Source organism: Aeromonas sp. FDAARGOS 1417, from assembly GCF_019046985.1.
Classification (GTDB): Bacteria; Pseudomonadota; Gammaproteobacteria; order Enterobacterales; family Aeromonadaceae; genus Aeromonas; species Aeromonas veronii.
The window spans coordinates 2,522,501-2,579,593 of sequence record NZ_CP077221.1; the positions used below are offsets into that span (position 1 = coordinate 2,522,501).

General features: G+C 58.0%; 55 protein-coding genes and 1 pseudogene (2 of these 56 only partly in view). 14 read left to right on the top strand and 42 right to left on the bottom strand.

The window, feature by feature from the left end; all coding sequences use genetic code 11:
• Window positions 1-847 carry the 3' portion of an NnrS family protein gene (locus tag I6L47_RS11400; protein WP_216947453.1) on the top strand. The gene continues 350 nt to the left of window position 1, outside the view, so only the last 847 of its 1,197 coding nucleotides appear in the window; its start codon lies beyond the left edge, outside the window; it ends in the stop codon at window positions 845-847.
• A gap of 16 nt (window positions 848-863) precedes the next feature.
• Here the strand turns inward: I6L47_RS11400 and I6L47_RS11405 are convergent, their stop codons facing one another.
• Window positions 864-1,433 (bottom strand): helix-turn-helix domain-containing protein, encoded by a 570-nt coding sequence (locus I6L47_RS11405; RefSeq protein ID WP_216947454.1) that lies wholly within the window; start codon window positions 1,431-1,433, stop codon window positions 864-866.
• Window positions 1,434-1,552: 119 nt separating this feature from the next.
• Here I6L47_RS11405 and I6L47_RS11410 point away from each other — a divergent pair, with 119 nt between their 5' ends.
• Together I6L47_RS11410 and I6L47_RS11415 are read left to right on the top strand one after the other, a co-directional pair.
• On the top strand, window positions 1,553-2,728 hold the full coding sequence (locus tag I6L47_RS11410; RefSeq protein ID WP_216947455.1) for a benzoate/H(+) symporter BenE family transporter: 1,176 nt from the start codon (window positions 1,553-1,555) through the stop codon (window positions 2,726-2,728).
• Window positions 2,729-2,850: 122 nt separating this feature from the next.
• Complete coding sequence (locus I6L47_RS11415; protein WP_216947456.1) at window positions 2,851-3,915, top strand: DUF3103 family protein; 1,065 nt, start codon at window positions 2,851-2,853, stop codon at window positions 3,913-3,915.
• 63 nt (window positions 3,916-3,978) lie between these two features.
• On the opposite strand, the gene lpdA is transcribed toward I6L47_RS11415, so the two are convergent.
• From lpdA to ampD, 5 genes are all read right to left on the bottom strand, one after another.
• A complete protein-coding gene (lpdA, locus tag I6L47_RS11420; RefSeq protein WP_005341659.1) occupies window positions 3,979-5,406 on the bottom strand; it encodes a dihydrolipoyl dehydrogenase in 1,428 nt (475 codons plus the stop codon).
• 148 nt (window positions 5,407-5,554) lie between these two features.
• The gene (gene aceF / locus I6L47_RS11425) at window positions 5,555-7,444 is read right to left on the bottom strand and encodes a pyruvate dehydrogenase complex dihydrolipoyllysine-residue acetyltransferase (RefSeq protein ID WP_005355085.1); all 1,890 of its coding nucleotides are present in this window, start codon (window positions 7,442-7,444) and stop codon (window positions 5,555-5,557) included.
• Between the two features lie 119 nt (window positions 7,445-7,563).
• Complete coding sequence (aceE, locus tag I6L47_RS11430) at window positions 7,564-10,224, bottom strand: pyruvate dehydrogenase (acetyl-transferring), homodimeric type (RefSeq protein WP_216947457.1); 2,661 nt, start codon at window positions 10,222-10,224, stop codon at window positions 7,564-7,566.
• 79 nt (window positions 10,225-10,303) lie between these two features.
• Window positions 10,304-11,068 carry a pyruvate dehydrogenase complex transcriptional repressor PdhR gene (gene pdhR / locus I6L47_RS11435; RefSeq protein WP_005336127.1) on the bottom strand — a complete coding sequence of 255 codons (765 nt, stop codon included), beginning with the start codon at window positions 11,066-11,068 and terminating at the stop codon, window positions 10,304-10,306.
• A gap of 278 nt (window positions 11,069-11,346) precedes the next feature.
• On the bottom strand, window positions 11,347-11,922 hold the full coding sequence (gene ampD / locus I6L47_RS11440) for a 1,6-anhydro-N-acetylmuramyl-L-alanine amidase AmpD (protein WP_139440264.1): 576 nt from the start codon (window positions 11,920-11,922) through the stop codon (window positions 11,347-11,349).
• 130 nt (window positions 11,923-12,052) lie between these two features.
• On the opposite strand from ampD, the gene I6L47_RS11445 reads away from it, so the two are divergent.
• The 9 genes from I6L47_RS11445 to yacG all read left to right on the top strand — a co-directional run bounded on the left by I6L47_RS11445 (window position 12,053) and on the right by yacG (window position 19,926).
• On the top strand, window positions 12,053-12,523 hold the full coding sequence (locus I6L47_RS11445; RefSeq protein ID WP_040068932.1) for a TIGR02281 family clan AA aspartic protease: 471 nt from the start codon (window positions 12,053-12,055) through the stop codon (window positions 12,521-12,523).
• A gap of 3 nt (window positions 12,524-12,526) precedes the next feature.
• Window positions 12,527-13,402, top strand: a complete 876-nt coding sequence (gene nadC, locus I6L47_RS11450; protein WP_216947458.1) for a carboxylating nicotinate-nucleotide diphosphorylase — start codon at window positions 12,527-12,529, stop codon at window positions 13,400-13,402.
• Window positions 13,403-13,729: 327 nt separating this feature from the next.
• The gene (gene tapA / locus I6L47_RS11455) at window positions 13,730-14,209 is read left to right on the top strand and encodes a type IVa pilus major pilin TapA (RefSeq protein ID WP_216949346.1); all 480 of its coding nucleotides are present in this window, start codon (window positions 13,730-13,732) and stop codon (window positions 14,207-14,209) included.
• Window positions 14,210-14,212: 3 nt separating this feature from the next.
• On the top strand, window positions 14,213-15,919 hold the full coding sequence (tapB, locus tag I6L47_RS11460) for a PilB family type IVa pilus assembly ATPase TapB (RefSeq protein ID WP_005336134.1): 1,707 nt from the start codon (window positions 14,213-14,215) through the stop codon (window positions 15,917-15,919).
• 239 nt (window positions 15,920-16,158) lie between these two features.
• Window positions 16,159-17,400: a type II secretion system F family protein gene (locus I6L47_RS11465; RefSeq protein ID WP_005336136.1), complete on the top strand. Its 1,242-nt coding sequence runs from the start codon at window positions 16,159-16,161 to the stop codon at window positions 17,398-17,400.
• Between the two features lie 61 nt (window positions 17,401-17,461).
• Window positions 17,462-18,334, top strand: a complete 873-nt coding sequence (locus tag I6L47_RS11470; protein ID WP_216947459.1) for an A24 family peptidase — start codon at window positions 17,462-17,464, stop codon at window positions 18,332-18,334.
• 13 nt (window positions 18,335-18,347) lie between these two features.
• Entirely contained in the window at window positions 18,348-18,962 is a 615-nt protein-coding gene (gene coaE, locus I6L47_RS11475) for a dephospho-CoA kinase (RefSeq protein WP_216947460.1), read from the top strand.
• 37 nt (window positions 18,963-18,999) lie between these two features.
• The gene (gene zapD / locus I6L47_RS11480; protein ID WP_216947461.1) at window positions 19,000-19,722 is read left to right on the top strand and encodes a cell division protein ZapD; all 723 of its coding nucleotides are present in this window, start codon (window positions 19,000-19,002) and stop codon (window positions 19,720-19,722) included.
• A 9-nt stretch (window positions 19,723-19,731) separates the two neighbouring features.
• On the top strand, window positions 19,732-19,926 hold the full coding sequence (yacG, locus tag I6L47_RS11485) for a DNA gyrase inhibitor YacG (protein ID WP_005336142.1): 195 nt from the start codon (window positions 19,732-19,734) through the stop codon (window positions 19,924-19,926).
• 77 nt (window positions 19,927-20,003) lie between these two features.
• On the opposite strand, the gene mutT is transcribed toward yacG, so the two are convergent.
• The 18 genes from mutT to mraZ form a co-directional block, all read right to left on the bottom strand.
• Window positions 20,004-20,408, bottom strand: a complete 405-nt coding sequence (gene mutT / locus I6L47_RS11490; protein ID WP_019444787.1) for an 8-oxo-dGTP diphosphatase MutT — start codon at window positions 20,406-20,408, stop codon at window positions 20,004-20,006.
• 74 nt (window positions 20,409-20,482) lie between these two features.
• Window positions 20,483-23,203, bottom strand: a complete 2,721-nt coding sequence (gene secA, locus I6L47_RS11495) for a preprotein translocase subunit SecA (protein WP_005336144.1) — start codon at window positions 23,201-23,203, stop codon at window positions 20,483-20,485.
• Window positions 23,204-23,262: 59 nt separating this feature from the next.
• Complete coding sequence (locus I6L47_RS11500; RefSeq protein WP_005355107.1) at window positions 23,263-24,168, bottom strand: M23 family metallopeptidase; 906 nt, start codon at window positions 24,166-24,168, stop codon at window positions 23,263-23,265.
• 140 nt (window positions 24,169-24,308) lie between these two features.
• The gene (gene lpxC / locus I6L47_RS11505) at window positions 24,309-25,232 is read right to left on the bottom strand and encodes a UDP-3-O-acyl-N-acetylglucosamine deacetylase (RefSeq protein ID WP_005336146.1); all 924 of its coding nucleotides are present in this window, start codon (window positions 25,230-25,232) and stop codon (window positions 24,309-24,311) included.
• Between the two features lie 99 nt (window positions 25,233-25,331).
• Window positions 25,332-26,483, bottom strand: a complete 1,152-nt coding sequence (gene ftsZ / locus I6L47_RS11510) for a cell division protein FtsZ (protein WP_005336147.1) — start codon at window positions 26,481-26,483, stop codon at window positions 25,332-25,334.
• Between the two features lie 39 nt (window positions 26,484-26,522).
• Window positions 26,523-27,782: a cell division protein FtsA gene (ftsA, locus tag I6L47_RS11515; protein WP_005336148.1), complete on the bottom strand. Its 1,260-nt coding sequence runs from the start codon at window positions 27,780-27,782 to the stop codon at window positions 26,523-26,525.
• A complete protein-coding gene (locus I6L47_RS11520) occupies window positions 27,763-28,515 on the bottom strand; it encodes a cell division protein FtsQ/DivIB (protein WP_005336149.1) in 753 nt (250 codons plus the stop codon). The genes ftsA and I6L47_RS11520 overlap by 20 nt, the downstream gene beginning before the upstream one ends.
• A 97-nt stretch (window positions 28,516-28,612) precedes the next feature.
• Complete coding sequence (gene murC / locus I6L47_RS11525; RefSeq protein WP_064341794.1) at window positions 28,613-30,067, bottom strand: UDP-N-acetylmuramate--L-alanine ligase; 1,455 nt, start codon at window positions 30,065-30,067, stop codon at window positions 28,613-28,615.
• A gap of 111 nt (window positions 30,068-30,178) precedes the next feature.
• Window positions 30,179-31,261, bottom strand: a complete 1,083-nt coding sequence (murG, locus tag I6L47_RS11530; RefSeq protein ID WP_005355117.1) for an undecaprenyldiphospho-muramoylpentapeptide beta-N-acetylglucosaminyltransferase — start codon at window positions 31,259-31,261, stop codon at window positions 30,179-30,181.
• On the bottom strand, window positions 31,261-32,442 hold the full coding sequence (gene ftsW, locus I6L47_RS11535; RefSeq protein ID WP_005336154.1) for a cell division protein FtsW: 1,182 nt from the start codon (window positions 32,440-32,442) through the stop codon (window positions 31,261-31,263). Before ftsW ends, murG begins: the two co-directional genes overlap by 1 nt.
• Window positions 32,439-33,722: a UDP-N-acetylmuramoyl-L-alanine--D-glutamate ligase gene (gene murD, locus I6L47_RS11540; RefSeq protein ID WP_005336156.1), complete on the bottom strand. Its 1,284-nt coding sequence runs from the start codon at window positions 33,720-33,722 to the stop codon at window positions 32,439-32,441. Before murD ends, ftsW begins: the two co-directional genes overlap by 4 nt.
• A 4-nt stretch (window positions 33,723-33,726) precedes the next feature.
• Complete coding sequence (mraY, locus tag I6L47_RS11545) at window positions 33,727-34,809, bottom strand: phospho-N-acetylmuramoyl-pentapeptide-transferase (protein ID WP_005356635.1); 1,083 nt, start codon at window positions 34,807-34,809, stop codon at window positions 33,727-33,729.
• Window positions 34,803-36,158: a UDP-N-acetylmuramoyl-tripeptide--D-alanyl-D-alanine ligase gene (gene murF, locus I6L47_RS11550; protein ID WP_216947462.1), complete on the bottom strand. Its 1,356-nt coding sequence runs from the start codon at window positions 36,156-36,158 to the stop codon at window positions 34,803-34,805. The genes mraY and murF overlap by 7 nt, the downstream gene beginning before the upstream one ends.
• Window positions 36,155-37,687, bottom strand: coding sequence for a UDP-N-acetylmuramoyl-L-alanyl-D-glutamate--2,6-diaminopimelate ligase (gene murE, locus I6L47_RS11555; RefSeq protein WP_216947463.1), 1,533 nt, complete (start codon window positions 37,685-37,687; stop codon window positions 36,155-36,157). The genes murF and murE overlap by 4 nt, the downstream gene beginning before the upstream one ends.
• Window positions 37,620-39,374, bottom strand: a complete 1,755-nt coding sequence (locus I6L47_RS11560) for a penicillin-binding transpeptidase domain-containing protein (RefSeq protein ID WP_216947464.1) — start codon at window positions 39,372-39,374, stop codon at window positions 37,620-37,622. Before I6L47_RS11560 ends, murE begins: the two co-directional genes overlap by 68 nt.
• On the bottom strand, window positions 39,371-39,685 hold the full coding sequence (gene ftsL, locus I6L47_RS11565) for a cell division protein FtsL (RefSeq protein WP_005336166.1): 315 nt from the start codon (window positions 39,683-39,685) through the stop codon (window positions 39,371-39,373). Before ftsL ends, I6L47_RS11560 begins: the two co-directional genes overlap by 4 nt.
• Window positions 39,686-39,688: 3 nt before the next feature.
• A complete protein-coding gene (gene rsmH, locus I6L47_RS11570; protein ID WP_005336168.1) occupies window positions 39,689-40,627 on the bottom strand; it encodes a 16S rRNA (cytosine(1402)-N(4))-methyltransferase RsmH in 939 nt (312 codons plus the stop codon).
• Window positions 40,628-41,086, bottom strand: a complete 459-nt coding sequence (mraZ, locus tag I6L47_RS11575) for a division/cell wall cluster transcriptional repressor MraZ (protein ID WP_013723406.1) — start codon at window positions 41,084-41,086, stop codon at window positions 40,628-40,630.
• A 114-nt stretch (window positions 41,087-41,200) separates the two neighbouring features.
• Between mraZ and I6L47_RS11580 the strand changes: the two genes are divergently transcribed.
• On the top strand, window positions 41,201-41,650 hold the full coding sequence (locus I6L47_RS11580; RefSeq protein ID WP_216947465.1) for a hypothetical protein: 450 nt from the start codon (window positions 41,201-41,203) through the stop codon (window positions 41,648-41,650).
• An 80-nt stretch (window positions 41,651-41,730) separates the two neighbouring features.
• Window positions 41,731-42,738 carry a lytic transglycosylase domain-containing protein gene (locus tag I6L47_RS11585; protein WP_254204732.1) on the top strand — a complete coding sequence of 336 codons (1,008 nt, stop codon included), beginning with the start codon at window positions 41,731-41,733 and terminating at the stop codon, window positions 42,736-42,738.
• Here the strand turns inward: I6L47_RS11585 and I6L47_RS11590 are convergent.
• From I6L47_RS11590 to lfgG, 18 genes and pseudogenes are all read right to left on the bottom strand, one after another.
• Entirely contained in the window at window positions 42,671-43,132 is a 462-nt protein-coding gene (locus tag I6L47_RS11590; RefSeq protein ID WP_080764956.1) for a hypothetical protein, read from the bottom strand. The two genes, I6L47_RS11585 and I6L47_RS11590, sit on opposite strands and share 68 nt — an antisense overlap.
• Window positions 43,119-44,090 (bottom strand): lateral flagellar motor protein LafU, encoded by a 972-nt coding sequence (lafU, locus tag I6L47_RS11595; protein ID WP_302056600.1) that lies wholly within the window; start codon window positions 44,088-44,090, stop codon window positions 43,119-43,121. The genes I6L47_RS11590 and lafU overlap by 14 nt, the downstream gene beginning before the upstream one ends.
• On the bottom strand, window positions 44,066-44,926 hold the full coding sequence (gene lafT, locus I6L47_RS11600) for a lateral flagellar motor stator protein LafT (protein WP_216947466.1): 861 nt from the start codon (window positions 44,924-44,926) through the stop codon (window positions 44,066-44,068). Before lafT ends, lafU begins: the two co-directional genes overlap by 25 nt.
• A 50-nt stretch (window positions 44,927-44,976) precedes the next feature.
• Window positions 44,977-45,693, bottom strand: coding sequence for a lateral flagellar system RNA polymerase sigma factor LafS (gene lafS, locus I6L47_RS11605; protein WP_064335303.1), 717 nt, complete (start codon window positions 45,691-45,693; stop codon window positions 44,977-44,979).
• Window positions 45,694-45,700: 7 nt separating this feature from the next.
• Window positions 45,701-46,147 (bottom strand): lateral flagellar basal body-associated protein LafF, encoded by a 447-nt coding sequence (gene lafF / locus I6L47_RS11610; protein WP_272938662.1) that lies wholly within the window; start codon window positions 46,145-46,147, stop codon window positions 45,701-45,703.
• 47 nt (window positions 46,148-46,194) lie between these two features.
• On the bottom strand, window positions 46,195-47,277 hold the full coding sequence (locus tag I6L47_RS11615) for a flagellar hook-length control protein FliK (protein ID WP_216947467.1): 1,083 nt from the start codon (window positions 47,275-47,277) through the stop codon (window positions 46,195-46,197).
• Complete coding sequence (locus tag I6L47_RS11620; RefSeq protein WP_234880396.1) at window positions 47,268-47,669, bottom strand: LafX; 402 nt, start codon at window positions 47,667-47,669, stop codon at window positions 47,268-47,270. Before I6L47_RS11620 ends, I6L47_RS11615 begins: the two co-directional genes overlap by 10 nt.
• 59 nt (window positions 47,670-47,728) lie before the next feature.
• Window positions 47,729-48,121 carry a lateral flagellar export chaperone LafC gene (lafC, locus tag I6L47_RS11625; protein WP_040068893.1) on the bottom strand — a complete coding sequence of 131 codons (393 nt, stop codon included), beginning with the start codon at window positions 48,119-48,121 and terminating at the stop codon, window positions 47,729-47,731.
• A 48-nt stretch (window positions 48,122-48,169) separates the two neighbouring features.
• Entirely contained in the window at window positions 48,170-49,456 is a 1,287-nt protein-coding gene (gene lafB, locus I6L47_RS11630; RefSeq protein ID WP_216947468.1) for a lateral flagellar capping protein LafB, read from the bottom strand.
• 121 nt (window positions 49,457-49,577) lie between these two features.
• Entirely contained in the window at window positions 49,578-50,174 is a 597-nt protein-coding gene (locus I6L47_RS22655; protein ID WP_204827375.1) for a flagellin, read from the bottom strand.
• Window positions 50,166-50,708, bottom strand: a pseudogene (locus I6L47_RS11640) (Lateral flagellin); the annotation flags it as partial. The pseudogene I6L47_RS11640 and the gene I6L47_RS22655, both read right to left, overlap by 9 nt.
• Before the next feature lie 254 nt (window positions 50,709-50,962).
• Window positions 50,963-51,832 (bottom strand): hypothetical protein, encoded by an 870-nt coding sequence (locus tag I6L47_RS11645; RefSeq protein ID WP_254204733.1) that lies wholly within the window; start codon window positions 51,830-51,832, stop codon window positions 50,963-50,965.
• A gap of 152 nt (window positions 51,833-51,984) precedes the next feature.
• Window positions 51,985-52,902 (bottom strand): lateral flagellar hook-associated protein LfgL, encoded by a 918-nt coding sequence (lfgL, locus tag I6L47_RS11650; RefSeq protein ID WP_106843494.1) that lies wholly within the window; start codon window positions 52,900-52,902, stop codon window positions 51,985-51,987.
• An 11-nt stretch (window positions 52,903-52,913) separates the two neighbouring features.
• Window positions 52,914-54,233: a lateral flagellar hook-associated protein LfgK gene (gene lfgK / locus I6L47_RS11655; RefSeq protein ID WP_216947469.1), complete on the bottom strand. Its 1,320-nt coding sequence runs from the start codon at window positions 54,231-54,233 to the stop codon at window positions 52,914-52,916.
• On the bottom strand, window positions 54,233-54,631 hold the full coding sequence (locus I6L47_RS11660) for a rod-binding protein (RefSeq protein ID WP_019444809.1): 399 nt from the start codon (window positions 54,629-54,631) through the stop codon (window positions 54,233-54,235). Before I6L47_RS11660 ends, lfgK begins: the two co-directional genes overlap by 1 nt.
• Before the next feature lie 8 nt (window positions 54,632-54,639).
• Entirely contained in the window at window positions 54,640-55,746 is a 1,107-nt protein-coding gene (gene fgIL, locus I6L47_RS11665; RefSeq protein WP_040068883.1) for a lateral flagellar basal body P-ring FlgIL, read from the bottom strand.
• 8 nt (window positions 55,747-55,754) lie between these two features.
• Entirely contained in the window at window positions 55,755-56,426 is a 672-nt protein-coding gene (gene flgH / locus I6L47_RS11670) for a flagellar basal body L-ring protein FlgH (RefSeq protein WP_040068881.1), read from the bottom strand.
• Window positions 56,426-57,093: the 3' portion of a lateral flagellar basal-body rod protein LfgG gene (gene lfgG, locus I6L47_RS11675; protein WP_040068879.1), read on the bottom strand. Its footprint extends 118 nt past the window's final position; the window shows 668 of its 786 coding nt (coding positions 119-786); its start codon lies beyond the right edge, outside the window — the gene reads right to left on this strand; it ends in the stop codon at window positions 56,426-56,428. The genes flgH and lfgG overlap by 1 nt, the downstream gene beginning before the upstream one ends.

Below are 57,093 nucleotides of genomic sequence, written 5' to 3' on the forward strand. Positions count from 1 at the left end.
CCTGATGGCGGCAGACCTGCTCTGGTTGCCGCTTTGTACCTGGTTCCTTGCCAAGCCGATCTTGATAACCCGGCAATGGCGCAACCTCTTCTTCGTGCCCCTGTTGCTGATACTGACCTTGCTCAATGGTGCCAGCTGGTTATGGCAGGCCGATTGGACCACCGTTGAGCACCTATTGATCACCACTGTGCTGTTGTTTACCACCCTGATCGCCGTGATGGGTGGAAGGGTGATTCCGTTCTTCACCGCCCGAGCAACCGGTCAGGAGAAAGCTGCACCTCTACTCTGGCTGGAGCGGGCGGCGCTCGCGACACAGTGGCTTATCTTGCTCTGCTGGCTGTTACTCCCCACCCAATGGGTCACCAGCATATATATAGTGCCTCTCTATATAGTGGCGGCGAGTTTGCATCTGTGGCGGCAACTGCGTTGGCATATGCCATCGACCCTTGCGCATCCCCTGCTGTGGTCACTCCATCTCGCCTATTTGTTTATCCCTCTTGGCCTGCTCGCCCTTGCGGCACATAGCACGGGTCTGCCCATCACGTTGTCGATGGCCAGTCACCTGCTCAGCGCAGGCTGTATGGGCACCATGATCCTGGGCATGATTGCCCGAGTCTCCCTCGGCCATAGCGGTCGGGCCTTGCAGGTAGGACGCAGGATCACTGGCGCATTCGCCCTGGTTATCGCTGCCGCTACAATGCGGGTGACGATTCCGCTGTTCTGGCCTGCTTATACCCTGCATGGCTGGAACCTCAGCGCGCTTGCCTGGATCGCAGCCTATGGTCTGTTTGTCTGGGTCTATACCCCGATACTGATCCGCCCCAGAGCAGATGGTCGACCGGGTTGATGACTGCGGAACATGTTCAGGGTGTTGCCACCGGATAGTGGATGAGGTTGTGGAAAATCGCCGGGGCTATGCCCAGATTGCGATAACCGTGGGGACGGTCGGCAGCAAAACGCACCGCCTCTCCTTGCACCAATGAACGCCACTCCCCTTCCACCAGCACCTCCATCATGCCGCTGATGACGATGACATGTTCGGTCACTCCCGGCTCATGGGACTCGGATTCACGCTGGTAACCCGGCAACAGGGTCAGCTCAAGCAATTCGAAGCCAAACCGGTTTTCATAAGGGAAGAGCGGCGCCACTTGCATGCCCTCTCCCGCTGGCTGCTGGCGAATGGCATCGGCGGTGCGATAGAGCACCTCAGCCTGCGCAGCGGGTGTGGGCTCAATGAAACTGGAAAATGAGACTCGAAAACCGGTGGCTATCTTCCATAGCGTCGCCACCGTCGGGCTGGACTCTCCCCGCTCAATCTGCCCCAGCATCGCTTTGCTGACACCCGTTTCGCGCGCGGCGGCATCCAGGCTCCAGCCGCGTTCGCTGCGCAGCCCCTTCAGTCGAGCAGCCAGATGCTGACTCATCTCTTGCATAACTGCCTCTTTATTACTCTTGCACGATGCACCTTGTGCGCTATAACGCACGGCGATATAGTCAAAGCTGTATTGTACGTAATAACGCACAGCGCGTCACAACGCCAAGAGGAAGAGTCATGCCCTTCGCACTCCCCCATCTGGTCGCAGGCTTTATCGCAGTGATGGTCGGCTACACCAGTTCCGTCATCCTGATCATCCAGGCCGCCACGGCAGCAGGTGCTGATACTGCTCAAGTCGCCTCCTGGCTCTGGACGCTGGGGATCGGCATGGGGGTGAGCTGCATCGGCCTCTCTCTCTATTACCGCATACCCATACTAACCGCCTGGTCCACACCGGGCGCGGCACTGCTGATCATCACGCTTGGCAACTTCACTCTGGCGGAAGCCATCGGCGCCTTTGTGATCTCCTCCCTGCTGATCACTCTGTGTGGCATCAGCGGCTGGTTCGACCGTTTGATGAAACATATCCCGGCTCCGCTGGCCGCCGCCATGCTGGCTGGCGTACTGCTCAGATTCGGACTTGATCTGTTCAAGGTCGCCCCGCAAGACCCCTTGCTGCTTGGCACCCTGCTGCTGACCTTCCTGCTGGGGCGTCATCTCTGGCCCCGCTATACCATGGTGCTGGTACTGGGAGTAGGGATGCTGATCTGCAGCGTGCGGGGGGATCTGCAGCTGGCAACTCTACACTGGCAACTCGCCAGCCCAGTCTGGACATGGCCAGTCTTCTCCCTTGATGCCCTGTTTGGCATCGCGCTGCCGCTGTTCATTGTCACCATGACATCGCAAAACATGCCGGGGATTGCCATCTTGCGGGCCCATGGCTATCAGCCTGCCACCTCCTCGCTGATCAGCTGGACCGGCCTGACCGGCCTGCTGCTCGCCCCTTTTGGCGGCTATGCCTTCAATCTGGCTGCCATCACTGCCGCCATCTGCATGGGCAAAGAGGTCGACCAGGATACCAAGCGCCGCTGGCCTGCTGCGGTTTGGGCGGGTTGCTTTTATCTCGTGACCGGCTGCTTCGGTGCAACCGTCGCGGCCCTGTTTAGCGCCTTTCCGGCAGCTCTTGTCACCTGCGTCGCTGGTTTGGCCCTGCTAAGCACCATCGGCAGCAGTCTGCACTCGGCCTTGCAACAGGATGAAGCGCGAGAAGCTGCACTGCTCACCTTTATTATTACCGCGTCCGGGATCAGCCTGCTCGGCATCGCGGCAGCCTGCTGGGGTCTGCTGATTGGTCTGGCTATCTATCAGTTCCAATCATATCGACAAAGGAATCAATTGAACCTCAAACCGTGAACCTCTGCACACTATCCAGATAAAATGATTCACAAGTGAAACTAATTTCCTTCTAGTGGCGTCAGGGCACCAATCTTCCCGGACATGGTGCCCTGTCAGGTTCCATGCAACGGAGAATAAAAATGAAAAATCAGGCTGTCTTGTTACTACTGGCCATACTGGGTGCTACAAGCGTCCAGGCTGCCGATACGGATCGAGAGCTGGCTCGCCAGCTCGCACTTCAGCAGAAAAACCTGCTGCCCCTGCTGAGCAATCAGCAATACCAGAGCCCGCTTCCCACCCTGCTGCAGAAGGCCAGTCCACGGCTTAAACGGCAGGCGAGCGATGCCAACCAGGCGGCCATCAGCCGGCAAGGACTGGATGGCGAGGTCAAGCAACTGATGCAGTTGCGACTGGCCAACACCGATCAGGCCGCCGCACTGCAACAGGGCGTCGAACCGCTGGTCGCCTATGTTCCAAGTGGAGATGAGAAGAGCTGGAGCGCCATTGAAGCGTTCGACAGCGCTGGCAATCCCGTCTATCTGGATGTGGACAAGGCACCGGCCCGGCCGGTTCTGGTAGTCGAAGCCGATCCCGTCAAAGCCAAGAACGCAGGCTTGAAGGTGATGCGCAAGGCGCTGGCCGATGCGGATCTGCAAAGCGCTCCGCGAGTGGCGGCCAGCACGGCGCCACTCAAGACCAGTATCCTGAAAAAGATCAGACTGAAGGATGATCAGGAGCCCTGGCTGCTCGGCGCGGCCGAAGTGTATGCGGTGGTCGCAGGGGTCAATCCCAGTCGGGATGAGCCAGTAGTCGATATTGTCGACATGCCCTACCTCGACTATGACAACACAGACTACACCCCCAACCAGATCCTGGTTTACTGGGATCGCTATCGTTGGGGTGCCGTCGATGTGGTGATGATGGAGCAGGATGACAACGTCAACTACAAGGATCTGAGCGCCCTGCTGATTGAAGCCCTCAAACTCGGCTTTACTGCAGGTGGCGTGCCGGAAGCGCTGCCCTTCCTCGATCTCGGCGGTCGCATCGTCAAGGCACTACCCGACTCCTGGATGACCAACAACGACGACTATCTGGATACCTTCTACACACTGGAACAGGATCAGGTCTATCGCCAGTATCCGGGAGCGGCAGGCAATGCCGTGATCGATCTCGAGCCGAAAGAGATCGCCCCGACCAGACCCTGACGGGACAGCCGAAAACAAAAAGCCGCTCATTCGAGCGGCTTTTTAGACAAGAGGGGAAGAAAATTACTTTTTCTTCTTGGCCTTGGCGTTCGGCAGGTCGGTGATGGAGCCTTCGAACACTTCGGCAGCCAGACCCACGGACTCGTGCAGAGTCGGGTGAGCATGGATGGTCAGCGCGATATCTTCGGCGTCAGCACCCATCTCGATGGCCAGACCGATTTCACCCAGCAGTTCACCGCCGTTGGTACCCACGATGGCACCACCAATGACGCGGCCGCTCTCCTTGTCGAAGATCAGCTTGGTCATACCGTCGGAACAGTCGGACGCGATGGCTCGGCCGGAAGCAGCCCACGGGAAGGTGGCGACTTCGAAGTTCAGGCCCTGTTGCTTGGCTTCCTTCTCGGTCAGACCAACCCATGCCATCTCTGGCTCGGTGTAGGCGATGGACGGGATCACTTTCGGGTCGAAGTAGTGCTTCTTGCCGGCGATAACTTCAGCGGCAACGTGACCTTCGTGAACACCTTTGTGTGCCAGCATCGGCTGGCCAACGATGTCACCGATGGCGTGGATGTGCGCCACGTTGGTACGCAGCTGCTTGTCCACCTCGATGAAACCGCGCTCGGTCACGGCAACGCCAGCTTTCTCGGCATCCAGCATCTTGCCGTTCGGCACACGACCTACGGCAACCAGCACGTTGTCGTAACGAACCGGCTCGGCCGGGGCGTGTTTGCCTTCGTAGGAGACGTACAGGCCGTCTTCGCGCGCTTCAACTGCGGTGACCTTGGTCTCCAGCATGATGTTGAATTTCTTGGCGACGCGCTTGGTGTAGATCTTGACGATGTCTTTGTCGGCAGCCGGAACCAGCTGGTCGGCAAATTCAACCACGTCGATCTCGGAACCCAGAGAGGAGTAAACGGTACCCATCTCCAGACCGATGATGCCGCCACCGATAACCAGCAGTTTGCCGGGAACGGTTTTCAGCTCCAGCGCATCGGTAGAGTCCCATACGCGCGGGTCATCGTGGGGGATGAACGGCAGCTTCACCGGACGGGAACCGGCCGCGATGATGGCGTTGTCGAAGGTCACGGTAGTCTTGCCGTCTTCCCCGGTCACTTCGAGCGTGTTCGGGCCGGTAAATTTACCCAAGCCGTTAACAACCTGAACTTTACGCATCTTGGCCATGCCAGCCAGACCGCCGGTCAGCTGGTTGATAACCTTCTCTTTCCACAGACGGATCTTGTCGATGTCGGTCTGCGGTGCACCGAAGACGATGCCGTGCTCGGCCAGCGCCTTGGCTTCTTCAATCACTTTGGCAACGTGCAGCAGCGCCTTGGAGGGGATGCAGCCCACGTTCAGGCAGACGCCACCCAGGGTGGAGTAACGCTCGACGATAATAGTATCCAGACCCAGATCGGCTGCACGGAAAGCAGCGGAATAACCGGCAGGGCCAGCACCCAGTACTACGACCTGGGTTTTGATTTCTTTACTCATCATGACCTCTTTGTCGTTCTTATATCCCCGGACAGCGCAGTCTTATACCGAAACGGGTGGCTGCAGCCGTGAAAAAAACGGGGCAAGTTTACGATCATGTTAATGAAATGAGAAGTAAAAAGGGCAGGCTCTGGGCCCGCCCTCTCACTTACAGGACCAGTCGACGAATGTCGGACAGCACGCCGTTCATGGTGGTGATGAAGCGAGCCCCATCGGCACCATCGATCACGCGGTGGTCGTAGCTCAGAGCCAGCGGCAGCATCAGGCGCGGCGCGAACTCTTTGCCGTTCCACTTCGGCTTCATCTCGGACTTGGAAACACCGAGGATAGCCACTTCCGGCGCGTTGACGATCGGGGTAAAGCTGGTACCGCCGATGCCACCCAGGCTGGAGATGGTGAAGCAACCGCCCTGCATGTCGGCAGCGGTCAGCTTGCCGGCACGGGCCTTCTTGGAGATCTCGGCCAGATCGCGAGACAGCTCCATGATGCCCTTCTTGTTAACATCGCGCACCACGGGCACAACCAGACCGTTGGGGGTATCTACCGCCACACCGATGTGGATGTACTTCTTCATGATCAGCTTGCTGCCATCTTCGGACAGGGAGCTGCAGAAGCGCGGGTGAGCTTCCAGCGCCTTGGCGGCGGCTTTCAGGATGAACACCAGCGGGGTGATCTTCACGTCTGCCTTCTGCTTCTCGAGCATCGCGTTCTGCTCTTTGCGGAACGCTTCCAGCTCGGTGGTATCGGCTTCGTCGAACTGGGTGACATGAGGGATCATGACCCAGTTGCGGTGCAGGTTCGGACCGGAGATCTTCTGGATGCGGGTCAGCTCGACCTCTTCCACATCACCGAACTTGCTGAAGTCTACTTTCGGCCACGGCAGTACGCCCAGACCGTTGCCACCGGCTACGCCAGCAGAGGCAGGAGCGGACTCGGCACGCTTGATGGCATCCTTCACGTAGGCTTGCACGTCTTCTTTGACGATGCGGCCCTTGCGACCGGAGGCTTTCACCTTGGCCAGGTTGACGCCGAACTCGCGCGCCAGACGGCGTACTGCCGGAGAGGCGTGCACGTAAGCATCGTTGGCAACGAAATCGGTCGCAGCGGCAGTAGCCTGGGCAACCGGAGCCGGAGCAGCGGCAACAGGGGCTGCAGCGACCGGAGCGGCAGCTTGAGCAACCGGCGCGGCGGCAGGAGCAGCGCCAGCTACTTCGAAGACCATGATCAGGGAACCGGTGGAGACCTTGTCACCCGCCTTCACCTTGATCTCTTTGACCACACCGGCGAACGGCGCAGGCACTTCCATGGAGGCCTTGTCACCTTCCACGGCGATCAGGGACTGGTCGGCTTCAACCTTGTCACCCACCGCAACCATGATCTCGGTGACTTCCACTTCGTCGCCACCGATATCCGGTACGTTGACCTCTTTGGCAGCAGCGGCAACCGGAGCAGCAGCCACAGGCGCGGCAGCTTGAGCCGGAGCAGCAACGGCAGCAGGCGCAGCGCCAGCCACTTCAAATACCATCACCAGAGAGCCGGTAGAGACCTTGGCACCAGCGGCAACCTTGATCTCGACCACGCGGCCTGCGAACGGAGCCGGTACTTCCATGGAGGCCTTGTCACCTTCCACGGCAATGATGGACTGGTCAGCTTCTACCATGTCGCCCACGGCAACCATGATTTCAGTCACGTCCACTTCGTCGTCACCGATGTCCGGTACGTGCACATCTTTGCGCACGGCAGCGGCAGGTGCGGCGGCCGGAGCAGCAGCAACCGGTGCAGCCACTTCCGCAGGGGCAGCAGCGCCTTCGGCTTCAAAGATCATGATCTGGGAACCGGTGGCAACCTTGTCGCCCACCTTGATCAGGATCTCTTTGACGATACCGGCGGACGGAGCCGGAACTTCCATGGAGGCCTTGTCGCCTTCTACCGCGATGATGGACTGGTCCAGCTCGACCTTGTCACCTACGGCCACCATGATCTCGGTGACTTCAACCTCATCGGCGCCGATATCCGGCACCATAATCTGTTTGGACATTGTGCTTTATCCTCTTGCGTCGATCCGCGTGGCTGGCTGATGCCGCCACGCACATCTCGCGTTAACCGTTTTAAATCCTGGCAGGGTCGCGCCGTATGACGGCGCGACCCTTGATCCACTTACGCGTACAGCGGGTTGACCTTGTCGGCATCGATGCCGTACTTGGCGATGGCGTCGGCCACAACCTGCTTGTCTACCTCGCCGCGCTTGGCCAGTTCGGTCAGAGCAGCAACCACCACGTAGAACTCGTTCACTTCGAAGTGACGACGCAGGTTGGCACGGCTGTCGGAACGGCCGTAACCGTCGGTACCCAGCACACGGTAGTTCTCGGTCGGAACGAAGGCGCGAACCTGATCGGCGAAGGACTTCATGTAGTCGGTCGCAGCGATGGTGGCTTCGGAACCCAGTACCTGAGCGATGTACGGTACGCGAGCTTCGGCAGTCGGGTGCAGCATGTTCCAGCGATCCGCGTCCTGACCGTCACGAGCCAGCTCGTTGAAGGAGGTGACGCTGAACACATCGGAACCGATGCCGTACTCGCTGGCCAGGATCTGGGCAGCCTTGCGCACGTGACCCAGGATGGAACCACAACCCAGCAGCTGAACTTTCGCCTTGGCACCGGCGACGGATTCCAGCTTGTAGATACCCTTGCGGATGCCTTCCTCGGCGCCTTCCGGCATGGCCGGCATGGCGTAGTTCTCGTTCAGGGTGGTGATGTAGTAGAACACGTTCTCCGGGTTCTCACCGTACATGCGGCGCAGGCCGTCCTGTACGATCACCGCCACTTCATAGGCGTAGGACGGGTCGTAGGAGATGCAGTTCGGGATGGTGTTCGCCAGGATGTGGCTGTGACCATCTTCGTGCTGCAGACCTTCGCCGTTCAGGGTAGTACGACCGGAGGTCGCACCCAGCAGGAAGCCACGGGCTTGCTGGTCACCGGCTGCCCACGCCATGTCGCCGATCCGCTGGAAGCCGAACATGGAGTAGTAGATGTAGAACGGGATCATCGGGCAATCGTTGGTGCTGTAAGAGGTCGCAGCAGCCAGCCAGGAGGACATGGCGCCCAGCTCGTTGATACCGTCTTGCAGAACCTGACCCTGCTTGTCTTCCTTGTAGTAGGAGACGATGTCGCGGTCTTGCGGGGTGTACTGCTGACCGTGCGGGCTGTAGATACCGATCTGGCGGAACAGACCTTCCATACCGAAGGTACGGGCTTCGTCAGCGAGGATCGGAACAATGCGCTTGCCGATGGACTTGTCTTTCAGCATCACGTTCAGGGAACGCACGAATGCCATGGTGGTGGAGATTTCGCGCGCCTGCTCACCCAGCAGCGGGCCAAAGGCATCCAGTGCCGGGATTTCCAGCTTGGTGGTGCTTTCGCGCAGACGGGTCGGCACATAGCCTTTCAGGGCGGTGCGACGGTCGTGCAGGTATTTGTGCTCGGCAGAACCGGCTTCGATCTTCAGGTAAGGCAGATCGGCCAGCTGCTCGTCGGCCACCGGCAGGTTGAAGCGGTCACGCAGGTGACGCACGGAGTCCAGCTCCATCTTCTTGACCTGGTGAGCGATGTTCTTGCCTTCGGCCGCTTCACCCATACCGTAACCCTTGATGGTCTTGGCCAGAATAACGGTCGGCTTGCCCTTGGTCTGGGTCGCCTTGTTGAACGCGGCGAACAGTTTGCGAGGATCGTGACCACCGCGGTTCAGAGCGAAGATCTCCTCGTCGGTCATGTCTTTGACCAGCGCGGCAGTTTCCGGATAACGGTTGAAGAAGTGCTCACGGATGTAGCCACCGTCGCGGGACTTCATGGTCTGGTAGTCACCGTCCACGGTCTCGTTCATCAGCTGGATCAGCTTGCCGGAAGTGTCTTTCTTCAGCAGCTCATCCCACTTGCGACCCCAGATAACTTTGGTGACATCCCAACCGGCGCCGGCGAACAGGCCTTCCAGCTCGTTGATGACCTTGCCGTTACCGACAACTGGACCATCCAGACGCTGCAGGTTGCAGTTGACCACGAATACCAGGTTGTCGAGCTTTTCACGCACGGCAACGGTCAGGGCACCCTTGGCTTCCGGCTCGTCCATCTCGCCGTCACCCAGGAAGGCGTAAACGGTCTGCTCGGAGCAATCCTTGATACCACGGTCGGTCAGGTACTTCAGGAAGCGAGCCTGATAGATGGCGGCGATGGGGCCCAGACCCATGGATACGGTCGGGAACTGCCAGAAGTCCGGCATCAGTTTCGGGTGCGGATAGGAAGGGATACCCTTGCCGTCCACTTCCTGACGGAAGTTGTCCAGCTGCTCTTCGGTCAGACGACCTTCAGCAAACGCACGGGCGTAGATGCCCGGGGAGATGTGACCCTGGAAGTAAACCAGATCGCCACCATCCTTCTTGTTGCGAGCACGGAAGAAGTGGTTGAAGCAGACATCATAGATGGTCGCAGAAGAAGCGAAGGAAGACATGTGACCACCCAGGTCCAGGTCTTTCTTGGACGCGCGCAGCACGATCATCATGGCGTTCCAGCGGATGATGGCGCGAATGCGGCGTTCCATCTCCAGGTCACCCGGGTAGTCCGGCTCGTCGCTGGACGGGATGGTGTTGATGTAATCGCGATTTGCCTTGGCAGCCACGTCCACACCGCTTGCGCGGGCTTTCTCGGCCAACTGTTCAAGGATGAACTGAGCGCGTTGCGGACCCTCTTCACGCAGCAGGGATTCCAGAGAGGCAAGCCACTCCAGCGTTTCTATCGGGTCCACATCGTTCTTCAGGATATCAGACATGGCTGGTTCCTATGTTGTTGTGATTGCACGGCATTGCACGGCGAAGGGCGCAAGCATTCGACAATAAAGCCTTGTGGGATTAGTTTTCCTGCTGACGGATCCGACGCATGGATCGCTGGATCCGGCTGTCTTCCCTCTGCATATCCAACAAGGTGTCCTCGATAAAGGCCAGATGCTCATGACAAGCTGTTCTGGCCCGCTCCGGAGCCCCCGAAAGAATAGCCTCGATCAGATTCGCGCGATGGCGACGTATCTTGGCTACCACTCCCGGGCGGCGATTCAAAATCTCGTTATTCTGCAGAATGTTCTGTTCGAGCATCGGGCTCATGGCCCGCAGCAGGTGCAGCAGCACCACGTTGTGGGACGCCTCGGCCACCGCCAGATAGAACTGGGTCACGGCTGCCGATTCGGCCACCAGCGAGCCCAGCTGGCCCGCCTCTTCGATAGTGGTTTGCACCTGACGAATACGCTCGAAATCAGACCCGGTTCCCCGCAAGGCCGCGTAGTAGGCACAGATGCCCTCCAGCGCGTGGCGAAACTCCAGCAGGTCATACTGGGCTTCCGGGTGGGTACTTAGCAGTTCGAACAGAGGATCGGCGATCCCCTTGCTCAGGGCATTCTGCACATAAGTGCCGCCGCCCTGACGGCGATAAAGCAATCCGCGCGCTTCCAGTCGCTGGATGGCTTCGCGCAGGGAGGGGCGCGATACCTGAAACTGGATGGCGAGTTCCCGCTCGGGAGGCAATTTCTGTCCCGGCTGCAGGCTGCCTTCCAGAATCATCTGTTCCAGCTCGGCGACAATGGAGTCGGCCAACTTGGGTTGCGTAATCTTGCGATAGGGCATGAGGCTACTTTGTTAAATTGGTATTACCAATTTCATAGATGGGGCGAAAATTAGCAGAGGCCTTTTGAAAAGTCCACTCAAAAGATGATCTGAGTCAAGAATCAGCCCTGCCACTTAAGAGGTAAAGCAGGGGAAACATGATTTAGCTCATAGAAAATGGTCTGACCAATATTCTTGACTTCGCTCACAAATAACATTTGCGCAACCAGAGACAAAAATGGCCTGCCAGATAGGCAAGCCATTGATTTTAAAATCCAAACTAAATTTGAATATTTACTTTAGCTGTTTAGTAGTTGCCGGTAGTAATCCCACTGGAAACTGGCTCCGGGATCCGTCTTGCGCCCTGGCGCGATATCGCAATGGCCGACAATTTTTTCGTGGGTGATGGCCGGATAGCGCTCCGAAATAGCTCGAGTGAGCCCTGCCAATGCCCGGTATTGAGCCTCGGTGTAGGGGATTTCGTCAGTCCCTTCCAGCTCGATGCCAATGGAGAAGTCATTGCATGCCTCCCTCCCCTGCCAGCTCGAGATACCAGCATGCCAGGCGCGCGCGCCGAACGGCACATACTGCACCAGCTCGCCATCACGGCGGATCAAGCAATGGGCCGAAACCCGCAACTGATGGATACCGGCAAAATAGGGGTGGGCCTCGGGGTCAAGCCGCCCCATAAAGAGATCGTCGATAAAGGGGCCGCCAAACTCCCCCGGCGGCAGGCTGATGCCATGCACCACCAGCAGGGAAATATCGTCCGGCGAGACCCGTTCATTGTGGTGAGGAGAAGGCACCCGGCGCGCCTGCTGGCACCAGCCAGCGGCATCGATAGAGAAACAAGGTTGCGAAGCGAGTTGGGTCATCGGCTACTCGAGTTGGCTGATAAATGGCGAAAAAACGAAGATACCTGATAGGCAACCCAGCACCAACTCACTGAATCAACGGGAAATGGTATGTTAGGCTGAGTCATCTTCCGCTCGACATGGATGGGGTATGCAGCACACGGCACGCTGGATGTGGTTACTGGCCTGGCTCTCTTTGATGGGCCTGCTGACCCTCTATTTTCACTCCCGCAACCAACCCAGCGTCACCGCCAGCGGCGAGCTGTTGCTGCGGGCCGACCAGAGCGGCCACTATCGTCTGGAGGGTGCCATCAACGGCCAGCCGGTGCAACTGCTGCTCGATACCGGCGCCACCCGGATCACCATCCCGCAGCAGGTTGCCGAGCGCCTCGGCCTGACCGCTCATGGCAGCAGCCAGGTCAATACCGCCGCGGGGCAGATCCGGGTCGGCAACGGCACCATCGAAACGCTGGCGATGGGGCCATTGACCTTGTACGATCTGGCCATCTTTATCAATCCGGCGGCAGACGGTGACGAAGTGCTGGTTGGCATGAACGCCCTCGGTCGGCTGGAGCTGGTTCAAAAAGAGCGGCAACTGCTGCTCAGACCCTTGCAGGAATAAGGCATGTTTCAACAGGATGTCAGCCGCGCCGTGCGCGCCGCACTACTCGAAGATCTGGGCGATGCCCTCACCACACTGGACCAACCGGACGCCAGCGCCGATATCACCGCCCAGCTGATCCCGGCGGATCGGATGGCCAGCGCCCGGGTCATCACCCGCGAAGCCGGCGTATTCTGCGGCCAGCCCTGGGTGGATGAAGTCTTCCTGCAACTGAAGGCCCAGCTCGGTGGCGAAGTGAAGGTGGAATGGCTGGTGCAGGATGGCGAAGTGCTCTCCCCCAATCAGGAGCTGTTCCGCCTCCATGGCCCTGCCCGCCTGCTGCTGACCGGCGAGCGCAATGCGCTGAACTTTGTCCAGACCCTCTCCGGCGTCGCCACCCTCACCGCGCGCTATGTGGCAGAGCTGGAGGGCACTGACTGCCGCCTGCTCGACACCCGCAAAACCATCCCCGGGCTGCGCACCGCCCAGAAGTACGCGGTTACCTGCGGTGGTGGCAAGAATCACCGCATCGGTCTCTACGACGCTTACCTCATCAAAGAGAACCATATCCTCGCCTGTGGCGGCATTGCCGAAGCGATCAATGAGGCTCGTCATCTCAATCCGGGCAAACCGGTGGAGGTGGAAGTCGAAACGTTGGCAGAGCTGGAACAGGCGCTGGCGGCACACGCCGATATCGTGATGCTCGACAACTTCGACGTGACCATGATGCGGGAAGCAGTCGCCATCAATCAGGGCCGCGCCAAGCTCGAAGTCTCCGGCAATGTGACGCTGGATACTCTGGCCGAGTTTGCCGCCACCGGTGTCGATTTTATCTCGGTCGGGGCGCTGACCAAGCATGTACGGGCGCTCGATCTCTCCATGCGCTTTATCCAGCAGTGAGATTCACCCCGCAGGCCTGAGCAAATACTCGACCTAACCAGATAAACAACTTGCAAAAGGCGCCATAGGCGCCTTTTCTTTATGCAGGCTCCCTCAGCAAAGGAGTGTAATGACGGACCCGCTTCGTCTCATAAAAAAGAGTCGTTAGAAGCCTCTTATTTTATGATTTATATCATGTTTTTGGTAAATGATAGAAAAGTGGTTAACAAAGGCGGCAATCTCTGTTGCCACCCCTCACAGCTCGGATAAGATACTGACGTGCGGATGATTTTCCACCGACACTTCCCAGGAACCAAGGATAAAAGGATATTTTCCATGAACAGCGAAATGAAGAAACAATCAGGCTTTACCCTTATTGAACTTATGATCGTGGTCGCGATCGTGGCAATTTTGGCGGCGGTAGCACTGCCGGCGTATCAAACCTATACACAGAGAGCAAAATTTTCTGAGGCAATCTCAGCTGTTGGGCCAGCAAAAACAGCGTTCGAAGTTTGTATCCAAGCAGCCGATGAAGATGGCGCAAATATTGATATAACCGCAGGTGCCGCAAATGAAGATTGCACTACGGCAGCAGCGAATGCTTTAGCAGCAGGCATTGCCAACTCAGATGCGACAAGAATTGCAGCTGCAGCCGCAGGTGATACCGAAGTAATAGCTAATGACGCTACTACAATCACCATTAGAGTTGAAGGTGGGACAGACTTCGCTGCTGATACCCAATTTGATTTAGTCGGTACGGTTCAAGCAAATAAGCAAGTCAACTGGACAAGAAATACTGGCACCTGTGTGGCAGCCGGTCTTTGCTAACGCATGACCTCTAGTCCTAATAGCGGCCTGGCGTTAAGCCTGGCCGCCTCTTCTCTGATAAGTGAAGAGGACTCCCAGCGCTATCTGAGCCAGGCCAAGGCCCAGCGCAAACCCTTTGTGACATTTCTGATAGAGAACGAGATCCTCGACAGCAAGGCGCTCGCCGATTTCTGCGAGCTGGAGTATGGGGTACCTCTGCTGGATCTTGCCGCCTTCGATTTGGCCGAGATCCCGCAGAAATACCTCAATCAGAAGCTGATTGAGAAACACCACGTCCTGCCTATCTACACCCAGGGCCACACCCTCTATATCGCCATGTCGGATCCGACTAATGTCTCGGCATTGGAAGACTTTGGCTTCAGCTTCGGTCTTCATACCGAGGCGCTGCTGGTGGAGGAGAACAAGCTCACCGCCGCCATCGGCAAGCTGCTGGAGAGTGAAAACGACGCCCTCGGCATGGAGGATATCGACGAATCCGAGATTTCGGATCTCGAGGTCTCCGACGAAAACAGCCGACTGGACGAGAGTGTCAATACCGCTGATGACGATGCTCCCATTGTCAAGTACATCAACAAGATCCTGATGGACGCCATCAAGCGCGGTGCCTCCGACCTGCACTTCGAGCCCTATGAGTTCAAGTATCGGGTGCGCTTTCGCATCGATGGCATTCTGCATGAAATCGCCACACCGCCGGTCAACCTCTCCAACCGCTTCTCCGCCCGCCTCAAGGTAATGGCGCGGCTCGATATTGCCGAGCGGCGGCTGCCACAGGATGGCCGCATCAAGTTAAAGTTGTCGCGCAACAAGTCGATGGATATGCGGGTCAACACCCTGCCCACCATGTGGGGAGAGAAGATCGTCATCCGTCTGCTCGACTCCTCGGCGGCACGCCTCAATATCGAGCAACTCGGCTTTGATGACCGGCAGAAGGCGCAGTACCTGCGCGCCCTCTCCAAACCGCAGGGGATGATCCTAGTGACCGGCCCCACCGGCTCGGGCAAAACGGTCTCGCTCTATACCGGCCTCAATATTCTCAACACTACCGAGGTAAACATCTCCACCGCCGAAGATCCGGTGGAGATCAACTTGCCCGGCGTTAACCAAGTGCAGGTCAACCCCAAGGCGGGGCTCACCTTCGCCAGCGCCTTGCGCTCCTTCTTGCGGCAAGACCCGGATGTGGTGATGGTGGGGGAAATACGGGATCTGGAAACCGCCGAGATCGCCATCAAGGCGGCCCAGACCGGCCACCTGGTGCTCTCCACCCTGCATACCAACTCAGCCGCCGAGACCCTGACCCGGATGATGAACATGGGGGTGCCCGCCTTCAACATCGCCTCCTCGGTGACCCTGATCATGGCCCAGAGGCTGGCCCGTAAACTGTGCGACCACTGCAAGGCACCGGAAGTGGTGCCGGAAGCCGAACTGCTGGAGCTGGGCTTTACGCCGCAGCAACTGGCGGCCGGGCTGCGACTGTTCAAACCGGTCGGCTGCAAGGAGTGTTCCGGCGGCTACAAGGGGCGGGTCGGCATCTACGAAATCATGCTGATGTCAGAGAACATAGCCAAATTGATCATGCAGGGGGCAAACTCCCTGCAAATCGCCGCTATCGCCCAAAAAGAGGGGATGCGTACCCTGCGCACCTCGGGACTGGAGAAGGCCCGGCTCGGGGTCACCAGTCTGGCCGAGGTCAACCGGGTCACCACCAACTGATCCGTGTGCGGAACGACCCGCCGGTTTGGTTGGCAGAGCGAATTCGTCATTCACGAACACGGAATAGATGACAGCCCTAATGACAGAATAATCAGGCATTAAAGTGACCGGGCTGGCGCCAAGAAGGTACCACCCACCCTATCAGTACCCCGCAGGCATCAAGCCAGTCGGGCTCCTTGACTAGGCTGGTGACGTGCAGAGCCAGGCTCTGACAACCAACCCCATTGCAGGATGCAAAGATGGCAACCCTAACGAAAAAGAACAATGCCCCCAAGAAAGTCTTCGCCTTCCGCTGGCACGGGGTAAACCGCAAGGGGCAGAAGGTCTCCGGCGAGCTGCAGGCCGATAGCATCAACACCGTCAAGACCGAACTGCGCAAGCAGGGGGTCAACGTCACCAAGGTGGCCAAGAAATCCCAAGGGCTCTTCTCCAAGGGCGGCGCGAAGATCAAACCGATGGATATCGCCATCGTCTCCCGTCAGATCACCACCATGCTCTCCGCCGGTGTACCACTGGTGCAGAGCCTGCAGATTATCGCCCGCAGTCACGAGAAAGCCTCGATGCGCGAGCTGATGGGGCAGATTGCCGCCGATGTGGAGACCGGTACCCCCATGTCGGAAGCGCTGCGTCGCCATCCTCTCTATTTCGATGATCTCTACTGCGATCTGGTGGAAGCCGGTGAGCAATCCGGTGCACTGGAGACCATCTACGACCGTATCGCCACTTACCGGGAAAAGTCGGAAGCGCTCAAGTCGAAGATCAAGAAGGCAATGTTCTACCCCACCATGGTCATTCTGGTCGCCATCGTGGTCACCTCCATCCTGCTGCTGTTCGTCATTCCGCAGTTCGAGGATATCTTCAAGAGCTTCGGCGCCGAGCTGCCGGTGTTCACCCAGTTTGTTATCGGCATCTCCCGCTTTATGCAGAACTGGTGGTATGTCTTCTTTGGTGGCACGGCCCTTGGCATCTTCCTTTACGTGCGGGCCTGGCGGGCCTCCCAGAAAGTGAAAGACAATACCGACAAGTTCGTCCTCACCATTCCGGTGGTCGGGATGATCCTGCACAAGGCGGCGATGGCCCGCTTTGCCCGTACTCTGTCGACCACCTTCTCCGCCGGTATCCCGCTGGTGGATGCGCTGATTTCGGCGGCAGGGGCCTCCGGCAACTATGTCTATCGCACCGCGGTCATGGCGATCCGCAACGAGGTGGTGGCAGGCATGCAGATCAACGTGGCGATGCGCACCGTCGATCTCTTCCCCGACATGGTGATCCAGATGGTGATGATCGGTGAGGAGTCCGGCGCCATCGATGATATGCTCTCCAAGGTAGCCACCATCTTCGAACAGGAGGTGGATGATCTGGTCGATGGCCTCACCAGCCTGCTGGAACCCCTCATCATGGTGGTGCTCGGGGTGCTGGTCGGCGGCATGGTTATCGCCATGTACCTGCCCATCTTCAAGCTTGGCGACGTGGTAGGCTGATTTATCAGGGCATGGCATCACAACCATGCCCTCCCCCTCATTTAATAACTGACGGTTAGTTATGACACTTCTTCTCGAGCTGGCTCACAGCTTGCCCTGGCTCTACTTCTCGCTGGTTTTTCTTTTCTCCCTGATGATCGGCAGCTTCCTTAACGTAGTGATCCACCGCTTGCCCATCATGCTGGAGCGGGAGTGGCAGGCCGAGTATCGCAGCTACTTCGCCCCTGATGAGGAGGCCACTGCGCCAGAGTGCTACAACCTGATGGTGCCGCGCTCCGCATGCCCTCACTGTGGCCACGCCATCACTGCGCTGGAGAACATCCCGCTGTTGAGCTGGATCTGGCTCAAAGGGCGTTGCCGCGACTGTCAGGCCCCCATCTCGGCCCGCTATCCACTGGTAGAGCTGCTGACAGCCCTGCTATCGGTGGCCGTTGCCATGGTCATAACGCCGGGCTGGGGGACGCTGGCCGCCCTGCTGCTGACCTGGGTGCTGGTCGCCCTTACCTTCATCGATCTCGACAAGATGTTGCTGCCCGACCAACTCACCCTGCCACTGCTGTGGGGCGGGCTGCTGTTCAACCTGGCAAGTGGCTTCGTGCCGCTGGCGGATGCCGTGATCGGCGCCATAGCGGGCTATCTGGTGCTCTGGAGCCTCTACTGGGCCTTCAAGCTGCTCACTGGCAAGGAGGGGATGGGCTATGGCGACTTCAAGCTGCTAGCGGCGCTGGGCGCCTGGCTCGGTTGGCAGGCGCTGCCCATAATTCTGCTGCTCTCATCTCTGGTCGGCGCCGTGATCGGCATCAGTCTGATCGCCTTGCAAAAACATCATCAGGGCAAGCCCATTCCCTTCGGCCCCTACCTCGCCATCGCGGGCTGGATTGCGCTGCTATGGGGCGATACCATCACCCGCTGGTATCTCTCTACCCTGCTTTGAGCAAGAGGCCCCCATGTATGTAGTTGCTATCACAGGTGGTATCGGCAGCGGCAAGACCACTATCGCCAATCAGTTTGCCGCGCTGGGTATCGAGGTGGTGGATGCCGATGTGATCGCCCGCGAGGTCGTTGAGCCGGGCACCCCGGCCCTTGCCGCCATCACCGACCATTTTGGCCATGATGTGATTGATCCGAGCGGTCAACTCGACCGTCGCGCCCTGCGCGAGCGGGTCTTCAGCGACCCACAGGCCAAGGAGTGGCTCAATGCCCTGCTCCACCCGCTGATTCGCAGCGAAATGCAGCGCCAATGTGCTGGGGCCAGTTCTCCTTACTGCCTGCTGGTGGTGCCACTGCTGGTGGAGAACAAACTCACCGGCCTCGCCAACCGGGTGCTGGTGATCGATGTGGATGAAGCCACCCAGATTGAGCGCACCTGTCGCCGTGATGGGGTATCGGCCGAGCAGGCCCGGGCCATCATCGCCGCTCAGGCGAGCCGGTCGGAGCGTCTCGCTGCGGCGGATGATGTCATCGAAAACCACAATGGCAGCGAAATGGCGATTAAAACGCGGATTTTGGCGCTGCACGAGACATATCTGGCAATTGCCTCTCAACAAGGCCGCCAAGTGTGAGTACACTAGGCCGGTTTATGGCTGGCCAGGATTAGGCATGATTTACGATTTCCCCCTCAATGAAAAAAGCCGGACCTATCTTCGTCTGGAGTCCCTGTTTTCCCAGATCCGCGACAATCTGGATAGTGAACAATCCTGGGCACATATCGCCTTCTTCAAGGGGCTGTTCGATCTGCAGGAGTTGCTGGAGCGTGGTGACCTGCGCGCCGACCTCATCAAGGATCTGGAGCGTCTCGGCCAGCGTCTGAGCCACTGGGCCAGCCTGCCCGACGTCGATCTGGAGCAGATCAAACTGATGCAGCAAGAGAGCAGTCAGCTCTCCCGCAATCTACTCAACTCGCCACGCCCGGGTGCCCGCCTGAAAGAGGATCGTCTGCTCGGCTCCATTCGCCAGCGTTTCTCCATCCCGGGTGGTCTGTGTGCCTTCGATGTGCCGCAGCTGCACCACTGGCTCGGTACCTCGGCCATCACCCGTCACCAGCAGATGCAGGGCTGGCTGAGCGATATCAATCTGCTGATGAATGCCATCACTCTGCTGCTGCGCCTGTGGCGCGAATCAGGCAGCTTCAGTGAGCAGGTTGCCAGCAACGGTTTCTTCCAGGACACCGCCGAGAGCGCCGAGCTGATCCGCATCAAGCTGCCGGGCAATCTGTTCTGCTACCCAACCCTGAGCGGCCACAAGAACCGCTTCGCCCTGCGCTTTCTGCCCACCGCAGAACAGCCGATTGGCGACGTGCCATTCCAGCTCGCCTGCTGCTAAGGAGGGCTTATGGTCACCAAGGTAAAGTGTCCGACCTGTCAGAGTGAAGTGGAATGGGGCCCGCAGAGTCCGTTCCGCCCCTTCTGCAGCAAGCGCTGCCAGCTGATCGATCTCGGCGAATGGGCCGATGAAGAGAAGCGGATCCCGGGGGAGATCAACCCGGATCTGCTGCCGGAGCCGGAAGAGGGCGATCAGTGGCTATAAGCCCCTGGTCACGCACCTCTGCAACATGGAAAAAGGGCCGATTGGCCCTTTTTTCATGTTAGTTGATTACTACCGGCTCAAGCCAGCAGGCCCTGTAGCCGCGCGACAATCGGGCCATTGGCATCGGGGAAGTGGTAGTTGTGCAGCTCGGCCACCGGCACCCACAGACACTCCTGCCCCTCTTTGCCGAACGGCTCACCGCTGAAACGGGTCACCTTCCATATATCCAGCAATACCTGCTTCTCGGGGTAGTCGTGCTGCAGTTCCATGAAGGGGGCACAATCCAATACCCGGATGCCGATCTCTTCCCACAGCTCCCGATCCAGCGCAGTCAGCAGATCCTCACCGGACTCCACCTTGCCACCGGGAAACTCCCAGCGATCCCCCTGATGGCGATCGGAGGAGCGTCTGGCGATGAAGATATCGCCCCGTTCATTCTCGATGACGCCAACCGCCACCCAGATCCGTTTTTTCTGTTCCATCAATTACCTCTGTTCGCTTGTTGCCACCCATAACAAGGCGGGCACTTGGCCCGCCTGTTATGGCATAGCGTCGATCAGGTCAACTGACCGTGGCAGTGCTTGTACTTCTTGCCGGAGCCGCACGGGCAGGGATCGTTGCGACCGACCTTCTGCTCGTCACGTACGAAGGTGGTGTGGCCCTCTTCGCCTGCGGCCTGTTCATCGGCCAGCTGGCTCTCGGCTGCGGCGTGGGTATAGGTGCGGGGAGCGGCTTCCGCCTGCTGGCGCTGCTGCTCTTCCATCGCTTCCACATCGCGCTCCTGCACCTGAACACGGCTCAGGATGCTGACCACGTCGCGCTTGAGGGTTTCCAGCATCTGGGTGAACAGATCGAAGGATTCGCGCTTGTACTCCTGCTTGGGGTTCTTCTGGGCGTAACCGCGCAGATGGATACCCTGACGCAGGTGATCCATGGCCGCCAGATGCTCTTTCCACAGACCATCCAGAGTTTGCAGCATCACCGCTTTCTCGAAGTTGCGCAGCACCTCTTTGCCGACCAGCTCTTCCTTGTGGGCATAGAGCTTGGTGGCTTCGTCCAGAATGCGCTCGCGCAGCTTCTCTTCGTACAGCTTGTCATCTTCCGCCAACCACTGTTGCAGCGGCAGATCCAGCGCGAAGTCGGCCTTCAGGCGCGCTTCCAGACCAGGCACATCCCACATCTCTTCCAGAGACTGGGGCGGGATGTACTCATCGATCACTGCGCCGTACACATCATCACGGATAACGTGGATGGTCTCGGAGATGTCGTTGGTATCCAGCAGCTCGTTGCGCTGCTCGTAGACCACCTTGCGCTGGTCGTTGGCAACGTCATCAAACTCCAGCAAGCTCTTGCGGATGTCGAAGTTGCGACCTTCCACCTTGCGCTGGGCATTTTCGATCGCCTTGGTGACCCACGGGTGCTCGATGGCTTCGCCCTCTTCCATGCCCAGCTTCTTCATCATGCCGGTCACGCGATCGGAGGCGAAGATCCGCATCAGGGTATCTTCCATGGAGAGGTAGAAACGGGATGAGCCCGGGTCACCCTGACGACCGGAACGGCCGCGCAGCTGGTTATCGATACGGCGGGACTCGTGACGCTCGGTACCGATAATGTGCAGACCACCGGCGGCCAGCACCGCATCGTGACGCACCTGCCAGGCGGCTTTCAGCTCGGCAATCTGCTCGCTGGTCGGGTTCTCCAGCTTGGCGATCTCTGCCTGCCAGTTACCGCCCAACACGATGTCGGTACCACGACCGGCCATGTTGGTCGCGATGGTGACCGCACCAGTCTGACCTGCCTGGGCGACGATCTCCGCTTCCATGGCGTGGAACTTGGCGTTCAGCACCTTGTGCGGGATCTTCTCTTTGGTCAGGATGCCGGAGAGCAGCTCGGAGTTCTCGATAGAGACGGTACCAACCAGTACAGGCTGGCCCTTGGCCACGCACTGACGGATATCTTCGATGATGGCGGCATACTTCTCGTTGGCGGTCAGGTAGACCAGATCGCCCATGTCCTTGCGCACCATCGGCTTGTTGGTCGGGATAACCACGGTATCCAGGCCATAAATCTGCTGGAATTCAAAGGCTTCTGTATCCGCAGTACCTGTCATCCCCGCCAGCTTGTTGTAGAGACGGAAGTAGTTCTGGAAGGTGATGGAGGCCAGCGTCTGGTTCTCGTTCTGGATCTTCACCCCTTCCTTCGCTTCAACGGCCTGATGCAGACCATCGGACCAGCGACGACCCGGCATGGTACGGCCAGTGTGCTCGTCAACGATGACGATTTCGTCTTTCTGGACGATGTAGTCGACGTTGCGCTCGAACAGGGTGTGAGCACGCAGACCCGCATTGACGTGGTGCAGCAGGCTGATGTTGGAGGCGGAGAACAGGGAGTCGTTCTCATCCAGCAGCCCCTCTTTCTTGAGCAGCTCTTCCACGAAGATCTGACCGTTTTCGGTCAGCAGGGCCTGACGGTTCTTCTCGTCCACCGTGTAGTGACCGTCGCCGGTGTACTCTTCGGTGTCTTCCTTGTCCTGCTTGACCAGCAGCGGGATCAGTTTGTTGACGCGGATATAGAGCTCGGAGCTATCTTCGGCCGGACCGGAGATGATCAGCGGAGTCCGGGCTTCATCGATAAGCACCGAGTCCACCTCATCCACCAGCGCGTAGTTGAGCGGACGCTGGACGCGCTGCTCTGGCGAGAACGCCATGTTGTCGCGCAGGTAGTCAAAACCGAATTCGTTGTTGGTACCGTAGGTGATGTCGGCGGCGTAGGCGTCACGCTTCTGGGATGCATCCATACCGGGCACGTTGCAATCGACGGTCATGCCGAGGAAGGCAAACAGCGGGCGGTTTGCCTCAGCGTCACGTTTGGCCAGATAGTCGTTCACCGTCACCACGTGCACACCACGGCCACTCAGGGCGTTCAGGTAAGCTGGCAGAGTCGCAGTAAGAGTCTTACCTTCACCGGTTTTCATTTCCGCGATGCGGTTGGAGTTCAGCACCATGCCGCCGATCAGCTGCACGTCGAAGTGGCGCATGCCGAACACCCGCTTGGAGGCTTCACGCACGGTCGCGAACGCTTCCGGCAGCAACTGCTCCAGGGTCTCACCCTGCTCGATACGCTGACGATACTCGGCCGTTTTGGCCTGCAACTCGGCATCGGACAGAGCCTCGAACTGCGGCTCCATGGCATTGATCTGTTTTACAATTTTGCGCAAAGCCTTGAGCGTTCTGTCGTTCCGGCTGCCGATAATCTTGGTAAGCAGTGTGCTAATCATGGGTACCAACTATTTCTGGTTATAAAAGCGTTCCGTCACTGGAACCTGAAGAAAAAAACCTAACCCCGTCTGGCACTGAGAAAGCGTGCGGGGTTGACCTGACGACCATCTTTCAACACTTCGTAATGCAGATGGACCCCGGTCGCGCGACCGGTGCGTCCCATCAAGGCAATCTTCTGACCCTGATCAACCAGGGTGCCCACCTCAACCAGCAACTTGGAGTTGTGGGCATAGCGGGTGACCAGGCCATTGCCGTGATTAATCTCCACCATATTGCCAAATTCCGGATGACGGCCCGCCCAGCTGACAATGCCGGGCCCGGTGGCCAGAATCGGGGTTCCGGGTTTGCCACGGAAATCGACCCCTTTGTGCATCTTGGCACGCCCGTTGAACGGATCGACCCGTCCACCAAACCCGGACGAGACCCAAACTCGCTCCTGTTTGACTGGCGTGCCGGAAATAAAACCGGCATCGGTGATATGGTGATTCATGATGAAAGATTCAAGTACCGACAGCTGCTCTTCACGGCTGCTGAGCTGCTGGCTGAGGTGTTTCATCGAGGCTTGCAGCTCGTTGAGGCTCACTTCCAGCTCTTCATCATAAGAAGGGCCACCCATGGGGGGCAGCTCTTTGAAATTGAACTCGTCGGGATCGAGATCGGCCTGCTCGGTCAATCGTTCGCCGAGGGCATTGAGACGGCCAAGCTGGCCTTGCATGGTGCCTACCTGAGCAGCCAGCATTGCCAACTGTTCACGGGCTTCGTCGCCACTCTGGTCGACGGACTGTTGCTCGGCAACGGCAAGCGCCACTTCCAGCGCCTCCATTTTCTGGTGCCAGCTCTGCCAGAGCCAACCACCACCAAGGGCCAACAGGGAGAAGAGAATACCGCCGACCCAGGCCAGACGTTGTTTGGGCAGGTGCAACTTGCGCCGCTGCTTGCCGTGGAGGATCAGGGTAATGCTCATAGAAATCAGTCTGCTCGGTCAGGTGCGGCCAGGAGCCTGCACGGGAAATAAAACCGGGAGATAATCGGTATTAAAGGATGGAGTAAACAAATGACGGAACGTCGGTGCGGAGAGAGGACCGACGTTCCGTTGCACAGCTATCAGGCCAGAACCAGACCGTTATCGTAGTAAGCGATAGGCGCTTTGTCGCCCTCACCCTCGAAGGTCACCAGTTCCCAAGCCTCCTGCTCGGCCAGCAAGGCACGCAGCAGCTTGTTGTTCAGGGCATGTCCGGTCTTGTAGGCACGGAACTCACCGATGATGCTGCGGTTACACATATAGAGGTCACCGATCGCGTCCAGCATCTTGTGCTTGACGAACTCGTCCTCATAACGCAAACCGTCTTCGTTCAGCACCCGATAGTCGTCCAGTACCACGGCGTTTTCCAAGCTTCCGCCCAGCGCCAGGTTCTGGGAACGCAGGTACTCGATATCACGCATGAACCCGAAGGTACGGGCACGGCTGATCTCTTTCACGAAGGAGGCACCGGAGAAATCCAGTACGCAACGCTGATTGCGCCCTTCAAAGACCGGATGCTGGAAATCGATCTCGAGATCCATCTTGAAGCCGTTGCGATAGGGGTGGAATTCCGCCCACTTGTCGCCGTCTTCAACCCGGATGCTCTTCTTGATCCGCACAAACTGCTTGGCAGCATTCTGCTCACGGATCCCGACTTCCTGCAGCAGGTAGATAAAGGGATGCGCACTGCCGTCCATTACCGGGATCTCGGGGGCGTCGACCTCAACATAGAGGTTGTCGATCCCCATCCCGGCCAGCGCGGCAGAGAGGTGCTCAATGGTAGAGACACGGACACCGGCTTCGTTGACCAGAGCGGTACAGAGCACGGTATCGCGCACCTGATCGGCATTGGCTGGCAGCTCCACCACAGGATTCAGGTCGGTACGCAAGTAAACGATCCCTGTGTTCACAGGCGCCGGACGGAACGTCATGGTGACTTTCCGGCCCGAATGCAGGCCGACACCAGTCGCCTGTACACTCGTTTTCAAGGTTCTTTGTCTAATCATGGGTGTACCCTAAACAGCTTAAAATCCGGACCAGATGGTCGTTGGCAGGCCATCTTAGCACATTCCTTGAACAACAAACAAACGAGAGCCATAAGAAGCTTAGTCAGCTTGCTTGCGCAGGAACGCCGGAATATCCAGGTAATCCGGTTCACGACGAGCTTGCGGCTCGGCGTTGACCACCTTGGCCGGGGCTTCGTCCATCACGCGGCCTTGCATCATGTCGCTAACCAGCGGCTGACGCACCGGACGCTCTTGCACCTGGCTGCTCTTAACCAGAGTGATGTCCGGCTTGCGCTCGGCACCGATACCGGTAGCAACCACAGTCACACGCAGTTCGTCGTGCATTTCCGGATCGATTACGGTACCCACAACTACAGTGGCGTTCTCGGAAGCGAAGGCCTTGACCGCGTTACCCACGGTTTCGAACTCTTCGATGGTCATGTCCATACCGGCGGTGATGTTGACCAGGATGCCACGGGCACCAGCCAGATCCACATCTTCCAGCAGCGGGCTGGAGATGGCTTTCTCGGCCGCTTCTTCAGCACGGTCATCACCAGAGGCGGAACCGGTACCCATCATGGCGGTACCCATTTCACGCATCACGGTACGCACGTCCGCGAAGTCGACGTTGATCAAGCCCGGGCGGGTGATCAGCTCGGCAATGCCCTGTACCGCGCCAAGCAGTACATCGTTGGCTGCCTTGAAGGCATCCAGCAGGGAGATACCGCGACCCAGCACCTTCAGCAACTTGTCGTTGGGGATGGTGATCAGGGAGTCGACGTTCTTGGAAAGCTCTTCGATACCGTGGGCGGCGAAGCCCATCCGCTTCTTACCTTCGAAGGAGAACGGCTTGGTTACCACAGCAACGGTCAGGATGCCCATTTCGCGAGCCACTTCGGCCACGATCGGCGCAGCACCGGTACCGGTACCACCACCCATACCGGCAGCGATGAACACCATGTCGGAGCCGGTCAGCAGCTCACGCAGCGCTTCGCGATCTTCCATGGCCGCATCACGACCCACTTCCGGATTGGCGCCGGCACCCAGACCCTTGGTGATGCCACCGCCGATCTGCAGGGTAGTGTTGGCGCTGGAGTTACGCAGTGCCTGGGCGTCGGTGTTGACGGTAATAAACTCAACACCCTCAATATTTTGACGAACCATGTGTTCGACAGCGTTACCGCCGCCGCCACCTACACCGATCACTTTAATGACGGCTTCGTCAGTGTGGCTATCCATAAATTCAAACATGTTGTCTCTCCGCTTTATTTGCCTGACTCAGCAAAATTCTTAGAACTCGCCACGCAGCCAGTTGCTAACCCGTTTGACCAGGCCACCGACGCTTGCCTTGGCGGCATATTCTTTGTTGCTACCTGTGGCTTGATGGGTGCGGCCATATTGCAGCAACCCGACCGCAGTCGAGTACACCGGTGCCTGCACGTAATCACTCAAACCACGTATGTTCATGGGCTCTCCCACCCGGACCTGGCTCTGGAAGATCTGCTCTGCACACTCCACAATGCCTTCAATCTGGGCAGCGCCGCCGGTCAAGACCACACCGGCTGCCAGCTGATGCTTGACCCCCTGCGCTTTCAACTCGCTTTGTACCCGCACCAGCTCATCATTCACCATGGAGAGCAACTCGGTGTAACGGGGCTCAATCACTTCAGCCAGTGTCTGCCGTTGCAGGCTGCGCGCCGGGCGACCGCCGACACTGGGTACTTCAATATTGTCTTCCTTGCTGACCAGACGGCCGAGGGCGCAACCGTAGCGCACCTTGATCGCTTCCGCGTCGAGCGGCGGCGTGCCAAAGGCGTAGGCGATGTCGCTGGTCACAGTGCTGCCAGCGTACGGGATCACCTTGGTGTGGCGCAGGGCACCGCCGGTAAACAGCGACATATCCATGGTGCCGCCACCGATGTCCACCACGCAGACCCCCAGCTCTTTCTCGTCTTCGGTCAACACGGCATAGCTGGAGGCCAGCGCGGAGAAGATCAGTTGATCGACTCGCAGACCCACTTTCTCGACACACTTCTCGATGTTGCGAGCCATGTCGTTGTGGCAGGTGATCAGGTGAACCTTGGCAGCCATCCGTACACCGGAGAGGCCGACCGGATTCTTGATCCCTTCCTGATAATCGATGGCAAACTCCTGAGGCAGCACATGCAGCACACGCAGCTCGTCGGAGAGGCGAACCGACTTGGCGGTGTGGATCACGTTGTCCACATCCTCCTGGGTCACCTCTTCATCGGAGATGGGCACCATACCGGTCTCGTTGCGGCAGTCGATATGCTTGCCGGACAACCCCAGATAGACCGAGCTGATCTGGCAATCTGCCATCATCTCGGCCTCTTCCACCGCGCGGCGCAGTGACTTGACCACGGAGTCGAGGTCATTGACCCCGCCCTTCTCCATTCCGCGAGAAGCGTGACTGCCCATACCGATGACGTTCAGTTCACCGTCCGGCAATACTTCCCCGACCAGAACCGCCACCTTGGTTGTGCCGATATCCAGTCCGACAATCAAATTCCTATCTGCGGTGTTGGTCATGCACTTTCTCTTCGCTCTTCTTCCAGCCAACTGCCATTCCGGTGTCGTATCGAAGATCCACGTAGGCGACTTGCGCACGGGGTTCGATAACCGGGAAGGCATCGATAAACCGCTGCAACCGGAGCGCAATGTCATTGCGTCCCAGGAACAGCTTGATATTGCCATCCAGGGTCAGTTCCCAGGCATGGCGGGGGGTCAGATTCACCCCCAGCAACTTGTATCCCTTGGCAGCCAGTTGCGACTCGTACTGCCGACTCTCTTTCAACACCCGAGCGGCCTGGTCATCCGGCCCTGACAGCTGCAACAGCGGCGTCTTGACCCGATCCGGGGCACTGAATACCTTGCCCTTGGTGTTGACGAAGCGGTTGCCATTCCAGCGCGCCGCCACATCTTGTTCCGTGAGGTAGATCTTGATCTTGTTCGGCCACTTCTTTCGTACCGAGACCGAGGCCACCCATGGCAGGGCATTGAGCCTTGCCTGCAATTCGTTGACGTCCAATTCGAAGAAGTTGCGCAGCTCGGCGCCATCCAGCACGGCCATCCGCAGCTCTTCGGTTTGCAAATACTGGTGTTGCCCCTGCAGCAACAGCTCGCTCATGGGCAACCGGTTGGCATCTGTCAGCCAACCTTTAACATCCAGCGCCGTCCGGTAGCAGCCCCATATCACCAGCAGGAAAAACGCTACCCCTGCGATGAAGCCACCCTTGGTGCGCCCCTGTGCCCTTGCCTCCACCCGATCGATCCCCGTGTAACGCGCTAAACCGGCCTTTGACAGACCGGTTCGCCATTATATAGGCCCCGGCTTGGCGGTCAAAATACTCATTGGGCCCTCAGGCGCCAGATTTCATGCTATCTATGCTCAATTTCATCTCTCCGAGACGACGGGCCAGTGCCCCGACGTTCCCGGCGCCTTGAGTCAACACCAAGTCCCCCTCGCCGACCAGGTCGGCCAGCACGGCTGGCACGTCATCTGGCGTAGCGACGAAGATGGGTTCCAAGTTGCCGCGCGAGCGAATGGAGCGGCACAGTGCCCGTCCATCAGCGCCCGGGATCGGCTCCTCACCGGCAGCATAAACCTCCAGCATCACCAGCACGTCTACCTTGGAGAGCACATCGGCGAAGTCCTCGTAGAGGTCGCGGGTACGGGTATAACGGTGCGGCTGGAACACCATCACCAGACGCTTCTCGGGCCAACCGGCACGGGCGGCATTGATGGTGACCTTCACTTCGCTCGGGTGGTGACCGTAATCGTCCACCAGCATCGCCTTGCCGCGACCGGTTTCAAACTCGCCATACTGCTGGAAGCGACGACCGACCCCTTCAAATTTGGCCAGAGCAGAGATGATGGCCTCATCGCTGACACCGTCCTCTGTCGCGACAGCTATCGCCGCTGCGGCGTTCAATGCGTTGTGAATACCCGGCAAATTGAGGGTCACCTGCAGCTCACCGGCCTCTTTGCGGCGAACACGGAAGCAGCTGTGGTTGGTGGTCTGGACAAAATCCAGCACCTGCACATCCGCATCGTCGGAGAGACCGTAGGTCAAGGTCGGACGGGCAATCTCGGGCAACATGCCACGGATCACCGGATCATCGATGCAGACCACCGCCAGTCCGTAGAAGGGCAGATTGTGCAGAAACTCGATGAAGGTGGCCTTCAGCTTGGAGAAATCACCGCCGTAGGTGTCCATGTGATCCGCTTCGATGTTGGTCACGATAGAGACCATCGGCTGCAGATGCAGGAAAGAGGCGTCGCTCTCGTCCGCTTCGGCAATCAGGTAGCGGCTGCTACCTAGGCGGGCATTGGTGCCGGCACTGTTGAGCAGGCCACCGATGACGAAGGTCGGATCGCGGTCGGCTTCGGCATAGATACTCGCCACCAGACTGGTGGTGGTGGTCTTGCCGTGGGTACCGGCAATGGCGATGCCGTGACGGAAACGCATCAGCTCGGCCAGCATCTCGGCGCGGCGCACCACCGGGATCCGCAGTTCGCGGGCAGCCAGCAGCTCCGGGTTGTCCTGCTTGATGGCGGTAGAGACCACCACCACGCTGGCCCCCTCAACGTGTTCGGCACTGTGGCCGACGAAGATGTGGGCGCCCAGTCCGGCCAACCGCTCGGTCACGGCGTTGCGAGCCAGATCAGAACCCGTTACCTGATACCCTTCGTTGGCAAGCACTTCGGCGATCCCGCCCATACCGGCACCACCGATGCCGATAAAGTGGATGCGACGCACGCGGCGCATTTCGGGGATCACAGTACGCAGTTTTGCCAGTTCAACCTTGGTCATAATCGTCTCTTTAGTCTGCCGCAGGCCATGCGCCGTCAAAGCGCAGTTGCACGGCGGCATCAATACATACAGGTACAAGGCTGCACGGTGTCACCGCTGCAACCTTGCTCATCAATCTTTACCACGCTGCCCGGTTGCGAGCTGTTTGCACTCATCTGCAACCCGCTCGGCCGCATCCGTGATGGCGACGCGTCGAGCCGCTTTCGCCATGTTAAACAGGGTCTCCCGGCGACCTGCCAACCAGGTCAAGCGTGCCGCCAGTGAGGCTGTGTTCAGCTCGGACTGGGGCAGAAACTCGGCCGCTCCGCCGTCGACCAGGGTCAGGGCGTTACGGGTCTGGTGATCATCCACCGCATGGGGCAGCGGCACGAAAATGGCGGCCACACCGGCGGCAGCCACTTCGGAAACAGTCAGCGCACCGGCACGGCAGACCACCAGATCGGCCCAGGCATAGGCGCTGGCCATATCCTTGATAAATTCGCTCACCTCGGCATTGATGCCGTGCTGGGCATAGGCAGCAGAGACAGCCTCGGCATTGCCCTTGCCACACTGGTGACGCACTTCAATGGGCACGCCGGATGCCGCCACCGCAGCAGGTACCTGCTCGTTGAGCACCCGCGCTCCCAGACTGCCACCCACGATCAGCAGATGCAGTGGCTCATCCCCGCTGCGCAGTTGCGGATCCGGCAGGGCGACCACTTCGGGGCGCACCGGATTACCGACCACGGCGGTGCGACGGCTCGGCGCGAAGGCACCCGGAAATGCCATCAGCACCCGCCTGGCGATACGGGCCAGCAGCTTGTTGGTCATGCCGGCAGCAGCATTCTGCTCATGGAGCAGCAACGGGATGCCGGAGAACCAGGCCGCCACGCCACCCGGGCCGGAAGCAAAACCGCCCATGCCGAGCACCACATCAGGGCGAACGGTCTTGAGTACCTGACGCGCCTGCAGGATCGATTTGACGATGCGATAGGGCGCAACCAGCAGTCGCTTGATGCCGTTGCCACGCACCCCCTGAATATCGATGAAGGAGATGGGATAACCGTGGGCGGGCACCAGCTCCGCCTCCATCCGGTCGGCAGTGCCGAGCCAGTGGACAGTCCAGCCCTGGGCCTTCAGGCGATCGGCCACGGCCAGACCGGGGAACACATGCCCACCGGTACCACCTGCCATCACCAACAGAGTCTTGCTCACTAAACCTCCCGCACGCGCGCCTGGGCTGTCGCCTGACGCAACTCAAAATCGATTCGAATCAACATGCTCACCGCCACCGACATGATGATGAGACTGGAACCACCGTAACTGACCAGCGGCAGGGTCAAGCCCTTGGTCGGCATCATGCCGCTGGCCGCGCCGACGTTGACGAAGGTCTGGAAGCTGAACCAGATGCCAATGCCGATCGCCAGATAACCGTCATAGAGCCGCTCTGCCACCAGCGCGCGATGCCCCAGCTTGAGCGCCTTGACCGCCAGCGCAAAAATCAGGAACAGGGCGCCCAGCACCCCGACGTAACCCAGCTCTTCACCGAGGATCGCAAACACGAAGTCGGTGTGCGCTTCCGGCAGGTACTCCATCTTCTGGATAGAGTTGCCAAGCCCTTCGCCAAACCAGCTGCCACGACCAAACGCCATCAGCGACTGGGTCAACTGGTAGCCGCTGCCGAACGGATCGGCCCAAGGATCCATAAAAGAGGTCACCCGCCGCATCCGGTAAGGCTCGACGATGATCAGCATCACCACAGAGCCGAGGCCCGCGCCGATCAGGGTCAAAAACTGTCCCAATCGGGCACCGGCCAGAAACAGCATGCCGAACGAGGTAACGAACATCACCACGGTGGAACCCAGGTCAGGCTGCAACAACAGCAAGACCGCCAGCACCCCGAACACCGCCAGCGGTTTCAGGAAGCCGATCCAGGCTTCACGCACTTCACTCTGGCGCCGCACCAGATAGCCGGCCAGATAGACAAACAGCGCCAGCTTGCCAAACTCGGCAGGCTGCAGGTTGAAGGGGCCAAGCGGCAACCAGCGCACCGCACCGTTGACGTTGCGGCCCACCAGCAAAACCAGCACCAGCATCAAGATCGCCAGCAGCAACATGGGGCCGTTGTGCTGTTGCCAGCGCGCCATCGGCACCTGCAACACAAACCAGGAGATACCGAGCGCCATCACCAGAAACAGGGCGTGACGCTTCACAAACATGAAGGGGTCATCCCCCAGCGCAATCCCTTCGGGGATCGACGCCGAGGCCACGATGACCACCCCGACCGCCATCAGGGAGAGCGCCAGCAGTACCAGCTGCCGATCGTAGAGACCGGCAGGACGCGCCGGTAACAACCAGCGCTGGAACAGACCTGCTGCTGCGCGAAGGGCATTCATAGCGCTAGCACCATCTCGGTGAAGCGATCGCCGCGCACCTCGAACGACTTGAACTGATCGAGGCTGGCACAGGCTGGCGCCAGCAGCACCCAGTCACCGGGCTTGGCATCGGCCGCCGCTTTGGCAACCGCAGCGGCCAGGTCGGCCACCCGTTCGGTCTGCTCGCCCAGTGCCAGCAGCACCTCGGCATCCTGACCGAAGCAGTACATGTGATCGATCTGGTTGCCCAACAGCGCCTGGATCGGGCCAAAATCCTGCCCCTTACCCTGACCACCGGCCAGCAGCAGCAGGCGCCCCTTGACCGACTCGCGCACACCGGCAACGGCAGCGAGCGTGGCCCCCACGTTGGTGGCCTTGGAGTCGTTGATCCAGCGCACCCCGTTCACCTCCCGCACGAAGCGGGCGCGATGGGGCAAGCCCTCGAAGCGGCGCAGCACGGTGAGCTGGGCAGCGCGGGGAATGCCGACCGCATCGCACAGCGCCATGGCCGCAAGGGCGTTGGCCTGATTGTGGGCACCGACGATCTTCATCTCGTCCACCGCCAGCAGTGGTTCGCCGTGCAGGGTCAACCAGTAGCGACCATCCAGCAGGCAACGGCCATAGCCATTGCAATCAAGACCAAAGCTCTGCCACACCTGACCCACATCGGGCAGGGTCTGGGCATCGTCACGATTGACCAGAATGTGTTTGGAGTGCTGATGGATCTCCATCTTGGCGGCGCGATAGTCGGCCATGCCCTGATAACGATCCATGTGATCTTCTGAGAGGTTCAGCACCACGGATGCAGCAGCACGCAAACTGTGAGTAGTTTCCAGCTGGAAGCTGGAGAGCTCCAGCACGCAGAGATCCATCGGCTGCTTGAGCAGCTCCAGCGCCGGTGTACCGATATTGCCACCCACGCCGACATTGAGGCCGGCTTCGGCAATCATCTCGCCCACCAGGGTAGTGACGGTGCTCTTGCCGTTCGAGCCGGTGATGGCGATGACCGGGGTCTGGGTCTCGCGCACAAACAGCTCGATATCACCGACGATCTGCACGCCACACTCGGCAGCTGCTTTCAGTTCGGGGGTCGCCAGCGCGATACCCGGGCTCGCGACGATCATGTGCGCCTGCTTGAGCAGCGCCTCGTCGAGCCCGTGGATCAGCTCCACCTCCGGCGGCAGTTGATCCTTGCCGGGCGGGTTGGCGCGGGTATCCATCACCAGTGGCGTCACGCCACGGCCGAGGAAGTAATCGACACAGGAGAGCCCGGTTTTGCCCAATCCGATGATGATGACCATGGCCTTACCTCACCTTCAGGGTGGCAAGACCCAGCAGCACCAGCACGAGGGTGATGATCCAGAAGCGCACGATGACGCGCGGCTCCGGCCAGCCCTTCTTCTCGTAGTGGTGATGGATCGGCGCCATGCGGAAGATCCGCACGCCGCGCAGCTTGTATGAACCCACCTGCAGGATCACCGAGACGGTCTCCATCACGAAGACGCCACCCATGATCACCAGCAGGAACTCCTGACGGACCAACACGGCGATGGTGCCAAGCGCGCCGCCCAGCGCCAGGGAACCAACGTCGCCCATAAAGACCTGCGCCGGATAGGTGTTGAACCAGAGGAAACCCAGACCCGCCCCGACGATGGCGGTACAGACGATCACCAGCTCGGAGGTATAGGGCACGTAGGGAATGTGCAGGTAGCTGGCAAAGTTGACGTTACCGGTAGCCCAGGCGATCAGGGCAAAGCCCCCCGCAACCATCACGGTCGGCATGATGGCCAGGCCGTCGAGACCGTCGGTCAGGTTGACCGCGTTGGAGGTGCCAACGATGACAAAGTAGGTCAGCACGATAAACATCAGGCCAAGCTGCGGCATCACATCCTTGAGGAAAGGCACCACCAGCTGGGTTTGGCCCTCATGGGTTGCAGTCGCATAGAGGAACACCGCCACCGCCAGCGCTACCGCGGATTGCCAGAAATACTTCCAGCGAGCGATCAGGCCGTCGGTATTCTTGCGCACCACCTTGAGGTAGTCGTCGGCAAAGCCGATGGCGCCGTAGGCACCCAGCACAAACAGCACCAGCCAGACATAGGGGTTGTCAAGGCGGCACCAGAGCAACACTGAAGTGAAAATCGCAGCAATGATCATCAGGCCCCCCATGGTCGGCGTGCCCCGCTTGCTGAGGTGGGACTCGGGACCGTCGTTGCGGATCACCTGACCAAACTTCAGGATCTGCAGGCGACGTATCAGGCGTGGCCCCATCCAGAGGGCAACCCCCAGTCCGGTGATGATCGACAGGATGGCGCGAAACGTCAGGTAGGAGAAGACGTTGAAGAAGGTGAAGTGCGGGGTGAGGAGTTCGGCCAGCCAGACTAGCATGTGGCTGACTCCTGACGGTCTTTGACCATCTCGACGATATCTTCCATGCGGGAGCCACGTGCCCCCTTGACCAGAATCGAAATTTCCTGATGTGTATTTATCATTTGCGCAAGCACTTCAAACAACGACGCCTTGTTATCGAAATGTCGGCCAGCCGCGGCATCTGCGGTGTGGCGACTCTCTTCCCCCACTGTCAGCACGGCATCCAGACCGCGCTCGCGGGCATGACGGCCAACCCGGGCGTGTTGCTCGGCAGACTCCTCACCCAGTTCCCGCATATCACCGAACACCAGCACCTTGAAGCCGCTCATGGCGGTCAGGGCATCGATGCCCGCCAACACGGATTCCACGCTGGCATTGTAGGTATCATCCACCAGAGTCAGCCCCCCCCAGCGCTGGACGCAGAAGCGCCCCTTGACCGGCGCCATCTGTTCCAGCCCCACCTTGACACAGGCGAGGGATGCGCCGAGGGCCAGACAGCCCGCGGCGGCAGCCAGTGCGTTGGCCACGTTGTGGCGACCCGGGATCGCCAGAGTCAGGCTCAGCTCACCCTGCGGGGTCACCATCACGAACTCGGCGCAGCCTTGTTCGTTGAGCACAAGGTTGCGCGCGTGGAACGGCTGGCTCTGATCGTCGATGGAGAAGGCGCACTGAATGCCGCGTTCCCGCCACTTCGGCCAGAATTCGTTGTCGGCATTGACGATGGCGGTGCCGCCTTCGCTCAGCCCCTCAAAGATTTCGCTCTTGGCGTGGAACACCCCTTCCAGCGAGCCGAAGCCCTCCAGATGGGCCGCCGCCACGTTGTTGATGATGGCGGCATCGGGTTTGGCCAGCGAGGTAGTCCAGGCGATCTCGCCCGGATGGTTGGCACCCAGCTCCATCACTGCAAACCGGTGTTGCGGCTCGAGGCGCAGCAGAGTGAGCGGCACGCCCACCTCGTTGTTGAAGTTGCCAGCGGTGGCCAGCACTTCCCCTTCGTTGCGCAGGATGGCGGTTGCCATCTCCTTCACCGTGGTCTTGCCGCAGCTGCCGGTAATGGCCAGCACTTTCGGATTGATGCGCTCACGCACCAGTTTGCCGAGACGGCCCAGCCCCTTCAGACTGTCGGTCACCACCAGCTGGGGGATGGCCAGCGGCAGTTCACGCTCAACCAGCAGGGCAGAGGCCCCTGCCTGAACAGCCTGCTCGCAAAAATCGTGGGCATCGAAGCGCTCGCCGCGCAGAGCAACGAACAGGGCCCCCGCGCCCAGAGTGCGGGTGTCGGTACTGACGACGGTGATCTCGCCGTCGTCACCAATCAGACGGGCATCGAGTACCTGCGCCAGCTCGGCAAGCCTGAGGGTCATCATTTGAATGACTCCAATAATGTGTGCAAGGCGGCCGCGACGGTTTCCCGGTCGCTGTAGTGCCGCTTGTCGGTTCCAATGATCTGATAATCCTCGTGACCCTTACCGGCCACCAGGATGATGTCCTGTTTGCTCGCCTGACCGATGGCCAGCGAAATCGCCTTGACCCGGTCGTGCTCCACCTGCACCGCAGCAGGATCGCGAAGACCCGCCACCATGTCGGCCATGATCCGGGCCGGCTCCTCGGTACGGGGATTGTCGTCGGTCAGGATCACGCGATCCGCATACTGTTCGGCCATGGCAGCCATCATGGGGCGCTTGCCGCGATCGCGGTCGCCACCACAACCAATCAGGCACCAGAGCTGGCCGTTGCAGTGCACCCGCAGGGCCTGCAATGCCTTCTCCAGCGCATCCGGGGTGTGGGCGTAATCGACCACCGCCAGCGGCGTATCACCACCGCCGAAACACTCCATGCGACCGGTCACCGGCTGCAACTGAGGCGCTGTCGCCAGCAGCTCGTTGAAGTCGTAACCGAGCACCAGCATCACACCCATCGCGGCCAGCACATTGCTGACGTTGAAGCGCCCGAGCAAGGGGGCGGATAATACACCATTCCCCCAGCTGGAGTTAATCTGCGCGCGAAAACCTTGCTGGTGAAAATCGAGCTGCTGCGCCGTTAATTGACGACCAGAATGGTGTTCAATCGGGCCATCCACACTGAAGGCCACCGCTGCCGGGTATTTCTCAATCCACTTGGCACCCAATTCGTCATCACGATTGATCACCGCATTCGACTCATCGACCAGCTGCAGCAACTGCTCTTTGGCCGCGCCATAGGCTTCCATGGTGCCGTGGTAGTCGAGGTGATCCCGGCTCAGGTTGGTGAAAACGGCAGCGGCAAACGGCAGTGCGGCAACGCGATGCTGCACCAGACCATGGCTGGAGACCTCCATCGCCACCAGATCCGCCCCCTGCGCTTGCAGCGCAGCCAGATTGGCTTGCACCTGCACGGCGCTGCCGGTGGTATTTTCCGCTTCGATCAAATTGCCAAACAGGCCGTTGCCGATGGTGCCCATCACACCCGCCTTGCCACCCAGCAGGGTGCGCCAGTTGGCGACCAGCAGCGCAGTAGTGCTCTTGCCATTGGTGCCGGTGATCCCGACCAGATCCAATTTTTGAGCTGGCTGATCGTAGAAATAGCCCGCAAGAGCAGAGAGGTGAGCGGGCAGATCCCGCATCCCGATACAGGGAACCGGAGTCGATGGTGGGATAAATTCACCATCCTCCTCAAACACAACAGCGGTCGCTCCCTGAGCCACCGCCTGTTCGATAAACCGTCTGCCATCCACCTGATGACCACGAATGGCCACGAAGAGCGAGCCGGGGCCAACCCGCCGACTATCCAGCTGGATATCGGTCAGGATGAGCGCCGGCGCCTGGATACCGAAGGGGCGCAGTAATGCATCAAGTGCGCGGGACAAGAGAAGCCTCCGTACGGGCAAGTTTGGTGGGCACCGCTGGCGGCACCGCATCGGGACGAATATTGAAGAGCTGCAGCACCCCGCCCATGGCCTCTGCAAACGGTGGGGTCGCCACGGCGCCGCCATAATAGGCGCTGCCTTTTGGCTCGTTGATCACCACCACCATGACGAAACGGGGATCACTGGCGGGTGCGAAACCGGCAAACCAGGCCATGTAATCCTTGCCATAGCCACCGGCGACGGCGACCTTGGCGGTACCACTCTTGCCGCCAACCCGATAGCCCGGGATCTTGGCTTTTGGAATGGCGTTGTCGACCACATACTCCAGCGCCTGCAACATGGCAGCGGCGTTGTTGTGATCAATAACTTGCTCACCCTTGGGCGGCGTAGTCACCTTGACGATGGAGAGCGGCACCCGCTTGCCCTTGTTGGCCAGGGTGGCGTAGGCGGAAGCCAGCTGCAGCGGGGTGACCCGCAGACCATAACCGAACGAGAGGGTCGCCCGCTCGATATCGGACCAGCGACGACGCTGGGGCAGCATGCCGCTACTCTCGCCCATCAGCCCGCTGCCGGTATCCATGCCGAAACCGAACATGCTGAGGGTATTGATCATCTCCTGCGCCGGCATCCGCAGCGCGATGCGCGACATACCGATGTTGGAGGAGTAGCGCAGGATATCGTAGAGGTTGGTCGCCTTGTGGATACTGACGTCCTTGATCTGCTTAGCACCGATAAAGAGCGGCCCACCGGGAATAAAATCTTTCCAGCTGGTGACACCTGCCTGCAAGGCACTGAGCAAAATCAATGGCTTGACGGTAGAACCCGGCTCGTAGGTATCGGTCACCACCCGGTTGCGTACCCGGAAACTCTGATACTGGCCGCGGTTGTTCGGGTTATAGGAGGGGGTGTTGACCATGGCGAGTACTTCACCGGTCTTGATATCCAGCATCACCATGGAGCCGGAGGTCGCCTTGTTCTCGTCGGTTGCCCGCTTGAGGGCACGGTAGGCCAGAGCCTGCACCCGCTGATCGATACTGAGCTGCAGATCGTTGGCGTTCTTGCCCTCTTTGACGATGCCAAGCCGCTCGATGACGCGCCCCTGACGATCCTTTCGTACCCGCATTTCGCCGGGTGTCGCCGTCAGCCACTCGTTGTAGCTGCGCTCGATCCCTTCAATACCGCTGCCATCGATGTTGGTCACCCCCACCAGATGGGCGCTGATTTCGCCAGTCGGGTAGAAGCGGCGTGCTTCGGGGCGCAGGTAGACGCCACCCAGCTTGAGCCCCTTGATATATTCCGCCACCGCAGGAGTAACCTGACGCTGCAGATAGACGAAGCGCTTGCTGGGGTTGGCGATGCGGTGTTTGAGGGTATTGATGTCGAGCTTGAGCACGGCGGAGAGCGCCAGCCAGGCGCGCTCATTATTGATGGCGCCGGATTCGTGTACCGTCTTGGGATCGGCCCAGACCGCTTCGACCGGCACAGAAACCGCCAGCTGCTCGCCGTTGCGATCGGTGATCATGCCGCGCACCGCCTGGGTAGAGGTGGTACGCAGGGAACGCATGTCCCCTTCCTGACGCAGACGATCCGGATTGATCACCTGGATCCAGGCCAGACGCAGGATCAGACCCACAAACGCGATGCCGATAAACACCGCAAGCGTGCGAAAGCGCCACGGATAGATCGATGGCGTTTTGACAGTGGCTTTGGCAGCTTTGGCTGTAGCCTTGCGTTTCATGGTTGGGTAATTACCTTCTCGGTGGTCACCAGCGGACGACCCATCTGCAACTTGTCCATCGCCAGACTCGCCACCCGGGAGTGTTCAGCCAGGGTGCCCTGTTCCAACAACAGGTGGCGCCATTCGATATTGAGGCGATCCTCTTCCGCCATCAGATCGTTCTGCTTGGCCGTCAGACCACGGGTCATGTTGGTCACCAGGATCACGGCAAACGCGGTCACCAGCACGGCGACCGACAGAAAAATCTGCAGCTTGTGCCGCCAGAGATCGGCAACGATCTCCTTGGCCAGATGAACACGCACTTCGCTCATCGCTTACTCCGCCAGCCGTTCGGCAACCCGCAGCACCGAGCTGCGTGATCGGCTGTTTTCAGATACTTCATGATCAGAAGGCTTGAGTGCCTTGCCGACCGACTTCAATTTGCGACCGCCAGCCAGCTGGGCCTCGGTCAACGGAATGCCGTAAGGCACTTCCGGCCCCTTCTCGTGCTTGCGGATGAAATGCTTTACCAATCGATCTTCCAGAGAATGGAAGCTGATCACCGACAGACGGCCATGTGGTGCCAGCACTTCCAGCGCACCGTTGAGCGCGGTTTCGATCTCGTCCAGCTCGCTGTTGATATAGATGCGAATGGCCTGGAAGCTGCGTGTTGCTGCATGCTTGCCCTTCTCCTTGCTCGGATTGACCCGGGCAATCATCTCCGCCAGTTGGCGGGTACGCACATAAGGCTCGGTCACACGGTCATGCACGATGGCGCGGGCGATCTTCTTGGCAAAACGCTCCTCACCGAAGGTCTTCAGCACCCAGGCGATGTCATCCACATCGGCCTTGGCCAGCCACTCGGCGGCGCTCTGACCGGAGGTGGGGTCCATCCGCATATCGAGCGGACCATCTTTCATAAAGCTGAAGCCGCGCTCGGCATCATCCAGCTGGGGTGAAGAGACCCCCAGATCCAGCAGGAAGCCATCCACCTTGCCCAGCAAACCACGCTCATCGAGATAGGAAGCGATGCCGGAGAAGGGGCCGTGCACGATTTCGAAGCGAGGATCCTGGATCTTGGCCGCTTCGGCGATCGCCTGGGGATCGCGATCGATGGCGATCAGGCGGCCATTGGGGCCAAGGTGCTGCAGGATCAGACGAGAATGACCACCACGGCCAAAAGTACCGTCGACGTAGACACCGTCCGGCTTGATAGCCAGACCTTCAACGGCTTCGTGCAGCAGCACTGTGATGTGTTCAGCGGCTTGGGTCATTTATAAAGAGAAATCCTGTAGTCGTGGTGAGCTTGCCCAATCGTCCCCGGGCAGACCCAAGATGTCGTCATTGACCTGTTGTTGCCAGCGGGCTTCATCCCACAACTCAAACTTGTTGAGCTGGCCCACCAGCATGATTTTCTTGTCCAGCCCCGCATGGTTGCGCAGTGGCTGACTGAGCAGCAGACGGCCATTGCCATCCAGCTCGCATTCGGTTGCATGTCCCAGCAGCAGTCGCTGCAAACGGCGCTCTTGCGGATTCATGCTGGAGAGAGTCTTGAGCTTGCGCTCGACCTCTTCCCATTCATTCAGGGGATAAAGCAGCAGACAGGGATGGGCAATATCGATGGTGCAGACCAGCTGGCCGTCGCTTTCATCGCGCAGCCAATCACGGAATTTGGTCGGAATTGCCAGCCGCCCTTTACTGTCCAGGCTGATGGCATGAGCGCCACGCAACAAATTGCAGTCCCTGAAGGTGAGTGAGCAGGCAGATTGCCCCTCTAAAAACCACTTTGATCCACTTTTCCCCACCTTGAAGTTTAAGGACGTGCAGGGGGCTTTTCAAGCAAGGAGATGGGACAGAGGGAACTTATTGACGCAGCAATTGCATGCTGCGGATTGAGTAGGTTGATTTTCCAAGAGTTATTGCTGAAAAAACAGAAAATGATTAATAAGCAGCAAGTCGGTGAGCGGTCACTATCTGGGCGATATGATGAAACGGAACAATACCACGGCACAGAGCAAAATACTGACACATATCACTGGATAGATGATGTAACCATCTTTCGAACGGCGAGCACGCAGAGACACCAGCTGACAAAGCAACAGATTGTAAATAATCAGCAGGGATGTCAGCAGAATATTGGTGGCAAATGTCAGCTCTTGAGCGTAACCAATGTACAAGCCCATCAGAATGAAATTGGCGAGTATCAGATACAGCAAAAACTTCTGAATCGCTTTACCCGAATTTGGGCTCTTTTTTACTCGTGTTATCATGCTTGCTACGTCCTGGATTACACATGATCAGACGACCTTAAATTCAAAAAACTGTTGAGATATATCATGTTTTTATTATTGCGCGATCCTTGCTCAACAATTGCCCCATGACCCGGCTCGTTTTTTTGCTAATGAGCGGGATGTTAATGATATCAACATCTTGCCATGCTTATCATAATTATCATTGGCAAGCTGGTTTCCCTGTCCCGATTCAGGGTAAAGGGGTCGACTTGGTCAGCCAGCAGCAGCAATTCTTGCTGAAGCAGCGCCCTTATCTCCAACAACGTCTTGCGGAGACACAGCCCGTTATTCGCTGGGTCGCGGAACAGGTTCACGAGCGCAAACTGCCGCCCTTGCTTGCCTTTGTTCCTTTACTGGAAAGCAGTTACCGATTGGATGTGGTCTCTTCTGCTGGCGCCGCAGGCCCCTGGCAGCTGATGCCAGATACCGCCACCCGATTTGCCGTTCCCATCACCAGCGAATTTGATGGGCGCTATTCACTGCCACTGGCGACAGAGGCAGCCCTTTCCTATCTGGCATGGCTGTATCGCTTCTTTGGCAATGACTGGCTGCTTGCTTTGGCCGCCTACAACGCAGGAGAAGGGCGGGTACTCAATGCGGTTTTAAAAGCGGGGACACGTAATATATGGGAACTGGAGCTTCCGACTGAAACACGCTTTTATGTCGCGCGCTTTGTTGCGCTGGCAAGACTGCTTGATATGGCTGACAGCTATCAGTTTCAACTTCCGCCATGGCACAGCGGCAATGACTTGCAAATATTCCGTCATCCGAACGGCTGCTCACTGCCCGCGTGGGCTCAGGCAAAAGGCGTATCAATGAATGAAGCCAGCCGCTGGAATCCGGCCTGGCAACTCCCTGTCGCGCAAGGGATAACCGATTGCCCGATCGTCTATAGCAAGAGCAAAGCTCCCACCGCCAACCGGAAGAAAGGGGCGACCGCCATTGTCAAAGCGGTCTCACTGGACAGTCTGCATGATCCCCTGTTGCTGAAAGCTGCCAGGGGGCTTGATATGAGTCGAGGCGAGATCAGGCTGGAACGCTTGCCTGATCCTCTTGGGATTCAGCAGAAGCGGCCGCTGATTGCGGCACCATGAAGCAGTGGCGCCATTGGCTCAATATTGGACCCAAATCGACTTCTTCCGGATATGACCAGCAAGCGCCATAGAAACAAAGATGCTGACCTATAGGCCGACGATGCGTGATGCGACAATCCAGAACAATCTGGCGGGACAGAGAAAGGGTCACCGTATCAGGTAACGTAAAGCGAGCAGGGGCAAGAAAGCCAACGCCTCCCGGGCCGATATCCTTGATCACGGCTCGGCCAATACTTTTGTCAAATAACACACCTGAAATCAGCATCCGTGCGGCAATACCACAACTTTGTGACTCAAGTGGCGTTGATCCATCATGCAGATACCAGCGCGGTACCTTTCGGCGCGGATCATTGTGCGAGGTATGCACCGGAAACTCGATTTCAGGGCTGTCCATGAGAAATCATCTCCTTGGCATGACTAGCTGCCGCTTGTGTTTGTGAGCTGAAAAGTTGCTCCAGATTGGTTTCTGCCTGAGTTGTCATAACCAGCAATTCAATGCGCCGATTACGGCTGCTTTGCGGATTCCGGGTATCTTCCAGCATGGTATCAGCCATAGAGACCACCTGCGCGACCCGATCAGACGGCATGCCGCCCGCTAGCAATACCCGCCTTGCCATCATGGCGCGGTCTGACGAGAGTTCCCAGTTGGTGTAGTTGTCACCCGCAAACGGTGTACTGTCGGTATGGCCAGAAATCATGACCCGATTCTCGATACGCTGGAAAATGGGGGCCAATGCCATCAACAGGTGACGAAAAAATGGAGTGATACGGGCACTGCCACGGCTATACATTTCCCGATCAGCGTCATCGCGGATCAAGATCCGCAATCCTTGGGGAACAATCTGAATCTCGAGGTTATTGTTAGCTTGCATTTGTTCAGCCAGATCATTGATGAATCCAGCTAATTGCTGCATCTGGCCTTCACCTTCGAGCTTTCCAACCAGCAGATTTTCGTACCCGCCGTTAGGCCCATCTGAAAAAATGCTCTGACGGCGATCCATATGCCTGGGCATCAGCTGCCCCTGCTGATCGAACTTAGGGTTCAGCTCATCGATCACCGAGGGATTCCCCCCCAAATCGACAGGATAGGGGCTATTGCGTATGTCAAACGGGTTGGACTCACTGTCCATGATGCTGTAGTCCCGCAGACGGCTGGCAACAATTTCCCGCTCCTCCTGGTTAGATACCGCTAGGATCCAGAGCACCATAAAGAAAGCCATCATAGCTAACGTGAAGTCGGCAAATGCCACCTTCCAGGCACCCCCTCCTTTAGGGGCACTATTACGTCGCTGCTGGCGCTTGACGATAATCTGCTCGTGATTGCGCATTACATTGCCCTGTTGTTCACCCAATCTTCCAGTTCAAGGAAGCTTGGTTTGACTTCAGGCTCCAGGATCTTGCGACCTGAATCGACGGCCAGCAGCGGTGTCTTGCCACGCAACTGGGCAATCAGGATCGACTTGATACACATCAACAGGCTAATACGACGCCTGACCATCTCTTCCATTGCGTTACTGACCGGCTCCAGCAAGCAGTAACAGAGAAAAATCCCGATAAAGGTTCCCACCAGAGCGGCAGCTACATGAACGCCAATGTTACTCAGGGGGCCGTCCAATTGCTGCATGGTGATGATGATCCCCATCACCGCAGCAAGAATGCCGAAGCCCGGGCAGGCCTCGCCGGTCTTGTGCAAAGCATGGGCAGGCTTGAGCATGTCCTCTTCAATGGCCATGATCTCCTGCTCCAGCACGGTATCCAGTTCATGGGGTGTGATCTTGCCCATCCCGAGCAGACGCAGGTTATCGATTATGAAACCTAGCAGTTGGGGATCTTCCGAAATCTGGGGGTACATCAAGAAAACCGAGCTCTGCTGGGGATTTTCAATATGCTCGTCGAGCGCCTTCATCCCTTTGTTGCGAGTCTCCTCCAGCAGTTGATGCATCAGAGTCAACAGCTCACGATAGACCTCGCTCTCTTCGTTATTAGGAGGCTTGAAGCACATTTTGATCTGCCGCCACATTTCGTGCATCACCTCTTTCGAGTTGCCCAGAAACATGGAGCCTACCGCTGCGCCGATGATAATGATGAGCTCGGCTGGCTGCCACAAGGCGACGAGGTTCCCCCCGGCCATCATGAAGCCACCCAGCACGCATACTAAAATGACGCCGATGCCAATCTGTTTTTGCATGAATGTTCCCGCACGATACAAGAAGGGTCACCAGTAAAGGTGAAGCACTACTATATGGAGTCGACCAATCGCTGCTTTAGCTGAAGCACGCACTGCTTGTGCAGCTGACAAACCCGGGATTCGGTTAATCCAAGCACCAGCGCGATCTCTTTCATATTGAGCTCTTGCTGGTAATAGAGGGCAAGCAATAGCTGCTCGCGTTTATCCAGAGTGGCCAACACCTTGCTGATTGTCATCGCCATATCGACATCATCAGACTCGGTTGTTGGCGCCTTGCCACCATTCTCCAGCCACTCTTCCAGACTCTGTAGCGCTTCAGCCTGGCTGGCGTAGGACAACTGACGCACCTCATCCACCGAACAGTCGAGCGCAGCAGCAAGTTCTTGCTCTGAGGGGGGGCGCCCCAAACGATTGTGCAGTTCACGCTGCACCTGATTATGGCCGTGTACCTGCTGTCGCAACTGGCGAGGCCGCCAGTCCAGACGCCGCAGCTCATCGAGCATGGCACCACGAATCCGTTTGAAGGCGTAACTTTCAAACTGGGCATCAGGTTCACTACCATAACGACGCCACGCCTCCAGCAATCCCATCATCCCTACCTGTTCCATATCCTCCTGATCAAAACAGGCACTGACCTGGCTACGCAGGTGACAAGCAGCCCTCTTAACCAGAGGCAGATAGCGAGTCAGAATGGCCTGTTCACCAGTACGGGGAATTGTTGGCGTATCCGCAAACTCTTGTTGAGAATCCCAAGCAGAATCAGTCATATGGTAATTACTGTACCAGTACCTTGGTGATCAGCACTTCGTCCAGATAGGGCTTGTAGCCATATCCCTGCACCGTAGTGACCAGCTTGTCGCGCAAAGAGACCTGCAGCTTGGAAATATTCTGCAGCTCGACCTTTACGTCATCATGGGAGCGGTGGCTGAAATACTGCACCATGGCATTGCGGATCAGTGGAGTCAGCTCATCCAGCTTGGCAACCTGCTCCGGGTTGTAGGTCACCAGTGCCAGCTCCAGCACCAGATAATGGGACTGTTCGCCCCCTTCCAGACTGATAACGAAGCGCTCCATCGGCTTGAACAGCGGAGTGCTGCTCAGCTCTGGCTTTGGCTCTGCCAATCCGAGCCAGACTTCAATTACATCGCGTTTCAACCAGGCACCATATGCCAGCAAAACCAGCAGACACAGGGCAATGACGACAACCATCAACCACTTCATGACACGCCGCATAATGTAAAACCACTCTCGTTATTACGTGTTAAAAATCAGACCAGAGTATTGAGCCAGTCGTGCATCGTCCCCCATTGGGACTCTGGTTCATCCAACCACTGACGGCGGCCAGCCAGGATCTTCTCCTGTTGCCACCGATCCTGCTGCCCCTGCTCGCCGCCTTGCCCCACATTGACCTCAACGCCGCCGGCATGATGGGGAGCCAGGCTCATGCGCAAGCGCTCCATCGACTGGATCATTGCATCGCGCACCGCCGGGTTAGTCACATTCAACTGGACATTGAGCCGGTCACCATCGAGCTTGACGGTCAACTCCAATCGCCCGAGCTCTGGCGGATCCAGCCGGATGTGGGCCTGTTTCACCTGTTGATTGACTTGCAGCTCAACCTTGTCCTGAAGCAGGCTAACCAACTGTTGCCCCCACTGGCTCTGGTTGTCTGACAACCGGGCAGGGGCCCACTGATAGTCGGCAGGTCGCAACGGCGTCGCAGCGAGTTGGCCAACTGCCAGCTGGCGAGCATCTGGCAGCCTGTTTTCTACCACTGCGGTATCAGGCACATTTCCAGCATCGAAACCGGCAGCCATAACCGGCAAGGTGAAGCGGCCGGGCAATACACCGGTTTGCCCATTTGATTTGGCAAGCAAGGTAGAGAGCGCCTGTTCCGCAGCGGCAGAAACCGTCTCACGACGCGGCATCACCTCTTGCTCGGGCAGCGTGGTCGCACTCCCCATCAAGGCACGAAGAGAGGGCGGCAATTTGTTATCCACCACCACCTGCTGCCCACCAGTGCTACCTTCAGCTCGGGAAAAAGTACGGCTTACACGAAAACCATCAAGATCGGCATCACTTACTCTGACAAAGAGAGGAGGCACATTGGTAAACGCTTGCAGCTGTTCAACCGGGTCGCCTTCCGCTCCTGATTGTTCGCTCTCTGCTTCATCTACCGCAACATCACTGGCAACCAACTCGGGCAAGGGCAACGCAAGCAGAGGATCAACCACCTCATCCAGCGGTTGATATAACTCCCCTTCACTGCCGGCTTGGCCGGACAAACGGTTCAAGGCCGTGACATCCGGCGCATTCACCGCATCAAAACCGCTAAATTGAATCAATCCCATTGCTCTGTCTCACCGTAAGCAGTCAAACCTTCACGAATCGAAGAAAGCTGCTGCCACTCCTGTTTACGAATCAAGGTCTCCTGCTCGCAAAGCTGCAATGCTTGTCGATACAACACCCGGGCTTTATCTCTTGCTGGTTGCAGCGCAGCCCAGAGTTGGGGATTCCGGCTAACTTGAGAGACAAATTGCGCGAAGCGTCCATCAGTTAGCCTGACAGCTTCCCACTGGCCAGCTTGCGCTTGTTGCAGCAATAGCGTACCCAACCCCAATAACTGGCGCTGGCGCGTCTGCAGTTCGGTCTCACGTAACACGGGCGCAATACCTGACATGACGAGCCCCAAAAAGAAGATGAACCAGCCCACAAGCAAAGAGTGGGCCAGACCGATAACCAAGAAATTTCAATATGTTGGGCGTGAGGAAGAACAGAGGGGAAGGAAGTACTACTTCCGTATTAACGAGGATGACGCGCCATGGCTTCCCAACCCTCTTTCAGCTCTTGCAGAATTTTGCGCACTTCGGCAAATCCCTCAACACTGTTGGATACGCTGGTCTCGAACAGTTTCTGACCACAGTAGTCATAAAGACGATGCAGGTTAACCGCCAGCTCGCCCCCCTTATTCATATCAAGCGCACTGTCCAGCCCACCCAGGATCTGCAGACACTTGTTGATGGCCAACCCTTTGCGCTCAAACTGTTTCGCCAAGATATGCCCTTCTGCTCTGGCTATCTCGTCAAGCAAACCATCCATCAACATCAGTACCAGCTGATATGGATCGGCACTCGCGGCCTTGGCTTCTGTGGCGGCAAATCGATAGGCATCATAGCCATCTTCAGATTCAAACATGGGTCACTCGCTATTGCAGGTTCAAACCAGTTCATCCAGGGGAAAAGCTTAAAGTGCTCCCATGGTCTGCATCATCTGGTTCATGGTGGTGAATTGATTGAGGTAACGCTTGTAAACAGACTCCATCCGTTTATTCAGCGACTCCATCTTATCATCAAGTCGCTTTTGATTGGCTTCCAATGTGCTCTTGCGAGTGGCCATCACACCATTGGTCTTGGAGAAAGGATCGAGCACCTTGCTCATCCGTTTGAGCAAACCATCATCCCCCATCAGCGCCTTGCCCAGCAGTTCAGGGTCCTTCTCGAGCGACTTTTTGAAATCCGAGTCACTAAACACCAGCTTGCCCGACTTCTCGGTTTTGATGCCAAGCTGAGTCAGGGTCATGCCTGCAGGCAGATTGCGAACCGCGTTGGCCAGCGAACCTTTCAAACCTCGCACCGTGGCATCAGACGCCAGTACGCCTTTCGCCTTGATATCGGTGGACGTCTCTTTGTTCAGCAGCTCCAGCAACTCGTTGTAGCTATCAACAAATTTCTTCAATGAACCGGTGACGGCTTCATTGTCATAAGCCACTGTCACCTGCATCGGGCCATCGGTTGGCTTTTGCACCCTGGTGAGATCCAGCGTCAGCCCTTCAACCACGTTTTCAATCTTGTTGGTCGGCGACTTGATCTCCAGCGCGCCGTCGCCAACCCCCATCTTGATGATGGAGTCCTGACCCGGGGTGATCACCTTTCCGGCGATAAAAGCCTTGCCGAATGCGGAAGCCGGGTCGCCATCATAGGTGGGGGTAAACACCTTGGCTGCCCCACTCTCTTTACTGGTCAGCACCAGGTTAACCTTGCCATCCGTGCGAACCAGGCTGGCCTTGACCCCCGGATTATCCGCCGCATCATTGATGGCAGAGACCAGACTCTGGGCCGTCGACTCGGCAGGCAAAGTCGCCAAATCGATAGCAAACGCCTTGCCATCGACGGTAAACGATACTTTGCCTGAGGTTGGCAATAGTGCTTTCTCATCCGTCAATTGCACCCCGAACTGATGGGCCTGTGCCAGTTGCTTGACCTGAAAGTTATATTGCCCCGGGGTCGCCTTGCCATTGCTGGTGACCGTCATGATCCCCTCTTGCGAGAGGCTGGCTTTCTGGGCTTGCAACGTCGCCGGCTTGTTCAGGTCTTTCAGCAGAGTCTGAAAGCTGGAGAGTTTGGAGTTGATAGATGACAGCGAACTCTGCTGCGCCTTGACCGTGGCAAGCTGCCCCTTGAGCAGCTTGTCCATATTCTTGCGCTCATTGGTCACCATTTGCATCGCGGCTGAAGCGGGATCGACCTGCATATATCAACTCCTTCGGTATCAGGGCAAAACTTGCTTGTTGAAAAAGGCTGTTACGCCAGCACTTTTCAACCGGCAAGGGGAAGAAAAGAGGCCGCCACACAGGTAGCGGCCCTTATAGCGATTAACGCAGCAGCATGGTAACCATGCCGGTCATCTCGTTGGACTTGCCCAGTACGGACATACCAGCCTGCATCAGCATCTGGTTCTTGGCCATGTTGGTGCTTTCGGTAGCGATATCGGCGTCCATGATACGGCCCTTGGCGATATCGGTGTTCTCTTTCATGTTGGAAAGGTTGTTAACAGTGTGTTCCAGACGGTTGATATTGGCACCCAGAGCAGAGCGTACGCTGGTGATATCCTGCATAAAGGATTCCATCTTGCCCATGGCAACCTGAGCGCTCTCTTGACTGGTGATACCATCTTTCAAAATTTGAGCGTCCAAACCATTACCAGCCTTGGCTGCAGCTTTGGTCAGCGGCTTTAAGCCCTCATCAAATGCTTTCTGGAGAGGCTCTTGCAATTTCTGAGCGTCAGCTACTGCTTTTTTGTCGGCAGCTGTAGCACTACCGGCTGCAGCCTTTTCTTTGTCATCTACAACCTTCTGGGCGTCTGCAACAGCTTTGTTGGCGTCAGCCAGTTTCTTAGCCGCAGAGCCAGCTGTAGTATCATTTTTGTAATCTTCAACCGCTTTTACCAGCGCTTTATCGGCATCAGACATTTCTGCACCACCCACAACCTGCTTCAGGGCTTTACCGATATCGAGAGCCAGGCGCTCGCCTTCGGAGCCGCCGATCTGGAAAGTGATCTCGCCTTTGGCAAACTTGCCGTTGGTTTTATCCAGCAGGTTTTCGCCACCGAAGGTGGTGTTGCCAGCGATATTTTTCAGCTCTTTGGTCAGCTCGCCAAATTCGGCGTTCATGGCGGCGATATCTTTCTCGCTGCTGGTGCCGTTGGCAGCCTGGGTAGCCAGATCCTTCATGCGCTGAACGATATTGGTCATCTCGTCCATGGCGCCTTCGGCGGTCTGCATCATGGAGATGGCATCCTGAGCGTTGCGCATGCCCACTTTCTGGCTGTTGGACTGGGATTGCAGACGGGTGGCAATTTGCAGGCCAGCAGCATCGTCAGAGGCAGAGTTGATACGCAGACCGGTACCCAGACGCTGCATGGCATTGCTTGCCATTTTGTTGGTGGAGTTCAGCTGGTTCTGGGTGACCATGTTGGCAAAGTTGGTATGAATTGACAGACTCATTTTCGTTTCCTCGAAATGGATGCTGCCACAGGCAGCGTTTGGGTTGACCCCAATGAAGAACGACCACAGCGTCGTGAAAATTAAATCTTTTTTTGCTGAACAGCAGTTTCTCTTGGCCCCCCCCCCGTTCGGATGCGAAACAGTGGGCCCGCGAGCAGACAGCGCCGTCACTGGCACAAGAGGGCATCACAGAGATAAAAAAACCGCACAAGTCAGCTTGTGCGGTTTTTTTACGAGGAGACAGGTCAGCGCTATCAGGTGAGTAACGCAACCACCCCTTGACGAGTGACATTGGCCTGCGCCAGCAGACCGGACATGGTGCCCATATAGCCGCCTTGTGAGAGGCGGGCGGCCAGAGAGGATTGCAACTGTGCCAGCTCCTCCTGTTTCAGGTTCTGACTGCGAGCCTTGACCTTGTCCAGTTGCAGCACCATCTTCTGGCGAAACTGTTTCAACTCCCGTACCGATTGCTCAATCTCGCCAAGCACTTTTTGCAGCCGCTGCCGCTCCTGACGGATTTCCCCTTTGGCAACCCCATCTGCCATGCGGGTCAGCGCTCCGACCTTGGGCTTGAACTGCACCGGGATCGGGTTGCCTGCCGGGATACGAATCCCCTCCCCCCGGATCAGCACCGGCTCATCCAGTTTGCGGCGATGGGGTTCAGCAACGGAGAGTTCCAGCTTGCCCAGTTCATTCAATCTGGCCTGGATATGCTCTTTACGCAGCGCCCGATCGAGCATGGTGACAACCTCACCCTCTCGCGCTCCGGCCGGAATGGTCACCTCCACCGCACTGTTACTCTGGGGAAACGAGAACACCAGCCGCTCAGCGCTATTTTTGGCACTGAGCAGATCCAGATGCTCGGCACTGAAGCGGGGACGCAGTTCCTGAGCCGATGCGATGAGTCTGGGTTTGAGCTCGTCCGTCAAAGGCCCTCTTGGTTGGGTGACTTTCTCTTCCAGCATTTTTAAGCGATTGGTCACGTCACTGCTGGCCAGCTCGCGCTGACCCAGTTGGCGTTCCAGCCGCTTCAATTCCCCCCAAACCAGATTAAGCGCCTGTTCGCCGCTCTGGGCATGGGCAATGCGATGTTGCGCAGCACCGATCAGGGCCCATCTGTCCATCCGGATAATATTGGGGTGGCGCTCAGTCTGCTTGCGGTTTTCCGGAGTGTGAGCCTGTGCAGTTGCGCGGCCCTGCAACCTGGGCTTTGCCTGTGGCTCTGCAACGCCTCCAAGACGGGTTTGCTGGACCTGCATCATGACTCCTCTGCTCGTTACGGCATGTAGTTGAACAAGCTAAGACCATTAACCTTGGCAAAAGCTTGCTGCTGCACCTGTAATGCCATCAGGACGTGGGCCTGTCGGGTCGCTGCCTCGGCATAGTCCAGCGACTCTATCTGGTTGCTCACTTCCTTGCTATAGACGCCTTTCTCGGCATGGCTCTCGTCAATCTGATCCAGCAGATTGATCCGGGCACCAATCGTGCTCACCGCCTGGCTGATATTATCTTGCAGCGTCTGGCTGCGACCAAGCATGCCTCGTGCCTGCTCGATGGCGTCAGGTGCTGCGTCATTAATTGCCTTCACCATGCTATCGAGTCGTTTGAAAAAATCGTCAGGCTGCAAAAAAAGCTGATCGGCAGTCTGGTTTAACCCCACTGTGACACCTTTGGCAATGCCGACCTCCCGTACCAGATGATCACCCTTGTAGCGATAACCTCCGAAGTCAGTATCTTTTGGGTCAGTCACCTTCACCAAAGCGGTCTCATCCACCTTGCTGCCGCTAAACAGGCTGGAGCCACTTTCGTTGCGGGCATTGACCAAATCCAGCAGGCCATCCTTGATAATGGCGACTTCACTGGCCACCGCCTTGCGATCCCCCTCAGACAGGGAGCCGTTAGCGGCCGTCTGGGTCAACTCACGCAACCGCATCAGCATGTTGGTCATGGTATCGAGCTGCAACTCCCCCTGGGAGAGCTGGCTCTTGGCATTGGCAATATTCTTCTGGTACTGCGCCATCGCCACCTGCTCTTTCTGCAAGCCCAGCAGTTGCACACTGCCAACAGGATCATCTGAGGGCTGAAGAATGCGTTTTTGCGTGGAGATCTGGCGATCGAGGCGGGCATACTCGCCGAAACCATGCTGCAAATTATCGAGCATGCTGAGCTGAATTTGATGGGTACTGATCCGCATGGTTATGACTCTCAGAACATGTTCAGAATGGAGTTGAAGAGCTGTTCGGAGGTGCTGATCACCTTGGCATTGGCCTGATAAGCCTTGGTATACGCCATGATCTTCACCCCTTCTTCATCTGTATTTACACCGCTGACACTGCTCAGCTTGGTCGCCATCTGTTTTTCCATATTGGCATCGGCCTGCATGGTCGCCTTGGCCTGACCACTCTGCACCGCCATCTTGCCCAGCAGCGCACTGTATGCGTTGTACTGGCTATCTTTGATGGTCAGCAACTCCTGCAGGTTGCGGTTATCGCCCTTACCGCCGCCGGTCTTGGCAAAGGCAAGGTCGCTACCGGAAAAACCGGCGACAACGCGCAGGGAACCTGAAGGATTAAGCGGATCGTATGAGAAGAGGGGTTTGCCTTTCGTCCCCTTCAAATCAGAGCCGGTCTCTTGTTTGGCATTAAACTCATCAGCCAGCTTTTTGGCTATCTGATCCAGCTCACCACGCAGTGGACGCAGCACTGTAGTGCGATAATCCATTACCCCCGCCAGAGAGCCACCATGCAATTTAGGCACCTCAAACGTCTGCCCACCGAAAGCGAGGCTGAGTTTATCGCCCGCAAGCGCGAGGGTACTGCTGCTGCTTCCCAGGACCAACGGCTGTCCTTGCGGCAGACTGAGCGCAAACGAGCCATCGCTTTGACGATTGACCCGCACCTCCATATAGGCAGACAGCTCACGCACAACCTGTTCGCGACTGTCTTCCAGCGCAGCGGTATTAACTGCCTTGGCTGTCTGATCGCCAATCTGCATGTTCAGTTCAGCCAGTTGCTTCAAGTAACTGTTCACTTGGGAAACCGTACTGTTCAGCTGATCATCGATCTGCTTTTCCTGGGTGACCATGCTCTCGTCAAGCTGGGTAAAACGGTTGGCGAGCGCCCCTGCTGAACTGACAATCTGGCTGCGCTGTGCCGGTGTTTCCGGACTGTCGAGCGCAGCACTGAGCGAAGCAAAAAAGCTGTCGAGCCCTTTTGCGATATTCATCGACTCACTGCCCAGCAACTGCTCTGTCGTATTGATGTACTGATGAAAGGCATAAGAGGAACCGGTGGCCGCACGGCTACGCCAGTGTTGGGCTACCAGATAGTCATCCGTTACCCTGCGTACCCCTGTCACCTCGACACCGGCACCATTATCCAGCCGCCCGAAACCGGACAGACTGCCCATCATGGCTTCCTGACGGCTATACCCGATGGTTTTGACGTTCGCGATATTCTGGGCGGTCAGGTTCAATGCAATCTGGGCTGCATTTAGTCCGCTGGCGCCGATATTGAGCAGTGACATCAGTCAACCTTCTTCATTTTTACCGAGTTGAGAGGCTGGCTGAATGCAGCCAGGGTCTGCTGCTCTGAAGCGACCACCCCGTCCGGATTCTTTAATGACGGAGCCAGCTGGTTGACCATCTGCTCCCGCAAACCGATACCACCACGTTTGACCATGCTCATCGCCAACTGGCTGTCATACATATCGCGATAGAGGGATTGTCCCTTGATAATCTTGTCGTCCTCATCCTGCAGGGCATCCGTCGCCGAGCGCATATGTTTGAGCACGGTTTGCAGAAAACTGACTTCAAACTGACCGGCTGCAGCATCCAGCGCGGCACGCTGATCCGGGTTGCTTTTGATTTGCTGCAATTCATTGAGATCCTGATAAAAACCGGGATCCGAGCTAATTCTTGTCATGATAGTCCTTAGATAACCACCAGCTCACCCTCAAGGGCACCAGCCTCATTGAGCGCTTGCAAGATGGCCATAACATCATCGGGGGTTGCCCCGAGTGAGTTGACAGCCTTGACGATCACTTCCAAGGAAGTACCATCCGGCCAGACAAACATGTTGTTACGTTCCCGATCGACCTGGATCTTGGAATTGGGGGTCGTGGTGGTCTGCCCGTTGGAGAAGGCGTTGGGCTGACTGACCGTCTGACTCTCGCCAATGGTCACCGTCAGACTGCCATGACTGACGGCAGCCTTGTGAACCTTGACCCCCTGCCCCATCACCACAGTGCCGGTTCGACTGTTGAAGACCACCTTCGGCCGCTCCTGACCCGGATCCACCTTGATATCCTCCAGCAGGGCCATAAACGCGATGCGCTGGCTCTCGTCCCTGGGGGCTGCAACCTGAACCCGCCCGGCACTCACCGCGCGGGCAACCGGCCCCAGCTGATGATTGATGGCACGCTCCACATTGCGGGCCGTCTTGAAGTTGGGTTGATGCAGATTGAGGGTCACTTCCGGCTTTTCGGCAAAATTGCTGACCACCTCTCGCTCGATGGTGGCGCCATTGGGGATAATCCCGGCTGTCGGCACGTTAATCGTGACCGATGAACCTGATTGCCCTTCCGCTTTCACCCCGGCGACAACCAGATTGCCCTGCGCCACAGCATAGACTTCACCGTCGATACCACGCAGGGGGGTCAGCAGCAGAGAACCGCCACGCAGACTCTTGGCATCACCAATGGAAGTCACGGTCACATCGAGCAACTGCCCCTTGCCAGCCAAGGCGGGTAGCGTGGCCTGAACCGAAACGGCTGCCACGTTCTTGAGCTTGGGATCGATATCGTCCGGTAGCTGCACACCAAACTGTTTGAGCATGTTGGCCATGGATTGGCCGGTAAATTTGACCTGGCTTTTGTCACCGGTCCCGGAGAGACCGACCACCAGACCATAACCCACCAGCTGGTTGGTTCTCAGCCCCTGCACATCGGCAATATCCAGCAAGGCTCGTTTGGCCGGTGCGGCAGCCTGACTAAACCAGGGCAAGCAGAGACACAGCAGGGCGATAAACCATCTGTTCATGTGATTCCTCAAAATGGCGCAAACGCCGAGCTAAAGAAGCGGCCCAGCCACCCCATCTGGTTACTGTCTGCAAGGGCTCCACGACCGGCATAGGTGATGCGGGCATCGGCAATGCGCTGGGACGAGATACGGTTGCTCTGATCAATATCCTCGACCCGCACCATGCCGCCCAAGCGGATATACTCATCCCCCTGATTGAGGCGGATCCACTTTTCACCGCGGATCCCCAGCACACCATTGGGCATCACTTCTGCTACGGTCACGGTAATGGAACCTGCCAGGGTATTTTGCTGACTGGAGGTCGCTCCACCATCAAAATCCCGATCCGCACTGAGGGCGGCCCCCCAGTCGGGGCGCAGTTTACCGCCAATAGAGGGGGCCGGCACATTCATGCTGCTGTTTTTGCTCATGCTGGTATTGGCTTTCTTGCTCGACTGGGTACGCTCTTCCAGCACCACGGTGAGAATGTCACCAACACGGTAAGCACGCCGATCCTGAAACAGGGTCATCATGTAGTTGCCCCGATAGAGGCCACCATCTTCGCCCTGCGCAGTCGCGGTCACCTTGGGACGGGATGGTGCCCATTTCTCGTCACCCGGCTCGGGTGCCTGCAGCTCATAGGTGGCACAGCCGCCCAGCAACAATACCAACCAGATATAACGCAGCATCGACTTCATCATTACAGTGCCTGAGTGACAAACTTGAGCATCTGGTCGGCAGAAGAGACCACCTTGGCATTCATCTCGTAAGCCCGCTGGGTCGTGATCATGTCGACCATCTCCTCGACCACGTTTACGTTGGAACTCTCCAGCGCGAATTGCTTGACGGCCCCCATCGCCTCCTCACCAGGCACACCTTCAATCGGCTCACCGGACGCGCCGGTTGCACGGTAGAGGTTGCCACCGAGCGCTTCCAGACCGGCCGGGTTGGCGAAGTTGGTCAGGGTGATACGGCCCAGCTCGACACTCTCTTGCTGACCCGGCAAAGATGCACTGACGGTACCATCCGTACCAATGGAGATCTTGGTAGCGTTATCGGGGATCTGGATCTGCGGTACCATGGGCAAACCATCCGCGTTAACCAGTTGCCCCTCGGCATTGCGATGCCATTGACCATTGCGGGTATAGGCCGTCTCGCCATCCGGGCGCTCGACGCCGAAGAAACCGGCACCGACCACCGCCATATCCAGCTCCTGATTGGTATTCTGGAATTGGCCGGAGGTGAAGACCTTCTGGGTACCCACTACCCGCACACCATTACCCATCTGAATACCGATAGGCGCCAGATTCTGCTGATCCTGCTGAGCACCCGGCTGGCGCTGCACCTGATAGAAAAGATCTTCAAATG

Excerpts from the sequence above, each read along its gene's own strand:
- I6L47_RS11405 (WP_216947454.1), bottom strand. The coding sequence starts at position 1,433 with ATGCAAGAGATGAGTCAGCATCTGGCTGCTCGACTGAAGGGGCTGCGC.
- I6L47_RS11410 (WP_216947455.1), top strand. The coding sequence starts at position 1,553 with ATGCCCTTCGCACTCCCCCATCTGGTCGCAGGCTTTATCGCAGTGATG.
- I6L47_RS11415 (WP_216947456.1), top strand. The coding sequence starts at position 2,851 with ATGAAAAATCAGGCTGTCTTGTTACTACTGGCCATACTGGGTGCTACA.
- lpdA (WP_005341659.1), bottom strand. The coding sequence starts at position 5,406 with ATGAGTAAAGAAATCAAAACCCAGGTCGTAGTACTGGGTGCTGGCCCT.
- aceF (WP_005355085.1), bottom strand. The coding sequence starts at position 7,444 with ATGTCCAAACAGATTATGGTGCCGGATATCGGCGCCGATGAGGTTGAA.
- aceE (WP_216947457.1), bottom strand. The coding sequence starts at position 10,224 with ATGTCTGATATCCTGAAGAACGATGTGGACCCGATAGAAACGCTGGAG.
- pdhR (WP_005336127.1), bottom strand. The coding sequence starts at position 11,068 with ATGCCCTATCGCAAGATTACGCAACCCAAGTTGGCCGACTCCATTGTC.
- ampD (WP_139440264.1), bottom strand. The coding sequence starts at position 11,922 with ATGACCCAACTCGCTTCGCAACCTTGTTTCTCTATCGATGCCGCTGGC.
- I6L47_RS11445 (WP_040068932.1), top strand. The coding sequence starts at position 12,053 with ATGCAGCACACGGCACGCTGGATGTGGTTACTGGCCTGGCTCTCTTTG.
- nadC (WP_216947458.1), top strand. The coding sequence starts at position 12,527 with ATGTTTCAACAGGATGTCAGCCGCGCCGTGCGCGCCGCACTACTCGAA.
- tapA (WP_216949346.1), top strand. The coding sequence starts at position 13,730 with ATGAAGAAACAATCAGGCTTTACCCTTATTGAACTTATGATCGTGGTC.
- tapB (WP_005336134.1), top strand. The coding sequence starts at position 14,213 with ATGACCTCTAGTCCTAATAGCGGCCTGGCGTTAAGCCTGGCCGCCTCT.
- I6L47_RS11465 (WP_005336136.1), top strand. The coding sequence starts at position 16,159 with ATGGCAACCCTAACGAAAAAGAACAATGCCCCCAAGAAAGTCTTCGCC.
- I6L47_RS11470 (WP_216947459.1), top strand. The coding sequence starts at position 17,462 with ATGACACTTCTTCTCGAGCTGGCTCACAGCTTGCCCTGGCTCTACTTC.
- coaE (WP_216947460.1), top strand. The coding sequence starts at position 18,348 with ATGTATGTAGTTGCTATCACAGGTGGTATCGGCAGCGGCAAGACCACT.
- zapD (WP_216947461.1), top strand. The coding sequence starts at position 19,000 with ATGATTTACGATTTCCCCCTCAATGAAAAAAGCCGGACCTATCTTCGT.
- yacG (WP_005336142.1), top strand. The coding sequence starts at position 19,732 with ATGGTCACCAAGGTAAAGTGTCCGACCTGTCAGAGTGAAGTGGAATGG.
- mutT (WP_019444787.1), bottom strand. The coding sequence starts at position 20,408 with ATGGAACAGAAAAAACGGATCTGGGTGGCGGTTGGCGTCATCGAGAAT.
- secA (WP_005336144.1), bottom strand. The coding sequence starts at position 23,203 with ATGATTAGCACACTGCTTACCAAGATTATCGGCAGCCGGAACGACAGA.
- I6L47_RS11500 (WP_005355107.1), bottom strand. The coding sequence starts at position 24,168 with ATGAGCATTACCCTGATCCTCCACGGCAAGCAGCGGCGCAAGTTGCAC.
- lpxC (WP_005336146.1), bottom strand. The coding sequence starts at position 25,232 with ATGATTAGACAAAGAACCTTGAAAACGAGTGTACAGGCGACTGGTGTC.
- ftsZ (WP_005336147.1), bottom strand. The coding sequence starts at position 26,483 with ATGTTTGAATTTATGGATAGCCACACTGACGAAGCCGTCATTAAAGTG.
- ftsA (WP_005336148.1), bottom strand. The coding sequence starts at position 27,782 with ATGACCAACACCGCAGATAGGAATTTGATTGTCGGACTGGATATCGGC.
- murC (WP_064341794.1), bottom strand. The coding sequence starts at position 30,067 with ATGACCAAGGTTGAACTGGCAAAACTGCGTACTGTGATCCCCGAAATG.
- ftsW (WP_005336154.1), bottom strand. The coding sequence starts at position 32,442 with ATGAATGCCCTTCGCGCAGCAGCAGGTCTGTTCCAGCGCTGGTTGTTA.
- murD (WP_005336156.1), bottom strand. The coding sequence starts at position 33,722 with ATGGTCATCATCATCGGATTGGGCAAAACCGGGCTCTCCTGTGTCGAT.
- mraY (WP_005356635.1), bottom strand. The coding sequence starts at position 34,809 with ATGCTAGTCTGGCTGGCCGAACTCCTCACCCCGCACTTCACCTTCTTC.
- murF (WP_216947462.1), bottom strand. The coding sequence starts at position 36,158 with ATGATGACCCTCAGGCTTGCCGAGCTGGCGCAGGTACTCGATGCCCGT.
- murE (WP_216947463.1), bottom strand. The coding sequence starts at position 37,687 with ATGCGGTGCCGCCAGCGGTGCCCACCAAACTTGCCCGTACGGAGGCTT.
- I6L47_RS11560 (WP_216947464.1), bottom strand. The coding sequence starts at position 39,374 with ATGAAACGCAAGGCTACAGCCAAAGCTGCCAAAGCCACTGTCAAAACG.
- ftsL (WP_005336166.1), bottom strand. The coding sequence starts at position 39,685 with ATGAGCGAAGTGCGTGTTCATCTGGCCAAGGAGATCGTTGCCGATCTC.
- rsmH (WP_005336168.1), bottom strand. The coding sequence starts at position 40,627 with ATGACCCAAGCCGCTGAACACATCACAGTGCTGCTGCACGAAGCCGTT.
- I6L47_RS11580 (WP_216947465.1), top strand. The coding sequence starts at position 41,201 with ATGGGACAGAGGGAACTTATTGACGCAGCAATTGCATGCTGCGGATTG.
- I6L47_RS11585 (WP_254204732.1), top strand. The coding sequence starts at position 41,731 with ATGACCCGGCTCGTTTTTTTGCTAATGAGCGGGATGTTAATGATATCA.
- I6L47_RS11590 (WP_080764956.1), bottom strand. The coding sequence starts at position 43,132 with ATGGACAGCCCTGAAATCGAGTTTCCGGTGCATACCTCGCACAATGAT.
- lafT (WP_216947466.1), bottom strand. The coding sequence starts at position 44,926 with ATGCAAAAACAGATTGGCATCGGCGTCATTTTAGTATGCGTGCTGGGT.
- lafS (WP_064335303.1), bottom strand. The coding sequence starts at position 45,693 with ATGACTGATTCTGCTTGGGATTCTCAACAAGAGTTTGCGGATACGCCA.
- lafF (WP_272938662.1), bottom strand. The coding sequence starts at position 46,147 with ATGAAGTGGTTGATGGTTGTCGTCATTGCCCTGTGTCTGCTGGTTTTG.
- I6L47_RS11615 (WP_216947467.1), bottom strand. The coding sequence starts at position 47,277 with ATGGGATTGATTCAATTTAGCGGTTTTGATGCGGTGAATGCGCCGGAT.
- lafC (WP_040068893.1), bottom strand. The coding sequence starts at position 48,121 with ATGTTTGAATCTGAAGATGGCTATGATGCCTATCGATTTGCCGCCACA.
- lafB (WP_216947468.1), bottom strand. The coding sequence starts at position 49,456 with ATGCAGGTCGATCCCGCTTCAGCCGCGATGCAAATGGTGACCAATGAG.
- I6L47_RS22655 (WP_204827375.1), bottom strand. The coding sequence starts at position 50,174 with ATGTCTGATGCCGATAAAGCGCTGGTAAAAGCGGTTGAAGATTACAAA.
- I6L47_RS11645 (WP_254204733.1), bottom strand. The coding sequence starts at position 51,832 with ATGGACAGATGGGCCCTGATCGGTGCTGCGCAACATCGCATTGCCCAT.
- lfgL (WP_106843494.1), bottom strand. The coding sequence starts at position 52,902 with ATGCGGATCAGTACCCATCAAATTCAGCTCAGCATGCTCGATAATTTG.
- lfgK (WP_216947469.1), bottom strand. The coding sequence starts at position 54,233 with ATGTCACTGCTCAATATCGGCGCCAGCGGACTAAATGCAGCCCAGATT.
- I6L47_RS11660 (WP_019444809.1), bottom strand. The coding sequence starts at position 54,631 with ATGACAAGAATTAGCTCGGATCCCGGTTTTTATCAGGATCTCAATGAA.
- fgIL (WP_040068883.1), bottom strand. The coding sequence starts at position 55,746 with ATGAACAGATGGTTTATCGCCCTGCTGTGTCTCTGCTTGCCCTGGTTT.
- flgH (WP_040068881.1), bottom strand. The coding sequence starts at position 56,426 with ATGATGAAGTCGATGCTGCGTTATATCTGGTTGGTATTGTTGCTGGGC.